Source organism: Streptomyces thermoalcalitolerans, assembly GCF_039525155.1.
Classification (GTDB): domain Bacteria; phylum Actinomycetota; class Actinomycetes; order Streptomycetales; family Streptomycetaceae; genus Streptomyces; species Streptomyces thermovulgaris.
Genome location: NZ_BAAAHG010000022.1, coordinates 1 through 55,328, shown reverse-complemented (window position 1 = coordinate 55,328; position 55,328 = coordinate 1). Strand labels below are relative to the sequence as shown.

Genomic DNA, 55,328 nt, shown 5'->3' with positions numbered 1-55,328 from the left:
GGCGAGCGGGGAGCACCCGCCGGTGGTGGAGCCGACCGTCGCCCAGGACGCCGTGCGCCTGGCAGTGGGTGTCTCTGATGGCGCCGTACTGGACCGGCTCGCCGAGGGGTCGGGACGCACCAGGCGGCAACTGGCGCGGGCCGTGCTCGCCTGGCGGTTCGGGGGTGCGGCCGGCCTGTCCGTGCTGGAGGAGGAGTGGACGCCCGACAGCGAGACCCACGCACGCGCGTGGGCCGCTGTCGAGTCGGCCTGGGAGGAGGACGAACGGCCGGTGCTGCGGGCCGAGGGCAACCGCTGGACCGTCGTCGGCGAGGGCCGCCAGCTCCGTCTCGGGCGGGACGGCCGCTGGTGGCCCTACCGGAAGGAGCAGGGCCACTGGGTGCCGGCCGGCGGCGCCGACCGGGACCCGGCGGCGGCGCTGGCCGCGACGGAGCGGGTCCCGGAGCAAGCCCCGGAGCACCCGGAGCACAAGGTGTGAGTCCCCTTCGGCTGACCCGCCGGATCCGACCCTCCGTCACGGCAGCACGTCGTCGTCCAGGGAGGGGAGCAGTGACCGCAGGTCGCTCGGGAGGTCGGTGGGCAGGCTGCTCGGGAAGCCCGGGGGCAGGGAACTGGGGAAGCCGGACGGCAGGGAGGTGGGCAGCCGGCTCGGCAGTTCGGTGGGCAGGTTCAGGGTGGGAGGGGGCGAAGAGCTCGTGCCCGGACTGCTGTCCGCGGGCGGTTTGCCGTCCTGTGCGTCGTCCCCCGAGAAGGCCAGCACCAGGACCACGGCGACCGCACCGGCGGCCACGAGCAGGGTGAGGAGGACAAGAAGCGGGTTCCTGCGCCCGGGCGGCCCGGGCGACCGCGACGGTGGAGGCGGAATGGCCATGACGCCCATCGTCGCAGAGAACCGGACAAAGTGCGGCCCGCACACGGCAGTTGGTACAGCTCCCTGACATGGGGCGTACGGTTCCGCGGCATTCCGCGCGAGGAATTCGCACGGGGCCGGAGCGTCAGTGGTTTCCGTGACTGCCGCCCGGAACCGAGGCGCACGCGCGCGGGTGTCCGTGCCCGGGGCACGCACACGCGTGCGGCCCCGGGCCGGACGCGCACGGTGTCAGCCGCGCACTCCCAGCAGGTGGTCCATCGCCAGCTGGTCGAGCCGCTCGAAGGCCATCCCGCGCGCGGCTGCGGCCTCCACGTCGAACTCCTCGAAGGCCGAGCGGTCCGCGAGCAGCGCCTGCAGGCCGTCCGCCGCCGTCGGCTGTGCCAGCTGGTCCAGCCGGGAGGCACGCAGGGCCTCCTGCACCTCGGGGTCGGCCCGGAAGGCGGCCGAACGCTCCTTGAGGATGAGGTAGTTGCGCATGCAGCCGGCGGCCGAGGCCCATACGCCGTCCAGGTCCTCGGTCCGCGGCGGCTTGAAGTCGAAGTGGCGCGGGCCGTCGTAGCCGGAGCTCTCCAGCAGGTCGACGAGCCAGAAGGCGGCGCGCAGATCGCCGGCGCCGAAACGCAGGTCCTGGTCGTACTTGATGCCGGACTGGCCGTTGAGGTCGATGTGGAAGAGCTTGCCCGCCCACAGGGCCTGGGCGATGCCGTGGGGGAAGTTGAGCCCGGCCATCTGCTCGTGGCCGACCTCGGGGTTCACCCCGAACAGCTCCGGACGCTCCAGGCGCTCGATGAACGCGAGCGCGTGGCCGACGGTGGGCAGCAGGATGTCGCCGCGCGGCTCGTTCGGCTTGGGCTCGATGGCGAAGCGGATGTCGTAGCCCTGGGAGGTGACGTACTCGCCGAGCAGGTCGAAGGCCTCCTTCATGCGGTCGAGCGCGGCACGCACGTCCTTGGCGGCCCCGGACTCGGCGCCCTCGCGGCCGCCCCAGGCCACGTACGTCCTGGCGCCCAGTTCGACCGCCAGGTCGATGTTGCGGATCGTCTTGCGCAGCGCGTAGCGGCGCACATCGCGGTCGTTGGCGGTGAACGCGCCGTCCTTGAAGACGGGGTGCGTGAAGAGGTTGGTGGTGGCCATCGGCACGGTCATGCCGGTCGCGTCGAGCACCTGCCGGAAGCGCTTGACGTGCGCCTCCCGCTCGGCCTCGGAGGCCCCGAAGGGGATCAGGTCGTCGTCGTGGAATGTCACTCCGTAGGCGCCGAGTTCGGCCAGCCGCTGCACCGTCTCGACCGGGTCGAGGGCACGGCGGGTGGCGTCGCCGAACGGGTCCCGTCCCTGCCAGCCGACGGTCCACAGGCCGAAGGAGAACCTGTCCTCGGGGGTGGGCTGGTAGCTCATGCCGCGGCTCCTTGCTCGCTTGCGACTATTTCGTCATGGCGCTTTACAAATTAATATGCCCGTGCCTTCCTGGGAAGGCACGGGAAGGCACGGGCCGGAACCGGACCGAAAAGTCGAAGGAGAGGGCGATGTCAGCAGCCGAGGGTCCGCTCGTCGTCGGGGTGGACTCGTCCACGCAGTCCACCAAGGTGCTCGTCGTCGACGCGGCCACCGGGCGGGTCGTGGCCACCGGCCAGGCGCCGCACACCGTCTCCTCCGGGGCCGGCCGCGAGAGCGACCCGCGCCAGTGGTGGGACGCCCTGTGCTCGGCCCTGCAGCAGTGCGGGGAGGCGGCGCACGAGGCCGCCGCCGTGTCGGTCGCCGGCCAGCAGCACGGACTGGTCACCCTGGACGCCCACGGCGAACCGGTCCGGCCGGCCCTGCTGTGGAACGACGTGCGCTCGGCCCCGCAGGCCCGCCGTCTCGTCCAGGAGCTGGGCGGTCCGAAGGCCTGGGCGGAGCGGACCGGCAGTGTGCCCGGGGCCTCCTTCACCGTCACGAAGTGGGCCTGGCTGACCGAGCACGAACCGGAGGCCGCCCGGGCGACGGCGGCGGTGCGCCTGCCCCACGACTACCTCACCGAACGCCTGACCGGCCTGGGCACGACCGACCGGGGCGACGCCTCGGGCACGGGCTGGTGGGCGGCCGCGTCCGAGGCGTACGACGAGGAGATCCTCGCCCATGTGGGGCTCGACCCGGCGCTGCTGCCCCGTGTGGTGCGGCCCGGGGAGGTGGCCGGCACCGTGCGCGACCACCCCGATCTGCCGTTCTCCAAGGGCACTCTGGTCGCTCCCGGCACCGGCGACAACGCCGCCGCCGCGCTGGGCCTGGGGCTGCGGCCCGGAACACCGGTGCTGAGCCTCGGCACCTCCGGCACGGTGTACGCGGTGTCCCGGCACCGCCCGGCCGACCCGTCCGGAACGGTGGCGGGCTTCGCCGACGCGCGCGGCGACTGGCTGCCGCTGGCCTGCACCCTCAACTGCACGCTCGCCGTCGACCGCGTGGCCGCCCTGCTGGGCCTGGACCGCGAGGCCGTCGAACCCGGCACCACCGTCACCCTGCTCCCCTACCTCGACGGCGAACGCACCCCGAACCTGCCGAACGCCTCCGGCCTGATCCACGGGCTGCGCCACGACACCACGCCCGGCCAGCTGCTGCAGGCCGCCTACGACGGCGCCGTGCACGCCCTGCTGGGCGCACTGGACCTGGTTCTCGACCAGGACGCCGACCGCACCACCCCCCTGCTGCTGATCGGCGGCGGCGCCCGGGGCACGGCCTGGCAGCAGACCGTACGACGGCTGTCGGGGCGGCCCGTCCAGGTCCCCGAGGCCAGGGAACTGGTCGCCCTGGGCGCGGCGGCCCAGGCGGCGGGACTGCTCACCGGCGAGGACCCGGCCGCCGTCGCCCGCCGCTGGAAGACGGCCGACGGCCCCGTGCTGGAGCCGGTGGAGCGGGACGAGACGACCCTGGCCAGGATCTCCGGGGTACTCTCCGATGCGGCTGCGCTGCTGGAACGGGACACCCGGACCGGCTGACGGGCGCCCGCCGGCACCCGCCGCCCGCACCGACGACGGACACCGACCCAGGACGACGAAGGCATGACCGCACCGCTGCACCAGGCCCGCCCGGCCGGTCCCGGGCGGGCACTGCCCGACAACACCCAGCAGGGCATGCGCCGCCGCAACCTCGCCCGGGTCATGCACACCGTCAGCGCCGAGGGACCGCTGTCGCGGGCGGCGATCGCCTCGCGCATCGGGCTGACCCGTGCCGCGGTGTCGACCCTCGTCGACGAGCTCATCCGGACCGGGCTGCTGGAGGAACTGGGCCCCGAGCGGCCCGGCCGGGTGGGCCGCCCCGGTTCGGCGCTCGCCGTCAGCGGGCACGGTCCCGCCGGGGTCGGCGCGGAGATCGGGGTCGACCACCTCGCGGCCTGCGTGGTCGATCTGCGCGGGCGGGTGCGGGCACGGGCGGTGCGCCACGGAACGAACCGGAACCGCGCCCCCAAGCCGGTGCTGAAGGATCTCACCGCGCTGATACGCCGGGTCGTCGCCGAGGCGGAGCGGCAGGACCTGCGGGCGGCGGGGCTGTCGGTCGCCGTGCCCGGCCTGGTCTCACGGGACGGCCGTACGGTCGTACGGGCCCCCAATCTCGGCTGGCACGACACCGACCTCGGCCCCCTGCTGCCCGACGACCTCCCGGTGACCGTGGACAACGAGGCCAACTTCGGCGGGCTCGCGGAACTCTGGCTCGGCGAGGACACGCCACGCGACTTCCTGCATGTGTCGGCGGAGATCGGCATCGGCGCCGCGGTGGTCGTCGACGGATGTCTGCTGCGCGGAACGCGCGGCTTCGCGGGCGAGCTGGGACATGTGCCCGTCACGCCGGAGGGGCCCGCCTGTCCGTGCGGCGGGCGCGGCTGCCTGGAGCAGTACGCCGGGGAGGAGGCCGTGCTGCGGGCAGCCGGTCTGGAACCGGGCGAGGACCGGATCGGGCTGCTCGCCGCTCGCGCCGACGCGGGCGACGAGAGAGTACGGCGGGCGCTGCGGGACGCCGGCACGGCGCTGGGCATCGCACTGACCGGTGCCGTCCAGCTGCTCGACCCCGGCGGGGTCGTGCTGGGCGGCGCGCTGGCCGGGCTCGCGCCCTGGCTCCTGCCCTCCCTGGAGGCCGAGTTGGCGAGCCGGAGCGCGGGGCGGACCTGCCCGGTGTCCGTCTCCCGGCTGGGCCCCGAGGGCCCTCTGCTGGGCGCCGCGCACACGGTGGTGCGGGGCGTCCTCGACGACCCCGCGGCGGTGGCCGCACTCGTCTGAGCGGCGGTGGCCGAACTCGTCCGGTCCCCCACCCGCCCCACTCGTTCGTGTGGCCGGGTTGTCACCGTTCCCCGGCGTTCCCCGGCATTCCCCGGCCGTCCGCCGCTTCCCGTCGCCCGCCTCCGCCCGGCCCGCAAGGCCCCGTACCGTGATCCGCGCACGGCGCTGCCATCGGCCCGGTCCAAAAGGTTGTCCGGGCGCACACCGAGAGTGACCATGGCACCCAGCCGCATCGCGTTGCCGGGAGGCCGAGTTGACCGATCCGTGGGTGGCCCTGGAGCCGGGGACGGACCTTGCCGAACACGTTCGGGCGCTGCGCCGGGCGCACGAGATGTTCACCGAGGCGGGCACGGTGCCGCATCCGGTGCGGCCGGTGGTGGCCGACTCGTGGCGGCGTTCCGCACGCGCCGGTGTCGGACCGGACGGCACCGCGCGGGTGGAGCTCACGGACGGCGATCTCGACGCCTACCGGGCGGAGCATCCGCTGGCTCCCGTGATGCCGCTGTTCCGGGAGCTGCTGGGCTCGTTCGCCGCCGACGGGGAGCATCTGCTCGCGGTGTGCGACGCGCACGGCAGGCTGCTGTGGGTGGAAGGCCATCCGGCGACGCGGCAAAGGGCCGCCCGGATGAACTTCGTGCCCGGTGCGCGCTGGGCGGAGTCCGCGGTCGGGACGAACGCTCCGGGCACCGCGGTCGCCGTCGGCCGGGCGGTGCAGGTGTTCGCGGCCGAGCACTTCGTCCGGCGCGTTCATCCCTGGACCTGTGCGGCGGCCCCGGTGCACGATCCGCGCACCGGGCGGGTGCTCGGCGCCGTGGACATCACCGGCGGCGACGGGCTGGCGCACCCGCACAGCCTCGGCCTGGTGCAGGCGGTGGCGCGGGCCGCCGAGTCCCAGCTGGCGCTGCTCGGCCCGCGCGGAGCCGCCGCCGGCACGCCCGAGCTGGCCGCGCTGGGCCGTGACGAGGCACTGCTCACGGTGGGCGGTCGCCGTCTGCGGCTGAGCCGCCGGCACAGCGAGATCATGGTGCTGCTGGCCCGTCACCCGGAGGGCCTGACCGGGGACGAGCTGCTGTGCGCGCTGTACGAGGACGAGTCGGTCACTCCGGTGACGCTGCGGGCCGAGCTGGCCCGGCTGCGCCGGGTGCTCGGTCCGGGTCTGCTCGCCTCGCGCCCGTACCGGCTCACCGTTCCGGTGGGGTCGGACGTGGCGGTGGTGGAACGGCGGCTGGAGACAGGGGCGGTCGCGGCGGCCGCGTCCGTCTACGCCGGCCCGCTGCTGCCCGCCTCGCAGGCCCCGGCGGTGGTGCGGCTGCGGCAGCGCCTCGCCGACGGGCTGCGCAGTGCGCTGATCGCCCGCCGTGACCCCGACCTGCTGGCCGACTGGGCGCACGCACCGTGGGGCGAGGACGACCTGGAGGTGTGGCGGGCCCTCGCCGCCGTACGGCCGAGCACGACGGTCCGGGCCCGGCTCGCCGCGCTCGATGCGGAACTGGCGGCTCCGCACGGCCCCGTCCGGGGCCCCGCCGGCAGCTCGACGGCCCGCGCCCGCGTGCACGCCTGTCACGCAACGTCATTGCAACGTCGGCGTCCCTAGCCTCGCGCCGAGAGCTGCCCAACGGCGGGCAGCGCTGCGGAGGGAGGCAACCAGGATGACCCGTTACGCGGCGCCCGGAACCGAGGGCGCGATCGTCTCCTACCAGGCACGCTACGACCACTTCATCGGCGGCGAGTACGTGCCGCCGGCCCGCGGACAGTACTTCGAGAACCCGTCGCCGGTGAACGGGCAGCCGTTCACGGAGGTGGCGCGCGGAACCGCGGAGGACGTCGAGCGGGCGCTGGACGCGGCGCACGCGGCCGCCCCGGGCTGGGGCCGGACCCCGGTGGGCGAACGCTCCGGCATCCTGCTGAGGATCGCCGACCGTATGGAGGAGCACCTCGAGTCCCTGGCGGTCGCCGAGAGCTGGGAGAACGGCAAGCCGGTCCGCGAGACGCTGGCCGCCGACATCCCGCTGGCCATCGACCACTTCCGCTACTTCGCGGGGGCGATCCGGGCCCAGGAGGGGTCGCTCGGCGAGATCGACGACGACACGGTCGCCTACCACTTCCACGAGCCGCTCGGCGTGGTCGCCCAGATCATTCCGTGGAACTTCCCGCTGCTGATGGCGGCCTGGAAGCTGGCGCCCGCACTGGCCGCGGGCAACGCGGTCGTCCTCAAGCCGGCCGAGCAGACCCCGGCCTCCATCCACTACTGGCTGAGCCTGGTCGCCGACCTGCTGCCGCCCGGTGTGGTGAACATCGTCAACGGCTTCGGCGTGGAGGCGGGCAAGCCGCTCGCCTCCAGCCCGCGGGTGGCGAAGGTCGCGTTCACCGGCGAGACCACGACAGGGCGGCTGATCATGCAGTACGCCGCGGAGAACATCAAGCCGGTCACGCTGGAACTCGGCGGCAAGTCGCCGAACATCTTCTTCGACGACGTCTCGGCGGCGCACGACGACTTCCGTGACAAGGCGCTCGAGGGCTTCACGATGTTCGCGCTCAACCAGGGCGAGGTGTGCACCTGCCCGTCCCGGGCGCTGATCCAGCGCGGTCACTACGACGAGTTCCTCGAGGACGCTGTCGCCCGCACCGAGCGCATCAAGCCCGGTCACCCCCTGGACACCGAGACGATGATCGGCGCCCAGGCCTCCAACGACCAGCTGGAGAAGATCCTGTCCTACCTGGACATCGGCCGGCAGGAGGGCGCGCGGATCCTGACCGGCGGCGAACGCATCGAGTACGACGGCGAGTTGAAGGGAGGCTATTACGTCCAGCCGACCATCTTCGAGGGCAACAATCGGATGCGGATCTTCCAGGAGGAGATCTTCGGCCCGGTCGTCTCGGTGACGTCCTTCGACGACTTCGACGACGCCATCAAGATCGCCAACGACACGCTGTACGGCCTCGGCGCCGGCGTGTGGACCCGGGACATCAACACCGCCTACCGCGCGGGCCGCGCGATCCAGGCGGGCCGCGTCTGGACGAACTGCTACCACGCCTACCCCGCGCACAGCGCCTTCGGCGGCTACAAGCAGTCCGGCATCGGCCGTGAGACCCACAGGATGATGCTGGACCACTACCAGCAGACGAAGAACCTTCTGGTGTCGTACTCGCCGAAGAAGCTCGGCTTCTTCTAGTCCTTCCGGACACGGAGACTTCTTCCCGCACAAAAACTTCTTCCCGCACAGAACAAAGGGCGCCCGACCGGGAGGACATCCGGCGGGCGCCCTTTTGTGCGCACGTCCGGGCAGTGAACCGGCGAGCCGGGTTGCCACCTCGCTCTCGGTGTTCCCCGCAGTCAACCCCGCTCCTCTCCCACGGCATTGGCCCACCACCGGTGAGCCGGTCGGACCGGGATGGTGGCGGGCAGGACGGGTCTCAGCTCAAGGCGTCGAGTGCCTTGCGCAGTTCGGGGCTGGGGGACAAGCCGTACGCGGCCCGGACGGTGCCCTCGAGCAGGGTGATCCAGGCGTCGACCAGCGCGGCGATCCCGACGGGGCGGCCGTTGCGGAGCCAGAGCAGGGACATCTCGTCGCAGGCCGCGGCGAACCCACGGATGCACAGTTGCAGTCCGGGTTCGTCGGCGTCGAGGCCGAGGAGGGCACAGATGGCGCGGACTCCCTCCTCCCGGGTCGCCTCGAAGGCGGCCGACGCCACATCGGTTCCCTGGGCACCGCGCAGAATGAGGTTGAGCGCGGCGCCCTCGTTCGCGGCGAGGAAGCGCAGATGCGCGGTGAAGTGCCGGCGCAGCCGTTCGACGACGGGCCCCTCGGAGTCCCATGCGGTCGCCGCTCTGAGCTGCCGGTCGACCTCGCGCACGACCTCCGCGTAGAGGGCCTCCTTGCCCTTGAAGTGGTGGGACAGCAGACCGTGCGCGACTCCTGCCGTCCGCGCGATGTCCCCGACGGTGACCTCCCCGTACGAGCGCTGGGAGAAGTGCTCCAGTGCGGCGCGCAGCAGCTTCTGGCGCGTCTCCTGCGCTGCCATCTGCCGCCGGGTCGGCGGCTTCTCCGTCTCGGACGTGGTCACCTCGGTCCTACCTCACCGACGAGGGCGGCTGTCGTGACGTCAGCGTAGGCGATGACCCGGGTCCGCCCTTCGGCAGGACTATTGATTGAACGCAATTCAATGACTTACATTCAACTTGTGTCGCGGTCAGGCCATTCGGGCAAGCACCGCGAGAAGGGACCGGGATCATGACTCTCCGCTTACCTCTCCCCGACAGGAACGACCCTGTCTGGACGGCCCCCAACGGCTTCGTCGTACGCAAGGGCGAGGGCGTCATCCGGCTCACGGGGCACGAGACGTTCTCCGTCAAGGTCACCAGCGAGCAGACGGACGGAGCCCTCGCCCTCATGGACGGGACCGTCGAACCCGGGTACGGCAACGTCCCGCACATCCACTCCAAGGAGGACGAGGCGTTCTACGTCCTCACCGGCGAGTTCGAATTCCTCAACGGCAACCAGCGGTTCACCGCGGGCCCGGGCGACTTCATCTACATCCCCAAGGGCACCCGGCACGCCTTCAGGAACGTGGCACGCGAACCCGCCCGCCTGCTCGTCTTCTACACACCGGCCGGCCCCGAGTCCTTCTTCCTGAACCACGGCGAGACCGACGGCCCTCCGAAGCCCTGGCCCGAGGAGAAGTTCGAGGAACTGGTCGACATCCTCGGGGCGCACAACATGGTGCTCCTGCCCGGGGACGACTGGCACTGATCCACGTACCACCGCACGCCCTTCGCCCGCCGCACAGCCACGGTCCGGGCCGCCACCTGCGGCACCGAGTGCGGAACCTCCACGGTCACGGCGTGCGGGGAACGCGTCCTGGCTGTCTCATGCGGCACCCTGTGGTTCGCACCGGCGGGCCCGCGGACCGAACGGCCCCAACGGTGTGGCCGTCAGAGCGTGGTCAGGACCGGCCTCCCGCAGGACGCACAGCAGGCCGGGCGCCCTGCGGGACAGGTGGTCGGCCACCCCCGTTCACCCAACAGAAGCAGTCGGCTCAAGCGTCCGGCCAAGTCTTGGTGATACCGCCGTTCTTGATGGCGTAGATGGCCGGCCCTCCGCGTGCCACGGCCTGGTAGATCCGGGCCTGTGCCTGGTGGATGCGCTGAACCATCTCCTCGATTCGGAGGCTCTGGTTGTCCAGGTAGAACAGGACTCCTGCGTGGTATCCGATGGGCTTGCGTTCGCGGTCTCGTCCCCTGATGCGGCCGTCCTTGCAGAGCGGCACCCAGCCGCGCAGAAGGGCGTGCTCGATCCACTCCTCATCCGGCGTCTGCTGCCCGTCATCCGGGAACTCGTCGGCGACAAGGTGGAGTTTCCATCCCAGGCTCATGAGCCGCGCGGGGGCCGTCTTGCCCAGATTGCGGTCGATCAGGAACTCAGGCGGCCTGGTCTCGTGTCGCGACCTGGCAGATCGCCTCGACCTGGTCACGAGACAGCCCGTACTCTGCCGCGACGGTTTCCAGTGACTCGCCTGCCTTCCACATGCCGACGATGGCGTCGACCTGGATGTTCGCTCCGGCCACGACCGGGGTGCCCCATCCGAAGCGCGGGTCGATGACCACTGGTGCGACGTCCGGGTACTGACGCAGCCGGAGCCGGTAGGGATACCGCTCGCCCGGTTCCCAGCTGATGTAGTGGAGATAGTCCGTGATGACCTCGCGGATCGGTCTCTGACCGTCGCGTGCGCGGGCCAGTTCGCCGTCCGCGTACTCCACGAAGATATCCACGCCATCCGTCGCGATACGGCGCGTGGCCAGCCCGTACTCGTCGTCGAAGGTGTTCCGAACGGCCTCCGTGGCGTCCCGGATACGCGACATGCTCAGGTATCCGCGCAGCGAGCGCAGCACGTAGGCCTCCACAATCGCCACGAAAGGCAGCGAGGGCCAGCCACGTTTCACCGGCTCCACGCTGTGGACCAGTGGCGCTCCTGCCGCGTTGTCGTGACGCAGCCAACGCTGCAGTGTGCGGTCGGGCAGCTGAAGGTGCCTGGCTGCTTCCTGGATGCTCAGCAGCGGGTCGCTGAACCTGTCCACCATTGCCGACACCTCCGTCCTTTGCGCAGTTGCTTCCGGGCACAGCGCTGCCCCTCCCCCCACGGTAGGCCGAGGCCTGCACGGTAGCGAGACAGCCTCGTCCGAGGAAGGCGGCAGCACAGTGATTCACCGGAACGAGTCCCGAGGTCACGGCATGGGCAGTCGGGTCGAAAGGTGGCACCGTGAAGCCCGGCACAGGTGCGCTGTGCCGGGCTGTTGGCTGCTTGGCGGCTCGCCCTGTCTCCGCTGATGTCAGGACGGACCGTCACGCGACGCCGCAAGCGGTGTCAGCCGCAGTTGCCGTCCACCCAGCGGTGGGACTTCAGCTTGTAGCCGTTGCCCGTCAGGTTGCCCCGTTTGCCCTGAGGGGTGCAGCCCATGCGGGTGTTGTAGTCGGCCCACCGGTAGTAGGCGACACCGGTGTAGCTCTTGCTCGTACCACGGTTCCACACGGACTGCACGTTCTTGGTCTCGGCCCAGGAACACTTGATGTCACCCTGGGTCCAGTCGGGGTCGGCGACGCTCCAGCTGCACTTCTGACCGGTCCCGTTGTCGCCCGTGTAGAAGCAGACGTTCCCCGAGGCACAGGCGCCCCACTCCGTGGGAGCGGCTGTGGCTGTTCCGGGCAGGGCAAGGACGGCCGCCAGTGCGCCGGCGCTGGCCGCGGCCAGGACGAGACGTACCTTGCGCATGCGGATTCCCCCTTGAAGTCGAGCAATCAGGTGGAAGTCCTGCAATGTAAGGACATAGTCCACCTCTGTGGTCAGCACTGAACGCTAGTGCGACGCCATGGTCCTCACAACCACTGTTCAAGCCACTGTGGGTCGTTGACTCACGGCTTGCCGACCCTCGGGTCGGGGGCCGGCGCCGGCCTCGTTGCCGGGTTCTCCGGGCAGGAGCGTGACGTGCACCGACCGACATCGCCCCCGCCGTCGGCTTGCCCCCGCAGCCCGGCTCGATGCAGTCGATGCCGGTGGTTCCACCAGAGGTCATGGGCGCGGCGGCCACGGGTCTCGCAGTGGACTCCCTGAGCTCTCCCTGAGCCCCTGAGACTTCGTGCGGGTCCTCGGCCGTCCACGGGCCTGAACGACCCTGGCGACGGTTCCCAGCGGCTCCGGTATTTCGAGGACCGGCGTTTCGGCCAACTCCTGCCGCTCACAGACGGCCTGGACACAAGGGCCGCCCAGCCGGTCCCTTGCCGCACAAGGGGTCCAGCACGTCCGAAATCGAGCGTGTTCGATTCCCGTGCCGCGTCGTTGTGCCGGGCAGGGACGCACCACCCGGGTGCGGCACCGATTCCCGAGGAGTGATGCGGGTGACTGTGACTGACGCCTCGACCGCGGACCCGAAGACGCCTCCCCCTCCTCCTCCGGCCACCATCAGCTTCGAGGGCAAGTACGGCAAGAACCCCCTGGCAGAGGCGAGTTTCACCGCCATGTGCCGCCGTCTGCCCTCCGTGCTCGGGCACACCGCGCGCATGGCCTGGGCCGTCGACAGGCCCGGTGTCGTCCTGCTCCTGGTCTGTCAGCTCCTGACCGGCGCCATGGCCGCCGTCGTCCTGGCGTTCACCGCGCAGGCCATGACCCATCTCCTCGGCACGGGCACCGTGCCCGAACGCCTGCACGGCGCTCTGCCCGCCCTGGCCGTGGTGACGGCCGCCGCCGGTCTCGGCCGGATCGGCAGCGCCCTGTCCTCCTACGCCGACGGACGGATCACACCGCTGCTGATGACCGGGACGGACATCGCACTCGTGGCCGCCGTATGCCGGGTGGAGGCGTCCGCGTACGGTGAGGACGGTTTCGCCGACCGGCAGGAGGCCGCCGAGGTCGGCGTCACCCGGACCCGGTACATGGTCCAGGACAGCCAGCGGTTCATGGCCGCCCTGATCCGCATGATCGCCGCGAGCGGCGTCATCACGGTGCTGCACTGGACGATGCTTCCGCTGCTCCTGCTCGCCGTGCTCCCGGCCGGCATCGGCGCCGTGCTGTCCGCGCGCGTCGACTACGAGACCCACTACCTCAACGTCGGCGACCGCAATGTGCGCTCCATGATGCGCTGGTGGGCCACCTATGCGCGCTACGGCGACGAGGTCCGCGCCAATGGAATGACGGGCTACCTCATCTACTGGTACCGCGCCCTGTCCGACCGGATCGACCGGCGCACCCTCGCCGCCGCGCCGCGGACGCTGCGCATCGTTCTGGCGACCAGCGCCCTGGGCGGTGTGTTCCTGCTGGGCACCTGGGCCGCTCTCGCCTGGCTGGCCGCCACCGGCCGCGTCGCCCTCCCCGTCGCCGCCACCGCGGTGGTCGCCGTGCAGACCACTCTGGCCGCCCTCAGCCAGTTCATCATCCATGGCGCGGCCCTGTTCCACACCTCGCTCTACCTCGCCGACATGCGTTCCTTCCTCGACATGGCCCGTGAACGCGCTCCCAAGCGCGGCCGGTCGGTCATCCCCGAACGGGTGGAGGAGATCCGGCTCGACGAGGTCGTCTACCGCTACCCCGGCAAGGACGAACCCGCCGTGGACGGCGTCTCCCTCACGCTGCGCCGCGGCGAGATCCTGGCCGTTGTCGGCGAGAACGGCTCGGGCAAGTCCACCCTGGTCAAGCTCATCACCGGCATCCTCCTGGCCGACAAGGGCCGTGTGCTGTGGGACGGCGTCGACCTCGCCCATGCCGATCCCGACTCCGTGTGGCGGCGCACCGCCCTCGTCCCGCAGAACTTCGCCTGCTGGCCGTTGCGCGTCCGCGAGAACATCACCCTGGGCCAGCCCCGGACCTACGACGACGCCCCGGTGTGGGAGGCGGTCGACGCCGTCGGCATGCGCGAGGCGGTCGAGAATCTGCCGAAGCAGCTCGACACCCTCCTCGCCAGGGAACTGTGGGGCGGAGTCGAGCTGTCCGGCGGTCAGTGGCAGCGTCTTGCCTGCGCACGCGCGCTCTACCGGCAGACCCCGCTGCTGATCCTGGACGAACCGACCTCGCAGATGGACCCCCGGGGCGAGCACCAGATCTTCGGGAGGATCAAGGCCATCGCCGGTGAACGCATCACGATCATCATCACGCACCGCCTGGAGAACACCAAGGTCGCCGACCACATCGTGGTCATGGACCAGGGGCGCATCGCCGAACAGGGCCGCTACGAGGACCTGGTCCACGCCGGAGGCGTGTTCGCCGACCTCCTGCGCCTGTCCCGGGAACGCTGAGCGCCGCCGGGCATGAACTCCCCACCGCCGGCCCGCGGTCCGCGTCGGTGTTCGCGCCCTGGCCTGTCGCTGTCATGTCCTGTGTCATGTCCTGCGGTCCTGGGTCAGGCCATGGATCACCCGGAGAACACCGTAGAACCCGGAGAACACCCGGAGAAACGGAGCACTTGTGAGCACTCACTCGACGGACGACCGGAGCCGGCCTCTCTACGGCCAACGGCAGCTCGACCGCGGTGACGTCCCGCCCGTGCCGGATCGCATCTCCAACCGCCCCCGCACGCACCGGCCGCCCGCCCCGCACGCGGCTGTCGGCGTCGGTGCCGTCGTTCTGGGCGAGCGGGGTCTGCTTCTCGGCCGTCACCGCCACGGCACCTGGGAACTTCCAGGCGGTGCCGTCGAGCCCGGCGAATCGTTCGAGGAGGCCGTCATACGCGAACTCGCCGAGGAGACGGGGATCCGCGCCGATCGCGAGGGCATCACCCTCCTCGGAACGCTGGTCGACCATGTGGACGGCGTCCTGCGCGTCACCGTGGGTGCCGTCGTCACCGCCTGGAAGGGCGAGCCGGCCGATCAACCCGGTGAGACCGTGGGCGGGTGGCAGTGGCACAGCCCGGACGCTCTGCCGCAAGGGCTGTTCGTCTGCTCTGCCCAGATCCTCACCGTCTGGCGCCCGGACCTCCCCATCGACCACGCTCCCGCACACTTCACCCCGTTCCGCTCCTGAAGCGGAACGGGAACGCCGAGTCCGGTGAACGACCGGGGCACCGCGGCCGGGCCATCGGACCGGTGATGCCCCGGCCGGCCGGCTGTCGCGGGCCCCGCCACCGCCACGGGCGCGCTCGCCGTACCTGTACGGCCTTCCCGGACGCGGCCTGTACGGCCTTTGCCGGATGCGCCGCAGCCCTCTGCCGTCACCCGTGACTCGTCCGGCTCACCGCACAGGGCGTGGTCTCCTCCTGGCAGTCACTCCCCCGGCCGGGGCCGGACCGTGAGGATCTGCTGGGCGTGACCGACCGGGCCGTCGACGTCGTGCAGGACCGTGCTGGTGAGGCCCTGTCCGGAGGGACCGAAGGCGACCGTGGTGTCCAGTCCCGTCCACGCACCACGGGGCCGGCGGTGGAGGTGGACGGTGAGGTCGACGTTGGGGAACATCCACTCGGTGGGCGACTGCCGGACGGCTATGCCGTTGGCGGTGTCGACGAGGGCGAGATACGACGCGAGCGGGCTGACGGGCACACCGGCGACCAGGCCGAGCGGTGTGGAGATCCAGGCGGCCGTACGCCCCGGCCGGGGCGGTGCGACCGGGCGGACGTCCAGGGAGGCTATGTAGCCGCCGGGCCAGACGTCGGACATCCGCCATGGGGTGAGGGACTCGGGCGGGGGCAGGCGGTCCTCGGGGCCTCCCGCGACCGCGGTGGTGTCGAAGCCGGCCAGGAGCCAGGCGCGGGCCCGGACGACCGGGCGGCCGGCGATCCGTACGACCGCTTCGAGAAGCTCGATGGTCCGCCCGGGGCGAATGGTCTCCACCTGGATCTCGCACTCGTCGAGGGCGAGGCGGCCGAGGATGTCGTAGCTGATCCGGGAGAGAACCAGGCCGTTGTCCGGTCCGGCGGCCCGATGGCGGTCGATGGCGTGGACGACGAGCCCGCCCAGCGGGCTGAAGTGCTGCTCGTCCGTGTTCCAGGCCCCGCCCGCGTGCTCCGTCGGCTTGTAGCGGTGCTCGTCGATGGGCTCGAAGTAACTGCCCCGGGGTGTGGTGGAGGTGGACAAGGGCCGTCTCTCCTTCGGTGTCACAGGCGGTGTCTCAGGTGTCGTGGGGGGCAGCCGGAGCAGTCGCCGCATCGGCTGCCCAGCACGCTACCGGCCTCCGCTCGTCTCACCAAGTGAGAAAGTGCACATTACATTCAACAAGTCGGCGCAACGTCGGCCCCGGCGTCGAGCCGGGCGGCGCACACGGCTGCGCCCGCGCCGGGACGGGTACGGCGCCACGGGGCCGTACGGACCGCCGACCGGGCGGAAGACTTCGCGGGCACACCGGCACACCGCACGAACCGGAACAACCAGGTCCGTACAGCTGCGGAAGCACCCCCATGATCGGCGGGACCCCGGGGCGTCCCCGAGCCGACCCTGAGACGCCCCCCATCTCCCCCTGAGACGTGTCAGAAAACTTTGACAGGTGTTCGCCGAAGCTGTCAGCCTGTCCGGCAGGTACGACGGAAAGGGCCGCGATGGCCGAGGTCCCGCAGCCGGCGCCGACAGGTGACGAGTTGCTGCGTGTGCTGTCCGCACTCGGCAATCCGCACCGTATGCGGATCGTCGCAGCGCTCCTGGAGAGCCGCACGTACGTCAGCGCGCTCGCCCGTGAGATCGGGATGAGCCGCCCGCTGCTGCACATGCACCTGCAGCGCCTGGAAGCGGCCGGACTGGTCGTCGGCACGCTCGAGCTCGCGGAGGACGGCAAGGCGATGAAGTACTACGAAGTCGCCCCCTTCTTCTACGAGTTGACCCCCGGCGTCATCGCACGGGCGGCCGAGACGATCACCACCACCGCTGACCGGACCACGAAAGAGGAAGCGAAGTGAGCGAACAAGGGGTGACACTCGCCGCCGGGGCCGAGGAGCTGGGGGCCCTGGCGGGGACCGTCGGCGCGGCCGGGTTCTTCGCCCTGCTGATCGTGATCGTCTGGCAGGTTGCCGCCACCTGGCGGGCCCGCATGCTGGCGGCGCGCGAGGAGCAGTACAAGGAGCTCGCCGCCAAGTACGCGCAACTCCTCGAGGACACCGTCGAGTTGCAGCGCCGGATGGCCGAGGATCAGCGGCAGGCCCTCGACGAGCTGGCCCAGACCCGGCTCGCCGTCAGCTCGATGGAGAAGATGATGCGCGAGATCGAATAGCACCGGCACACCAATCGTCCGCCGGTACGGCCGGGAGCGGCAACTCCGGGCCGTACCGACGCGGAACACACCTCGGACACACCTCATCCCGTACGCCACGGCAGGTCGTCACACCCTCTGCGCCGTGGTGCGGGTCCCGTGCGCCTTGAGCCGGTCACCGACCGGCGGCATGTCCCACACGAAAGAGAGTACTCATGCATGCGCTCCTGAAGCGCGTCGCCTGCGCACCCGGTGGGCGGCGCGGCAAATGGCTGTTCCTGGCACTCTGGCTGCTCGTGGCCATGGCGCTCGGTCCGCTGGCCGGGAAGCTCGGCGAGGTCGAGGACACCAGCGCCAACGCCTTCCTGCCGCGCGGCGCCGAGTCCGCACGGGTCAACACGGAGCTGGAGAAGTTCCGTACGGACTCGATCATGCCCGCGGTCGTCGTGTACACGGGCGAGGGCGCGGAGGCGAAGGCAGCCGCCGACCGCACGGCCTTCATGAAGTTCGTCCCCGCGGGCGAGGAGGTCTCGCGGCCCATTCCGTCCGAGGACGGAAAGGCCCTGATGACCATTGTGCCGCTGGACAGCGAGGACGAGATCACCGACAAGGTCGACGAGCTGCGCGGGATCGCCGGCGCCGGCGCCCCGCCCGGCGTGGACGTCGAGGTCGGCGGGCCCGCCGGATCGCTGACGGACTCGGTGGCGGTCTTCGACAGTCTCGACGCCACCCTGCTGATCGCCACCGGCCTGGTCGTGACCGTGCTGCTGCTGATCACCTACCGCAGTCCCGTGCTGTGGCTGCTGCCCCTGATCTCCGTCGGCTTCGCCGTCGTCCTCACCCAGGTCACCACCTACCTGCTGGCGAAGCACGCCGGCCTGCCCGTCGACCCGCAGAGCTCGGGCGTCCTGCTGGTCCTGGTCTTCGGTGTCGGCACCGACTACGCGCTCCTGCTCATCGCCCGCTACCGCGAGGAGCTGCACCGCCACCGGGACCGGCACGAGGCCATGCGCATCGCGCTGCGCCGCTCCGGTCCGGCGATCCTGGCCTCCGCCGCCACCATCGCCGTCGGTCTGGCCTGCCTGGTCTTCGCCGACATCAACTCCTCGCGCTCGCTCGGGCTGGTCGGCGCGATCGGTGTCGTCTGCGGCTTCCTGGCGATGGTCACGGTGCTTCCGGCGCTGCTCGTCCTCATGGGCCGCTGGGTGTTCTGGCCGCTGGTGCCGGAGTACGGCACGCCCGCCCGCAAGGCGCGGACCGTCTGGTCCCGCATCGGGAACGCCGTCGCCCTGCGCCCCCGCTGGTCATGGCTGATGTCGGCCGCCGTCACCGGCGCCCTCGCCCTCAGCGCGGCCGGCATCTCCATGGGCCTGACGGCTGCCGAGATGTTCCAGGACAAGCCCGAGTCGGTGGTCGCCCAGGAGCGGATCTCGGCGCACTATCCGTCGGGGGCCTCCGACCCCGCCAAGGTCGTCACCAGCACCGACAAGGCCGCCGAGGTCCGTGCGGCCGCCTCCGCCGTGGACGGCGTCGCCCGCGTCGAGAACGGCGGCGACCGCACACCGGACGGTGAACTCACCCTGCTGTCCGTGGTCCTGGAGGGAGCCCCCGACAGTCAGGCGGCCAAGGACACGATCGACGACCTGCGCAAGGCCGTGCGTCCGATGGGCGCCCTCGTCGGCGGCACCACGGCCGAGACCCTCGACACCCAGCGGGCCGCCGATCGCGACCTGACCACGGTCATCCCGATCGTGCTCCTGGTCGTCCTGGCCGTCCTGATCCGGCTGCTGCGGGCCCTCGTCGCCCCGCTGCTGCTCCTGGCGACCGTGGTGCTGTCGTACGTCGGGGCCCTGGGCGCCTCGAACCTGCTCTTCGAACACGTCCTGGGCTTCGCGGGCGTCGACTGGGCCATCCCGCTCATGGGCTTCGTGTTCCTGGTCGCCCTCGGCATCGACTACAACATCTTCCTCATGCACCGGGTGAAGGAGGAGACCGCCCGTCTCGGCCACGGGCGCGGCGTCCTCGAGGGACTGACCAGCACCGGCGGTGTCATCACCTCCGCGGGGATCGTCCTCGCCGCGACGTTCGCCGTCTTCACGGTGCTTCCGCTGGTGTCCATGGCCCAGATGGGCGTCCTGGTCGGCATCGGCGTCCTGCTGGACACCTTCCTCGTCCGCACCGTCCTGGTTCCGGCCCTGGCCCTGGACCTGGGCCGCTGGTTCTGGTGGCCGGGCCGGCTGTTCACCGGGCCGGTCCGCGGCGAACGGCGCGCGGTCGAAAGCCCCGTGCCGGATCCGGCGCACGAACCGGCCTGACCCCGCTCCCGCGAAGCCGCGTGGACGGCCCGCACCCGGTCCGGCGCGATGGGCGAGTCACGTGCTCGCCCATCGCGCCCTGTCCCGCACGGCGCACATGTCCGTGACCGGCGACCGGGCGCCTTTCGCCCGGCCGGTCCGCGCCGGATCACCGGATCAGCCGAGCCCCAGGCCCCGGCGGCCGATGTCGTTGAGCTGGTCGACGGTGAACCGGCCCTCCCAGGAGCGCTCGTAGTGCTCCTCGGGGAAGTCGGCCGGGCTCGAGCCGGTGAGGAACGCCTCCCTGACGGAGGCCGCGTACTTCTCGTTGCGGGGGCACCAAGGAGCGGCGGGGATGTACATGACGTTGCCCCAGCCCTTCTGGTTCTCGACCGGGGCGACACTGTGGATCATGTCGCAGTGCCACCAGACGGAGTCGCCGGCCCTGACGTCGGGGATGGGCGTCAGCGCCCGGTAGAGCACCTCGTGCCAGCGCCTGGTGACGGGGAACACCTGGTTCGTCCGCACCCCGCACATGGAGTCCTCGGGCACGTCCGGCAGCAGGGGCCGCAGCAGCAGATAGGCCATGATCTCCGGAATCGGCACGGTGTGGAGCACGCCCTGGTCGGCGTCCATGTCCGACAGGGCGGTCCAGCCCTGGAAGGTGCGGAACGCGGAGCACATGGTGGAGCCGGGGTACTGCGGGCCGGTGGTGCGGTGGGCCGCGTCCCAGGGGTCGTACTGCTCCACGGTGCCGTCGAAGAGATGGCGGAACGCCTTCTGGTACTCCCGGGTCATCCACAGATCCAGGGTGCCGGAGTCGCAGTGGGTGCCCAGACCCGCGGAGTCGGTGCCCGGCGGGCGGCGGCGGATGCGGTCGGGGTACAGCGCGTCGCGGTCGGGGTCGAACCACTGGGTGCCGTCGTCGGAGGTGTGCTTCCAGAAGGAGTTGAGGAAGGACTGGACGGTGGCCATGCGCTCGGACTGGCGGGCCTGCATCTGGGCCCGGGACCAGTAGACGGGGTAGATCTCGGGCTTGGAGCCGACACTGCCGAAGAAGTCGTCGCCGGGCCCGGTGTACGTCTCGAAGAACCGGTTGCGCTCGACGTAGTCGACGATGTCGGCGTCCCAGGCCAGGGCCTGCTTGCGCGGGAAGTGGCCGCGCACGACGAGACAGCCGCGCTTCTTGAGCTTGACCAGGTCCGCCATGGCGACGGTTCCGCCGGCGATCGCGTCGTAGTCCAGGACGGGCCACACCTCCTCGCCGCGCTCCCGGTCGGCCTCGATCTCGGCGATCCGGGCCTCGATGCGCTGCTCGACGGACGCGAACACCTCCTCGACGGTGCGGCCGGAGGCTTCGATACGGGCCCGCAGAGCGGCCTTGATCTCGCGGATGGCGGCGGTGAGATCCGGCGGGGTCTGCTGCCAGTGCGGCAGAGCGGGGGCGCGGTGCGGCTCGGCGGCGAGCGTCATGACCCGACTCCTTTGGTGAGGACTCCTTACTTGAAATGACGGTAAGCACCCCGCCGCATTTGGGCAAGAGTCCTTACTAGAATGGTGCGCATGACCCCGCCGAAGCCGTCGCTGGAGATGCTGCGCGCCCTGACCGACGAGAACGTGCTGCGCTCCCTCATGGCCCACCCGCGCCTGACCAGGGCGGAGATCTCCGCCCGCACCGGGATCTCCAAGCCCACGATCTCCGACAGCGTCCAGCGGCTGGCCCGGGCCGGACTGGTCGTGGACACCGGCGAACGCACCACCGGACGCGGACGGGCCGGCTCGTACTACTCCCTCGCCCCCCGGCTCGGCGCCGCCCTGGTGGCCGCCATCACCCCGCGCGGGGTGGTGGCCGAGGCGGTCGACGCCCTCGGCCGCGTCCACGGGCAGGTCCGCACCGCGCTGGAGGCGAGCGCGGGGCCCCAGGTGGCCGCCGAAGCCCTCACCACGGCAGCCCGGCAACTGGCCGGGCGGATCCCCGGCCGGCTGCGTCTTGCGGTGATCAGCGCCGCCGACCCGGTGGACCGCGAGACGGGCAGGCTCGTGCATCTGCCCGACGCCCCCTTCCTCGTCGGCGACCTCGACCCCTCCGCCGTCCTGGCGACCACCGTGGCCGGCCCCGTCCTGGTGGACAACGACGTCAACTGGGCCGCCCGCGCCGAGCACCAGGCCGGCTGCGCCAAGGGCGTCGACGACTTCGTCTACCTCCACCTCGGTGAGGGCCTGGGCTGTGCCGTGGTGAACGACGGCACCGTCCGGCGCGGGCACGGGGGGCTCGCCGGGGAGATCGCCCACCTCTGCACAGCGGGCCCGGACGGGAAGGCCATGGCCTTCACCGAGGTCTTCGCCGTTCTCGGCCTGCGCCGGCCCGCCTCCACCGCCATCGACGTCCCGGCGCTGGTCGAGCTCCTCACCGGCCGGGGCGAGCGGGCGGAGCGGGTCCGCACCGTCCTGGTCCGGGCCATCGGCGGCGTCCTTTCCGCGGCCGTCTCGCTCGTGGACCCCCGCATGGTCGTCATCGGCGGCGAGTGGGGTCTGTGCCCCGGCCTGATCACCGCCGTCGACGAGTACTTCAGCCGTACCCCGCGCCCCGTTCCCCTCACCGCGGCCGTGCTGTCGTCGCCCGAACTGACCGGTGCGCGGTCCCGGGCCGTGGAGGAACTCCGTTCCCTCATCGTCCGGATGGCCACTCCCGCACCGGAGGCGTAGTCAGTACGCGGCGTACGCGGCGTCCTCGACGCACTCGGTGGCCCGGCGGCGCCGCCCTCGCCCGCCGCGGTGCGGCTCCGGGCGGTACGCCCCGCGCTCGAACCCGTCCGCGCGGGCGGCGCTCCGGTCACCCGGATGCCGCGGCTCTCCTCGTCCCTCCTCGCCGCGCGGACGGGAGAGCCGCGGCCGGCCCACGGACCGCGGCGGGCGTGCTCGCCGTGCCGGGCGGGACGGATCAGGGACGCGGCGGGGCGGCGGTGGCGGTCCCGGTGGAGGCGGGAGGCTCCTCGGTGAGCTCCTCGGGGCGTGCCACGCACAGGGCCCAGATGATGAAGCCCGAGATGGCGATCGCCACGACCGACCAGACCGGGTAGTACGGCAGGGACAGGAAGTTGGCGAGGATGATGAACCCGGCGATGACCACGCCGGCCACGCGTGCCCATGTCGCCATCTGGAACAGCCCGATGCCGACGATCACGGCGAGCACCCCGAGGATCAGGTGGATCCAGCCCCAGCCGGCGAGGTCGAGCCGGAAGACGTAGTCGCGTGCGACGACGAAGACGTCGTCCTGGGCAATGGCCATGATCCCGCGGAAGATGTCGAGCACGCCGGCGATCGTCAGCATGACGGCGGCGAAGGCCGTCAGGCCGGTGGCCCAGGCCATCTTTATCGTGCCCGGACGTGTGGTGGGGGTCGCGGTCATCTGCTGCCTCGATTCATCTCGTCCGGTGCGCTCAGTGGCGACCGGGAGGGGAGCTGACGGAGGTGGCGGAGGTCTCGGGAGCGGAGGTGACGGAGGTGGCGCGGCCCTCGGGGGCGCCGCCGGCCAGGACCATCTCCTTGGCCCGGGCGAACTCCTCGTCCGTGATGTCACCGCGGGAGCGCAGGTCGGACAGGCGGGCGAGCTCGTCGACACCGGACCCGCCGCCGCGCGCGGCCTGGCGGATGTAGGCGTTGAAGGCCTCCTGCTGCTTCTGCGCCTGGGCGATCTCCCGCCGGCCCATGCTCTCGCCGCGGGCGACGACGTAGACGAGGACGCCGAGGAACGGCAGCACGACGCAGAACACCAGCCAGCCGGCCTTGGCCCAGCCGCTCAGGCCGTCGTCGCGGAAGATGTCGAGGACGACCCGGAAGAGCAGGACGAACCACACGACCCAGAGGAAGAGCCACAGCATCGTCCAGAAGGCGCTCAACAGCGGAAAGTCGTACGCGAGGTTCATGGGTGCGCTCATCTCCCGCCTCCGCTCCGGGCCTCGGCCGGCTGCCGTGCTCTGCCGTTCCTCAGCGTGCGCACGGCAAGCCCCCGGGCGCCTCACCCGGCGCGGGTGACTGTGGGGCCGCCGACCGGTCCGGGGCCGGACGGCGGGCGGTCTGCCCGCGGGAGTCGCCGCGCGTGGGCCGGCGAACGCCCTCCGGGCGGGTCCGCGGCAGCAGCACCGGAAACGGCCGCCCGAGCAGTCGTCGGCTCAGCGGCCGGCGTCTCGCCCCGGAACCAGCCGCTTCCGGACCGGCCACTCCGGAACCGCCCCGCTCCAGAACCGGCTCACTCCGGGACGCGCCGCATCTCCAGGACCCGCAGGCCCAGCGACCGGCAGCGGGCCAGCAGCCCGTACAGATGCGCCTCGTCCACCACGGAGCCGAACAGGACCGTCTGACCGGACATCACCACATGGTCCAGTTCCGGGAATGCCTTGGCCAGTGTCTCCGACATGTGCCCGTCGACGCGGATCTCGTAGCGCATCGGCTGCTCCGGCGGTGGTCCGGGGGCGGCGTACCCCGTCCCCTGTCCGAGGGTCCGTCCTGCCCGGCCGCGCAGCCTCACCCGATGCAGGTGACCTCCGCAGAGGCCTCGTAGAAGAGAGGCCTCACAGAAGACGGAGTTCACGCGCCCGGTGGACCGCGTCGCTCCGCCGGTTGACGCCGAGCTTCCGGTAGGCGCTCTTGAGGTGGGTCTTGACCGTGTTGACGGACACGAAGAGGTCCGCGGCGATCTCCTCGGTCGACATCATCCGGGCGAGCCGCCGGAGCACGTCGCGCTCGCGGCCGCTCAGTTCCTCGACGACCAGGGCGGTCTGCCGGGCCGTGTGCGGCGGGGTCCGGACCCGGGCGTCGGGGCGGGCCGCCGGGCCGTTTCGGAGCGCGCCCTGGAGGACGTCCGCGCGCAGCAGACGGCGCAGCCACGGACCGGCCTCCAGCAGGGGGCGCCGCAGCCGTTCGCGCCGGGCGTCCGCCAGCGCCCGGGTGGCGAGCCGGTGCGCGGTGGTGAGATCGCCCTGCCGGCCGGCGGCCTCGGCGCGCACCAGCAGGGCCCGGACCGTCACCGCGGGCCCCCTGTGCCCGTCGGCGGGCAGGCGGTCGAGCAGATGCAGGGCGGCTCCGGGGTCCCCCGCGGCCAGATGGGCCCGGGCGGCCGCCACCGTGCACGCGGCCTCCCGGTCCACCGCACCCTCCAGGCCTTCCAGCACCTCCACCGCTGCCTCGGGGCGGCCCTCGGCGAGGTGGGCGGCGGAGACGACGAGCGCCGTGTGGTCCTCGGCCCACGGGGAGGCCACGGCGGCCGGGACGGCGGACCCGGCGGTCTCCAGGGCGGCCTCGGTCCGCCCGCGGGCCAGGTGGAGGCGGGCCTGGGCGATGACGCGGCTCGCGGCGGTCACGGGGTCCGGCGGCACCGGCCGCACGGACGCCGCCCGGTCCAGGAGGGCCTGGGCGTCGTCCAGTTCGTCCCGGTCGACGGCCACCGCGGCCAGCACCAGGTGGACGAGGTCCAGACCGGCCGGCTCGGCCAGGCTGAAGCGTTCGGCGTCGGCGAGTGCCGCCAGGGCCCCGCGTTCGGCGCGGGTGGGCCAGCCGGTCAGGAAGTCGACGAGGGCGAGCAGGGCCAGGGCCTCCTCCCGGGGCAGCGCCGTCGCCGCGTCGCAGCCGGCGGCCGTCTCGGACAGCACCGCCCGGGCGTCGGTGAAACGCCCCGCCCACAGGCGGGCCGATCCCAGGTGGGTCCGCAGCAGGGCCGGGAGTTCGGGGTGCCTGTCCAGGAGCCCGGCCGGCAGGTCCCGCCGCAGTTCCCGCGCCGTCCGGGCCGCGTGCTCGGCGCGGTCCGGGGCTCCGGCCAGCCGGGCGGCGTGGGTGTCCAGGAGGGCGCAGCCGAGCCGGGCCGCCGCCCTGCCGGGCCCGGCCCGGGCCAGCGCGCGGCGGGCGTGCTCCAGGTGGACGCACGCGTGGTCCGGGTCGGGCCCGGCCAGTTCGCGCGCCGCGCGGACGAGATCGGCCTCGGGGCCGGTGGTGCCGGGAGGCATCCGTGCGAAGAGCTCGTCCAGCTCGCCGGAGCGCAGCCCGGTGAAGAACTGTCCGAGCGCGAGGTCGTCGACGAGCGCGCGGGCGGTGAATTCCCAGTCGCCGGCCGCGGCGCCGTGGGTGAGCGTGTGGGGCAGCGGCCCGGCGTGCCGCAGCCACTGGGCGGCCCTGTGGTGCAGTGCGGTCTCCAGGCCGGGAAGCCGCACTCCGAGGTGGGCCTTGAGGATCTCCGCGAAGAGCGGGTGAAGGCGGTACCACGCGTGGCCGAGGTACTCGACGAACGCGTTGGCCCGGTGCAGTTCGGCCAGGACGGGTCCGGCGTCCCGGCGTCCGGTGAGCGCATCGGCCAGGTCGGGGCAGAACCGGTCGAGGACGCTGACCCGCAGCAGCAGGTCCTGGGTCGCGGGCGGCTGTCTCTCGAGCACCTCGGCCAGCAGGAAGTCGGCGATCGTGCTCTGTCCGGCCTCGAACTCCTTGAGATACCTCTCGGGGTCGCTGCTCTGCCGCGCGGCCAGGGCACACAGCCGCAGGCCCGCCGCCCAGCCCCGGGTGCGCCCGACGAGTGCGCGGACGGCGTCGTGGCCCAGACGCAGACCGTGCAGTTCCAGCAGTGCCGCCGCCTCCTCGGGGGTGAAGGCCAGCTCCGCGTCCCTGATCTCGGTCAGGGTGCCGTCCGCGCGGCAGCGGTGCAGGGGCAGGGTCGGTTCGGTGCGGGTGACGAGGACCAGGCGCAGGCCCCGGCCGGCGTGGTGCAGGACGAAGCCGAGCTGGTCGGTGATCTCCGGAGCGGTCACGCGGTCGTATGCGTCGAGGACGACGATCACCGGCCGGTCGCGGTCGTTGAGCCGGGCGGCGAGCCGGGTGAGCAGGCCGTGGTCCACCGCGCCGGCGTCGGCCGGGCAGTCGATGTCCTTGAGTTCGTCGGCGCCCGAGGCACGCAGGGCCTCCAGCAGATAGGCCCAGAAGACGCCGGGCGCCTGACCGCAGGCGTCGACGGTGAACCAGGCCACCGGCCGTCCCAGGCGGGCGGCCCAGTCGGCGGCCAGGAGCGTCTTGCCGGCGCCCGCGCATCCGTTGACCAACGTCAGCGCCGTGTCCGGCGCCTGGCCGAGATGCTCGGTCAGGCGCTGTCGGCGCAGGAAGGTGGCCGGCGGCACCGGCACGGCGAAACAGGTCCGCAGAAACGGGTCCCCCAGTGGATCGGTGCCCGCGGCCGGTGACCGGGGCCTGTCGCTCCCGTGTTCGGACACCATGCTCACCGCCACCGTCCCTCATGGGCAGCGCTCGTCCCGTTCAGGATCCCAGTGTTCCGGCACGCGCGCGCGTCGCGGCGCCGGAGGCGGGTGGGACGTGGGCGTTTCCGCACGCGCGCGTGCTGCGCATGCGGGCGCACGGCGGACGGAGCACGCTGGAAACGCGTCCTCGGGTGGGTGTGCCCGAGCGCGTGCGTCCTCGGGCGCGTGCCGGCAGCCACGCGCCCGGCCGGACGCGAAGGCGGAGCCGAGGAAGGTTCTTCCCATTGGCGTACGACGATGCCGGCCGGCTCATGGACGAGATGTCGGCCTCCTTGCTGGAGGCCCTGTTCAGCAGTGCGCCGTTCGGTCTCCACCTGCTGGACACCGAACTGCGGGTGGTCCGGCTCAACACCGCCGTGCCTCCCGTGCGGGGCTCGTCCGCGGACGGGCTGACCGGGCGTCCTCTCCACGAGGTGCTGCGGATCGCCGAGGGCAGCGAGGTGGAGGATCTGCTGCGGAACGTGCTGGAGAGCGGGGACGCCCTGCGCGGGCACGTCGTGCGGGCCCGTGTCGAGGGGGATCCTCCCCAGGAGCGGTATTTCGAGCTCACCGCCCAGCGCCTGCTGAATCCGGACGGGCGGGTGCTGGGTCTGGCGGGCGCCGCGGTCGACGTCACCGACCGGGAACGCGAACGCGCCCGCATCAGGGTGCTGGAGGCGGTACGCCGCCGGGTGGGCCGCACCCTGGATCCCTCGGTCAGCGGCGAGGAGCTCGCCGGAGCCGTGGTTCCCGAGTTCGCCGACGTGGCGATCGTGGAGGTGGTGGACTCCGTGCTCCGCGGCGACGATCCGCCCCTCGCTCCGCTGCCGCCGGGCACCCCCCTGATGCGCACCGCCTTCCGCAGCTGCCGGGGCGACCCGCCGCAGGCACATCCCGTGGGCGAGATACACCGCCTGCCGGCCCCCACGCCCTTCACCCGGGCCCTGAGCGATCTGCGGCCCCGGGTGGTCCCACTGCGCCCGTCCGACCCGTGGCTGTCCGTCGATCCCCCGCGCGCGGAGGCGATGCGTGCGGCGCGGTGCCATACGCTGCTGGTGGTGCCCCTGGCCCTGCGCGGCACGGTGCTCGGACTGGTCAGCCTCTACCGCGCGGAGCAGTCCCCGCCGTTCGACTCGGACGACCGGCGGCTCGCCGTCGAGCTGGCCGCGCACACCGCCCTGGGCATCGACAACGCCCGGCACTACGTCCGCGAGCACGCCGTGGCCGCCCTGATCCAGCGCCGGCTGCTGCCCCGCCGCCCGGAGAGCCACACCTCCCTCCAGGCCGCCTTCCTGTCGGTCACCGGTGCCGACCCCGGCGCCTGGTACGACACCATTCCCCTGTCCGGAGCCCGCACCGCACTCGTGGTCGGCAAGGTGTCCGGGCGAGGTCTGAACGCGGCCACGACCATGGGCCGGCTGCGTACCGTCGTACGGTCCCTGTCGGCCTTCGACCTCACCCCCGACGAGCTCATGGCCCGGCTGCACGACACGGCGGCCGGGCTCGCGTCCGAGCGGGCGGACCTGCCGCTGGGCGACCCGCTGCGCTGCGAGGCGCTCACCGCCGACTGTGTGTACGCCGTCCACGATCCTCTGGCCGGCACCTGTGTGATGGCGGTGGCCGGCTCCCTGATGCCCGTCGTGGGGCTGCCGGACCGCACCGTCGCCGTTCCCGACTGCCCGGCCGGGCCGTCCCTGGCCTCCCCGGAGGACGCGCCCTTCGCCACGGTCGAGTTCGAGGTTCCGGAGGGCAGTGTGCTGGTCTTCGCCAGCGATCCGCGCATCACCAGCCGTCTCGCGCAGCCCTCGGGACCGCTGCGCGTGGCACCGGACTACGACAAGCGTCCGCTGCGGGACCTGTGCGACGCCCTCGTCTACGCCCTTCCGGACAGTCTGGGCACGGGTGACGCCGCGGTGATCGTCGCCCGCGCCCGCTCCTTCTCGCCGAGCGGATTCGCCTCCTGGCGGCTCGACACGGATCCCTCCTCGGTGGCCACCGCCCGCTCCCGTGTCCGCAGGCAGCTCACCGACTGGCACGTGGACACCGAGACGGCCCACAACACGGAGCTCCTCGTCAGCGAACTCGTCACCAATGCCCTCAAGTACGGGGTCCCGCCGGTCGAACTCCGCCTGATCCGCGACCGCACCCTCACCTGCGAGGTGCGGGACTCCGGATCGGCCGCCCCGCGTCTGCGCCACGCCCGGGTCGTCGACGAGGGCGGCCGCGGCCTGTTCATCGTCTCCCAGCTGGCCCATGCGTGGGGCACCCGCTTCACCTCCTCGGGCAAGACGACCTGGACCGAGCAGTCCCTTCCCGAGGGGTGACCCGGCCCTCGCCCGCGGCCGCCGCAACCTTGCCGCAACCTCCGCCCTGCTTGTCTGGACCCCGGGCCACGAGTTCCGGCCTCTGCTTCCGGTACGGCGAAGGACGGCGACGATGTACGAGGAGATCCCGCGTGTCGAACTCACGCCCGCGGCGGCCGCGCTGGTGCGGCGGCTGAGCGAGGCGCACGGACCGCTGATGTTCCATCAGTCGGGCGGCTGCTGCGACGGCAGCGCCCCCATGTGCTACCCGGAGGGCGAGTTCCGTACCGGGGGCTCGGACGTGCTGCTCGCGGAGCTGGAGGTGGAGGGGGTGAGCCGGCCGGTGGCGTTCTGGATGTCGCGCAGCCAGTACGAGGCGTGGAGCCACACCCGGCTGATCATCGACGTGGTGCCCGGCCGGGGCAGCGGTTTCTCCCTGGAGGCGCCCGAAGGGGTGCGGTTTCTCGTCCGTTCCCGCGTGATCGACGCCTGAGCGCCCGCGGGACACCGCGTCAGGGGCGCAGGCCGCCGACGATGTGCGCCGCGGCCGCCAGGCCCTCGTGGAGGGTGGGCGCCATGCTCGTACCGGCCAGGCAGAAGCCGAGCAGCACGCAGAGCAGGGCGTGCGAGAACTTCAGGGCGCCGTTGCGCACGAAGATCACCGCGATGATCAGGAGCAGCAGCACCACAGAGATGGAAACAATCATCGTCGGCCTCCTCCGCCACGCCCGCATCGCGGTTTCGGCCGCAAGTGTGGCGCAGTGAAGGGGGCGGCCGGGCGGCAGACGTGTCCTCCGAATGTGTGGTTCTGCCGGGTCGCCCCCGTGCGTCAGCGCATCCGAAAGCCGCCGACAGGCCGGTTGAACCGGCCGTGCTCCCACAGATGACGCACGACCCCGCTCAAGCCCCCTTCAGCCAGGTCGAGTTGATCAAGCGTCAACTCGCGAACAAGACAGCACAGTTCGGACGCGTCGACGAGCTGCCGGTCATGCGGCGGTTCCGTCCTTCAGGGAGGGCACCACGACGACACGGCCCGTGGTGACACCGTCGGCGACCCGCTGCACGGCGGCCGCCGCCTCGCCCAGCGGCACCCGCTCGCTCACCAGCGGCTTGATCGCGCCCCGGGCGGCCAGCTCGGTGAGCTGCTCGTGGCAGTGCCGGACCAGCCGGGGGTTCTCGGTGCGGTACAGGCCCCAGTGCAGGCCGAGAATCGCGTAGTTCTTGATGAGGGCGTGGTTGAGGGCCGGGCTCGGGACGGACCCGCTCGCGAAGCCCACGACGACGATCCGCCCCTCGAAGGCGACGACCTTGGCGGACTGGGCGTACGCCTCGCCGCCGACCGGGTCGTAGATCACGTCGGCGCCCCGGCCGCCGGTGGCCTCCTTGACGGCGGCGATGACGTCCTCCGTCCGCCGGTCCACGACGACGTCGCAGCCCAACTCCCGCGCCACGGCGGCCTTCTCCGCGCCGCCGACGACACCGATGACCCGGGCGCCGGCCGCCTTGCCGAGCTGTACGGCCGCGCTGCCGACCCCGCCGGCGGCGGCGTGCACGAGCAGGGTCTCGCCGGCTTCGAGGCGGGCCCGGCGGTGGAGGGCGAACCAGCCCGTCTGGTAGCCGATGTGCAGGGCCGCGGCCTCGGCGTCGTCCAGTGTGTCCGGGGCGGGCAGCAGGGCGGCGGCGTCGGCGACGGCGTACTCGGCGAAACCGCCGTACGGCAGCGCCGGGCCGGCGATCACCCGGCGCCCGTCCTCGGTCTCGCCGCAGATCTCCACGCCCGGGGTGAAGGGCAGCGGCGGCCGGACCTGGTACCGGCCCCGGCACAGCAGCGCGTCGGGGAAGTTGACGTTGGCGGCACGCACCTTCAGCAGGACCTGGCCGTCACCGGGGGCGGGCGGCTCGGTCTCCTCCAGGCGCATCACCCTGTTCGGCTCGCCGTTCTCGTGCACTCGCCATGCCTGCATGCGCCGCCTCCAGGACTGCGTCGTCGGGACCGGATCACCGCATACTAAGCAGTCGCTTGCCGCTCGGGAACCCCGGGAGTCAGCCGTCGCCCCCACGACGCGACGGCCGCGCCCGCACATGCATCCGCTCGCCCTGCGGCCCGAACAGGCTCAGGAACTCCACCGGCCCCTCCCCCGTCGACCCGAACCAGTGCGGCACCCGCGTGTCGAACTCGGCCGCCTCGCCCGCGGTCAGCACCAGGTCGTGCTCGCCCAGCACCAGCCGGAGCCTGCCGGACAGCACGTACAGCCACTCGTATCCCTCGTGGGTCCGCGGCTCCGGCTCGAGTCTGCGCTGCGGTTCGAGCACCTTGAACGCCTGCAGACCGCCCGGCCGGCGGGTGAGCGGCCAGTGGGTGCGGCCGCCGTGCACGATCGGTTTCGCACGCACCCGCGGGTCGTCGACCGGCGGGGCGCCGACCAGTTCGTCCAGGGGCACCCGGTGGGCCTGCGCGATCGGCAGCAGCAGTTCCAGGCTGGGCCTGCGCAGGCCCGACTCCAGCCGCGACAGGGTGCTGACGGAGATCCCGGTCGCCTCGGAGAGCGCGGCGAGGGTCACCTTCCGCTCCTTGCGTATCCGCCGGAGCCGCGGGCCCACGCCGGCCAGTACGTCCTCGACAGCCATGCATGTATTGCAGAATCGGCAAAGAAGTTTGTCAACGCGGCACTCGTCGGGCGACCGTCCTGGTGGAGGTGGTCACCATGACCGGCACGACGGAGAAGAACGGAATCCCCAGCGGGACCCCCGGCAAAACCGCCGGCGAAAGCCCCGGCGAGAGCCCCAACAGGAGCCACGCCAAGGACCACAGCGAGAACCGCAGCAAGAACCACGACGCGAACCACGGCGGCAAGGCCGGCGAGAGGCACGGCGAGCGGTACGAGGCCGTCGTCATCGGCGGCGGCGCGGCGGGGCTGTCCGCCGCGCTGGTCCTCGGCCGGTCCCGGCGGCGCACCCTGGTCGTCGACGCGGGCGAGCCGCGCAACGCGCCCGCCGCGCACATGCAGGGATATCTCTCGCGGGACGGGATGCCGCCGGCGCGGTTCCTCGCCGTCGGCCGCGAGGAGATCGCGCGGTACGGGGTGGAGCTGGTCCGGGACCGGGCGGTGGACGCCGTCCGGGACGCCGGCGGGGAGTTCGACGTGACCCTGGCGAAAGGGCGCACCGTCCACGCCCGGCACCTGGTCGTCGCCACCGGCCTGAAGGACGAGCTTCCGGCGCTGCCGGGCCTTGCCGAACGCTTCGGCCGGGATGTGCTGCACTGCCCGTACTGCCACGGCTGGGAGGTCCGCGACCGGGTCTTCGGTGTGCTCGCCACCGGCCCGCTGAGTGTTCATCAGGCCCTGATGGTCACTCAGTGGTCGAAGGACGTGACCTTCTTCCTGCACGAGGTCGCCGAGGCGGAGCTGTCCGGCGACGATCTGCGCAGACTCGCGGCGGCCGGCGTCCGTGCGGTGCCCGGCCGGGTGGCGGAACTGCTCGTCGAGGGCGACCGGCTGACCGGGGTCCGGCTCGCCGGGGGCACCTCCTCGGAAGGCGGCACGGACCATCCCCTCGAGGTGCTGTTCGTCGCGCCCCGCGCCGTCCCCCGGACCGGGCTCCTCCGGCGGCTGGGCGCCGAACTGCGCGAGACACCGTTCGGCGCGTACCCCGTGACCGACGAGCGCGGTCTGACGACCGTGCCCGGGCTGTGGGTGGCCGGGAACGCCGGCGGCTTCGCCGAGCGGGTGATCAACGCGGCGAGCCGCGGCTACCGCGCCGGCGCGGCGATCAACGGCGAGCTGCTGTTCGCCGACCTCGACGCGGCCGTCGCGGCGGGCGGTGCCGCCGAGGTGTAGAACGCCGCCCGGCGATGCACCATGGCCGCATGCTGTTCGCCCGCTTGGCCCAGGTGTCGCGGGAGGTCGCGGCCACCTCGGCACGGTCGGGGAAGGTCGCCCTGCTCGCGGAGCTGTTCCGGGAGGCGGAGCCGGACGACGTGCCGGTCGTCATCCCGTATCTGGCCGGGCGGCTGCCGCAGGGGCGGCTGGGCGTGGGGTGGCAGACCCTGGGCCGCAGGGTCCCGCCCGCCGCCGAGCCCTCCCTGACCGTGCGCGAGGTGGACCTCCGGCTGAGCGAGCTCGGCAGGACGTCCGGACCGGGGTCGCGGGCGGAGCGGTCGCGGATCGTCGGCGCGCTGCTGGGCGCGGCCACCGAGGACGAGCAGCGGTTCCTGCTGGGGCTGCTCACCGGGGAGCTCCGGCAGGGCGCGCTGGAGGCCCTCGCCGTGGAGGGGCTGGCCCGGGCGGCGGGCGCGCCGCCGGCGGACGTGCGGCGGGCGGTGATGCTGGCCGGGTCGCTGCAGGCGGTGGCACGGGCCCTGCTCGCACACGGCCCGCCTGCGCTGGCGCGTTTCCGGCTCACGGTCGGCCGTCCGGTACTTCCGATGCTGGCGCACAGCGCCTCCTCGGTGGCCGAGGCGGTCGGCCGGCTGGGCGCCTGCGCCGTGGAGGAGAAGCTGGACGGCATCCGTGTCCAGGTCCACCGGGACGGCGGCACCCTGCGGATCCACACCCGTGCCCTCGAGGACATCACCGACCGGCTGCCCGAGGTCGCCGCGGCCGCTCTGGGGCTGGCGGGCGGGCGGTTCGTCCTGGACGGCGAGGTCGTCTCCTTCGGGGCGGACGGCCGGCCGCGGTCGTTCCAGGAGACCGCCGGGCGCGTCGGCTCACGGGTGGACGTGGCCGCGGCCGCCGCGGCGGTCCCCGTCTCCCCCGTCTTCTTCGACGTGCTGGCGGTCGACGGCCGTGAGCTGCTCGACCTGCCGCTGGCCGAGCGGTACGCCGAGCTGGCCCGGCTGGTCCCGGAGCCGATGCGGGTCCGGCGCGTCCAGGTGTCCGGGCCCGGGGAGGCCGCCGAGGCGGAGCGGTTCCTCGCCGAGACCCTGGAGCGCGGTCACGAGGGCGTGGTCGTGAAGGCCCTCGACGCCCCCTACAGCGCGGGCCGGCGCGGGGCGTCCTGGCGGAAGGTCAAGCCCGTGCGCACCGCGGACCTGGTGGTCCTGGCCGCCGAGTGGGGCCATGGCCGCCGCGCCGGCACGCTGTCCAACCTGCATCTGGGCGCCCGTACCGCCGACGGCGGCTTCGCCATGCTGGGCAAGACCTTCAAGGGCCTGACGGACGCGATGCTGGCCTGGCAGACCGAGCGGCTGCGCCGGCTGGCCGTCGAGGAGAAGGGGTGGGGAGTGGTCGTGCGCCCGGAGCTCGTCGTCGAGATCGCCTACGACGGTCTGCAGCGCTCTCCCCGCTATCCGGCGGGGGTCGCCCTCCGCTTCGCCCGGGTCCTGCGCCATCGCGAGGACAAGCGTCCCGAGGAGGCGGACACCGTGGAGACGCTGCTGGCCGCGCATCCGGGGGTCGTGCCATGACCGGGAGGCGGAGCGCCGGCCTGCTGCTGTTCCGGCGTGCCGGCACCGGCCTGGAGGTGCTGCTCGGGCACATGGGCGGTCCCTTCTGGGCCCGGCGCGACGCGGGGGCCTGGACCGTTCCCAAGGGCGAGTACGGCCCCGGGGAGTCCGCCTGGGAGGCCGCCCGCCGCGAGTTCCGGGAGGAGCTGGGGACGGCGCCTCCCGACGGCGCGGCGGTGCCGCTGGGCGAGGTCCGGCAGAGGAACGGCAAGACCGTCACCGTCTGGGCGGTGGAGGCCGACCTCGACCCGGCGGCCGTCACGCCCGGCACGTTTCCGATGGAGTGGCCGCCGCGGTCCGGACGGATCCAGGAGTTCCCGGAGCTGGACCGGGTGGCGTGGTTCGGTCCGGACCGGGCCCGCGAGGTGATCGTCAAGGCGCAGGCCGCGTTTCTCGACCGGCTGGCTGAGCACTCGCTCTGAGAAGACTCTCACGCGTGCGGCGGGCACCGCGGCGCGTGACGGTCGAGGCACAGCCCGTACCAGGGGAGGTCGGTCATGTCGATCGCCACGGTGAACCCGGCCACCGGCGAGACGCTCAAGACGTACGAGGCCATGGGCGAGGAGGAGATCGAGCGGCGGCTCCAGCTCGCCCAGGCCACCTTCCGCACGTACCGGACGACGTCCTTCGCCGAGCGGGCCCGGCTGATGAACGAGGCCGCCGGTCTCCTCGACGAGGACCAGCAGGAGATCGCCCGTGTCATGACCACGGAGATGGGCAAGCCGGTCACGCAGTCCCGCGCGGAGGCCGCGAAGTGCGCGAAGGCGATGCGCTGGTACGCCGGGCACGCCGAGGAGCTGCTGGCCGACGAGGAGCCCGCCGCCGCCGATGTGAAGGACTCCGGGGCCTCCCGGGTCGTGGTGCGCTACCGGCCGCTCGGTCCGGTGCTGGCGGTGATGCCCTGGAACTTCCCGCTGTGGCAGGTGATCCGGTTCGCGGCGCCCGCGCTGATGGCCGGCAACGTCGGTCTGCTCAAGCACGCCTCCAATGTGCCGCGGACCGCCCTGTACCTGGAGGACCTGTTCCACCGGGCGGGCTTCGCCGAGGGCTGTTTCCAGACCCTGCTCATCGGCTCCGGCGCGGTCGACGGCATCCTGCGCGACGAGCGTGTGAAGGCGGCCACGCTGACCGGCAGCGAGCCGGCGGGGCGGGCGGTGGCGTCCACCGCCGGGGAGATGATCAAGAAGACGGTGCTGGAGCTGGGCGGCAGCGACCCGTTCGTCGTGATGCCGTCCGCCGACCTCGACCGGGCCGCCGAGGTCGCGGTGACCGCACGGGTGCAGAACACCGGGCAGTCGTGCATCGCCGCCAAGCGGTTCATCGTGCACACGGACGTCCACGACGCCTTCGCCGAGCGTTTCGTGGCCGGGATGAGGGCGCTGAGGGTCGGCGACCCGATGCAGGAGGACACACAGGTCGGGCCGCTGGCCAGTGAGCGCGGCCGGGCGGACCTGGAGGAGCTGGTCGACGACGCGCGGCGGAGCGGGGCGAAGGTGCTGTGCGGCGGCGAACGGCCCGCCTGGCCCGGCTGGTACTACCCGCCGACCGTGCTGGCGGACGTCACCCGCGAGATGCGCGTCCACCGTGAGGAGGCCTTCGGGCCGGTGGCCGCGCTGTACCGGGCGGCCGACCTGGACGAGGCCGTGCTGATCGCCAACGACTCGCCGTTCGGACTGAGTTCGAATGTCTGGACCCGGGACGAGGACGAGGCCGACCGGTTCGTACGGGACCTGGAGGCGGGCGGGGTGTACATCAACGGGATGACCGCCTCGCACCCGGCGTTCCCCTTCGGCGGGGTGAAGCGGTCGGGGTACGGGCGTGAGCTGTCCGGGCACGGAATCCGCGAGTTCTGCAACATCACCACCGTATGGCATGGAGCGTGAGGTTTCCGCGGCTACGATCCCTTTTGTGAACCGCGAAGTGACTCTGCCTCTGATCGTCGACGACCGCGGTACGTTGCAGGTGGCCGCGGCCGATGTGAGCAAGCTGCTGCGGACGGTCGGCGGCCGGTGGCTGCGTCTGGTGGAGGCCGGCCAGGAGGGTCTGGACGAGGACACCGTCGCCGCCCTGACCATCGAACTGGCCAAGCTGGCCGACCGCATCGACGTGGCCTGCATCGCCCACAGCAGCGGCGCGACGCCTTCCGGTTGACCGGGCCCCGCCCCGCCGGCCCGCTGCCGGCTCCCGGCCCCGCGCCGGCGGAGATCCGCCCAAGGGCGCCCAGCCGCGCCGTCCGCCCCGGAGAGCTCGGACGGCGCGGCCGGACGTCCTTGGACCGTCAGGGTCCGACTACGCGGCGCACACGGCCGCGGTCCGCTCGAAGACCGGGGCGGCCACCCGTCAAATACCTTCTGACCAGCTGTTTTCCGCTCAGCAGAGAGGGCGGGGACGTCGCTGTGCCACCGCCGCGGGAGACGCTCGGTGCTCACGCGCTGTCGCCGAATCGGAGTAGTCCACCGAGAGATCGTCGCCCTGCCGGGCGATTGTGGGTGGAGCACCCCCATGGGTGCACCACCCTCTGACCGGGGGGTCACCGGCCCTCCGGACGGCGAAAGCAGGCACGGCTCATGGCGACTTTGTGCAGACCCTCGGTGTCCGTTCCAGAGCACGTGATCACCATGGAGGAAACGCTGGAGCTCGCGCGCTCCCGCCACGCGGACCACCCGCAACTCGCGCTGGCCCTCCGGCTGATCGAGAACACCGGCGTGCGCACCCGGCACATCGTGCAGCCCATCGAGGAGACCCTCAAGCACCCCGGCTTCGAGCAGCGCAACAAGCTCTACGAGCAGGAGGCCAAGGCCAGGGTCCCCGCGGTCGTCCAGCACGCACTCGACGACGCCGAGCTCCTGCCCTCCGACATCGATGTCATCATCTACGTCTCGTGCACGGGCTTCATGATGCCCTCGCTCACGGCGTGGCTGATCAACGAGATGGGCTTCGACTCGACCACCCGTCAACTGCCCATAGCCCAGCTGGGCTGCGCGGCCGGCGGTGCGGCGATCAACCGGGCCCACGACTTCTGCACGGCCTATCCGGAGGCCAACGCGCTCATCGTGGCCTGCGAGTTCTGCTCGCTGTGCTACCAGCCCACCGACCTCGGTGTCGGCTCCCTGCTCTCCAACGGTCTGTTCGGTGACGGCATCGCCGCCGCCGTGGTCCGCGGCACCGGCGGCACCGGCGTCCGGCTGGAACGCAACGGCTCGTACCTGATCCCCAAGACCGAGGGGTGGATCGCGTACGACGTCCGGGAGACCGGCTTCCACTTCATGCTGGACAAGCGGGTGCCCACCACCATGGAGCCGCTCGCCCCGGCCCTGCGGGACCTGGCCAGGCAGCACAACTGGGACGCGTCCGACCTGGACTTCTACGTCGTCCACGCGGGCGGCCCCCGCATCCTGGACGACCTCAGCAAGTTCCTGAACGTCGACCCGTACGCGTTCCGGTTCAGCCGGGCCACGCTCACCGAGTACGGCAACATCGCCAGCGCCGTCGTCCTGGACGCGCTGCGCCGGCTGTTCGACGAGGGGACCCCCGAGGACCAGGCGCGCGGCCTGCTCGCCGGGTTCGGTCCCGGCATCACCGCCGAGATGTCGCTCGGCCGCTGGCAGAACGGAGCCGGGGCATGACCGAGGAGACGCTCACCGAACCGCTGCCCCCGGTACGGCACTGGCCCGTGCTCGACCCGGCCGGCGTCGACGTCGACCCGGTCCTGGCCGGTCTGATGGAGGAGGGCCCGGTCACCCGGGTCGGACTGCCCGGCGGCGAGGGCTGGGCATGGCTGGTGACCCGCATGGACGACGTACGGAGGGTCGCCGAGGACTCCCGGTTCAGCCGTGCGGCGGTCCTGGAGCGCCAGGCCGTCCGGCCGGCCCCGCACCTCGCGCCGGCCCATGACACGGTCGGCTTCCTGGACCCGCCCGACCACACCCGGCTGCGCCGCTCGATCGCTCCCGCCCTCACCGCGCACGGTGTCGAGCGGGTGCGGGAGAGCTCCCGGCGGATGCTGGACGAACTGGTCGACGGCCTCCTCGGGGACGGTCCGCCCGCCGACCTCACCCGTGCGGTGCTCGGTCCGTTCCCGTCCCTGGTGGTCTGCGAGCTGATGGGGGTGCCGCCCGCCGACCGGCAGGGCATGCGCACCTGGGCCCGGCGGGTCCTGACCTCCCCGCACGACGCCGGCGAGCAGGCCCGGGAGGAGATGGGCGCGTACTTCGCCGAGCTCATCGACGCGCGTCTGGAGAGCACCGGCGAGGACATCGCCTCACTCCTCGGCACGGCCGTGGGGTGCCGGGAGATCACTCTGCGGGAGGCCGTGGATCTCGCGGTGCTCCTGCAGACCGGCGGCGAGGCGGTCGGCGACAGCAGCGGGCAGATGTTCTACGTCCTGCTCACCCGCCCCGAGCTGGCCGAACGGCTGCGCCGTGAGCCGGAGATCCGTCCGCGGGCCGTCGAGGAACTGCTGCGGTACCTCCCGCACCGCAACGCGCTCGGGCCGCCCCGGGTCGTCCTGGAGGACCTGAGGATCAACGGCGTACGGATGCGCGCCGGCGATGTCGTCCATGTGTCGTACCTCGCCGCCAACCGCGACCCGGACGTCTTTCCGGACCCCGGGTCGGTCGACTTCTCGCGCAGCCCGAACCCGCATGTGGCGTTCGGCTCCGGCCCGCACCGCTGCCCGGGCGGCCCGTTGACCCGGCTGGTGACGGAGCTGCTGGTCGACGCCCTGCTGGACCGGGTGCCGGGGCTGAAGCTCGCGGTGCCGGCGGACCAGGTGCCTTTCGGGAAGGGCACCTCGCTCCGCGGGCCCGAGTCCCTCCCCGTGACGTGGTGAGCCCGCCATGACCACGGAAGGACTGCTTGTGCCGCCGGGCCAGGGGCGGATCATCGAAACGCCGGCTCACCGGGTGACGTTCAAGGTCACCGGCACGCACTCGCGCGTGGCCTCCACCTTCGAGGTGGAGGTCCCGCCGGGCTTCGACGTGGGTGCCCATGTGCACACGCGCAGCGAGGAGTTGTTCTACGTGCTCGAGGGCGAGCTGGACGTGCTCGCCTTCGAGCCGCGGGTCCGGACCCCCGACCACTGGCAGAAGTGGGAGTCCCACTCGGGCAGACGGGTGGTGCGGGCGACCCCGGGCACGGCCATCGTCGTGCCCCCGGGCTGCCCGCACGCGTTCGCCAACCCGACCGACGCCCCGGCGAAGATGCTCTTCCAGGCCTCCCCGCCCCCGGACCACGAGCGCTACTTCGAGGAGCTGCTCGACATCCTGCGCGACGGAGGTCCCCCGGACCACGAGGCCATCGAGGCCCTGCGCAAGCGTTACGACATCGAGCAGCTGACGCCGCTCAAGTACCGCTAGCACCGCCGGCACGCCGGTGCCGACGGCGCCGTCGGTGCCGCCGGTGCAGTCGGTGCTGCCGGCGCCGTCAGCGGATCGGCATGCCCGAGATCGTCCGTGCGATCACCAGCCGCTGGATCTCACTCGTCCCCTCGAAGATCGTATAAATCGCTGCGTCGCGGTGCATCCGCTCCACCGGGTACTCCCTGGTGTAGCCGTTGCCGCCCAGGATCTGGATGGCCTGGGCGGTGACCTTCTTCGCGGTCTCGCTGGCGAACAGCTTGGACATCGAGCCCTCGGCGGCGGTGAACGGCTTGCCGTTGACCGCCATCCAGGAGGCGCGCCACACCAGCAGGCGGGCGGCGTCGATCCGGGTGCGCATGTCGGCGAGCTGGAAGGCGACGCCCTGGTTGTCGATGATCGGCCGGCCGAACTGCTCACGGGTCTTGGCGTAGTCGAGGGCGATCTCGTACGCGGCCCGGGCGGTGCCCACCGCCATCGCGCCGACGGCCGGACGGGACGCCTCGAAGGTGGCCATCGCCGCGTTCTTCCCCCTCTCCCGGTCACCGGCCGGACGGGAGCCCGTCCCGCCCTTCCGGAGCCTTTCCCGGGCCCGGGCCAGACGCTCGTCCAGCTTCTCCTTGCCGCCGAGCAGGCAGGAGCCGGGGACGCGCACATGGTCCAGGATCACCTCGGCGGTGTGCGAGGCGCGGATGCCGTGCTTCTTGAACTTCTGGCCCTGGGACAGCCCCGGGGTGTTCGGCGGGACGATGAAGGAGGCATGGCCCCTGGAGCCCAGCTCGGGGTCGACGGAGGCGACGACCACATGGACGTTCGCGATGCCGCCGTTGGTCACCCAGGTCTTGGTGCCGTTGATCACCCACTCGTCCTTGGCCTCGTCGTACACCGCGCGGGTGCGCAGGGAGGCCACGTCGGAGCCGGCGTCGGGCTCGGAGGAGCAGAAGGCGGCGACCTTGACGTCGTCCGGGTCGCCGTACATCTGCGGGATCCAGGTGCCGATCTGCTCGTCGGTGCCGTTGGTGAGGACGCCGACCGCGGCCAGTCCGGTGCCGACGATGGACAGGGCGATGCCGGCGTCGCCCCAGAACAGCTCCTCCATGGTCATGGGGATGCCGAGACCGGTGGGGTCGAAGTACTGCTGGGCGTAGAAGTCGAGGGAGTAGATGCCGACCTTCGCCGCCTCCTGGATGACCGGCCAGGGAGTCTCCTCGCGCTCGTCCCACTCGGCGGCCGCGGGACGGATCACCTCGGCCGCGAAGCCGTGCAGCCAGTCCCGGACCTCCTTCTGCTCGTCGTTGAGCTCCATGGTGAACTCGGCCATGTCCCCTCCAGCGGCACACCCACGTGTTACTTGCGGTAACACTACTGTGTGCCTACCCGTGGGTAAAGCCGGCCTCCGACGGCTCGTCAGCGGCCCGTTCGGGATTTCGGGCACTGTCAGTGCTAGTTTGCGCAGGCGTCACCGAATCAGCACGGGTGGGGAGAGTTCATGGACACCACGCAGCGGACCGATCAGCAGCGTTCCGCCGACCGCCGACGGCGCGAGCTGCTGGAGGCCGCCGACCGGGTGGTTCTGCGCGACGGCCCGCAGGCGTCGATGAACGCCATCGCCGCCGAGGCCGGCATCACCAAGCCGATCCTCTACCGCCACTTCGGCGACAAGGGAGGGCTGTACGCCGCCCTCGCCAAGCGGCACACCGACGCCCTGCTCGACTCGCTGCGGGCCGCGCTGGACGCCCCCGGGGACCGGCGCGAGCGGGTGGAGGCCACGCTGGACACCTATCTCGCGGCCATCGAGGCCCGTCCGCAGGTCTACCGGTTCCTGATGCACCCGGCGGAGGGCAGCCAGGCCGGCGACCAGGGCTTCGACGTCGGCAAGCACTCCGCCCCGCTGCTGCGCCGCATGGGCGAGGAACTGGCCAAGGTCATCGAGGAGCGGCTGGACCTCGGCCCGAACAGCCGGCAGCTGGCCCGCGTGTGGGGGCACGGCATCGTCGGCATGATGCACGCGGCCGGCGACTGGTGGCTGGGCGAGCGCCCCTGCTCCCGCGCGGAGCTGGTGCGCAGCCTCGCGGACCTGCTGTGGGGCCGGCTGGCGGCGGCCGGGGACAAGGCGGGCGGCCCGGGCTTCTAGAGGGATGTCTTTCGGATCGGGCCGGCTCCGGTGAGCGGTGTGCCCCGCGGCCCACGGCACGATCCGGACGGCCCCCCTACGGTTCCCCGGCGCCTTTCCGGGCCGTACGGCTCCACGGTGCCCTCGCCGCCTGCCTCAGCACCCTCCGTCTGCGCCACCCCGTGAGGCGGTCCACGTACAGGCGCCCCTGAAGGTGGTCGCACTCGTGCTGCAGGCATCGTGCGAAGAACCCCGTCCCGCGCACGGTGACCGGCTCCCCGGTCACCGTGAACCCCTCGACCACCGCCTCGTCGTGACGCTCCGTCCCCGCCTCCAGGCCCGGCAGGGACAGACAGCCCTCCGGGCCGCGGACCACCACGCCGCCCGTCTCCACCAGCCGCGGGTTCACCACATGTCCCAGGTGGCGCACGTCCTCGTCGTCCGGGCAGTCGTACACGAACACCCGCAGGGACTCCCCCACCTGATTCGCGGCCAGCCCCACGCCCCGTGCCGCGTACATCGTGGCGAACAGGTCCTCCACCAGCCGGGACAGCGCGGGACCGAAGTCGGTGACCTCCGCGCAGGGCGTGGCGAGGACGGGGTCGCCGAACAGGGTGAGGGGCCGGACGCGTCCGCGGGCACCGGGGATCGAGCCATGTCGCATGGCGGCAAGGGTACGGTTCCCTCGGCCCGCGTCCCGCCGCGCAGCCGCGGGCCGGGATTCGGGAGCACCAGTGGATCTCGATAGGCTGAGGCCCCACCACGGTGCCGGATGACTCAGGCGCGGCGCGTACGCAAGGAGGATCGAGAACTGATGGCAGGCAACTCGGACCCGCTCACGCCGCGGGCCAAACTGGCCGTGACGGCGGGCAGGGCGGTCGCCGCGGCGTCGCGCGCCGCGGGTCGCGGCAGCGGTTCGGTGATCGGTGGTCGGGTGGCCCTGAAACTCGACCCCGACCTGCTCAGCCGGCTCGCCCAGCACCTGGAGGTGGTCCTGGTCTCGGCGACCAACGGCAAGACCACCACCACCCGGCTCATCGCCGAGGCCCTGCGGGCCGCGGGTCCGGTCGTCTCCAACGCCCTGGGCGCCAACATGCCCGCGGGCATCACCTCGGCGCTGGCGGACGGCTCGGACGCCAAGTTCGGTGTGCTCGAGGTCGACGAGAAGTACCTCGCGGCCGTGGCCCGGGACACCGACCCCAAGTGCATCGCGCTGCTCAACCTCTCCCGCGACCAGCTCGACCGCGCCGGCGAGACCCGGATGCTCGCCGAGAACTGGCGCGAGGCCCTGACCGGGTCCAAGGCCGTGATCGTCGCCAACTGCGACGACCCGCTGGTGGTGTGGGCCGCGTCCTCCTCCCCCCATGTGGTCTGGGTGGCCGCCGGGCAGGTGTGGAAGGACGACGCCTGGTCCTGCCCGTCCTGCGGCGGTGTGATGCAGCGCCCCGGTGACGACTGGTTCTGCAACGAGTGCGGCTTCCGCCGGCCCGCCCCCAGCTGGGTGCTGAACGGCGACCACGTCCTCGACCCGCACGGCTCCGCCTGGCCGATCCATCTGCAGCTGCCGGGCCGTGCCAACAAGGCCAACGCCGCCACGTCCGCGGCCGTCGCCGCCGTCTTCGGGGTGCCGCCGCAGGTCGCCCTGGAGCGGATGTTCCAGGTGCAGGCGGTCGCCGGCCGCTACGACGTCGTCAAGTTCCAGGGCCGTGACCTGCGGCTGCTGCTGGCGAAGAACCCGGCCGGCTGGCTGGAGACCTTCTCCCTGATCGACCCGCCGCCCGCACCCGTCATCCTGTCGGTGAACGCACGCAGCGCCGACGGCACCGACACCTCCTGGCTGTGGGACGTCGACTACACCCGGCTGACCGGCCACCCGCTCTTCGTGCTCGGCGACCGGAAGCTGGACCTCGCGGTGCGTCTGGAGGTGGCCAACCAGCAGTTCCAGGTCTGCGACAGCCTCGAGCAGGCCGTTCAGCAGGCGCCGCCCGGCCGGATCGAGGTCATCGCCAACTACACCGCGTTCCAGGACCTGCGCCGCCGCGTCGGCAACTGATCACGAAGGACGAGCACTTCCATGAGCGACAACCAACTGCGGCTGGTGTGGGTCTACCCGGACCTGCTGAGCACCTACGGCGACCAGGGCAATGTGCTGGTCGTGGAACGCCGGGCCCGGCAGCGCGGCCTGGACGTGGCCCGCCTGGACGTGCGCAGTGACCAGCCGATTCCGACGTCCGGCGACATCTATCTGATCGGGGGCGGCGAGGACCGGCCGCAGCGGCTCGCGGCGGAGCGGCTGCGCCGCGACGGCGGTCTGGTCAAGGCCGTGGAGAACGGTGCGATCGTCTTCGCGGTCTGCGCCGGCTACCAGATCCTCGGCCACGAGTTCATCAACGACCTCGGGCAGCGCGAGCCGGGACTGGGCCTGCTCGACGTGGTGTCGGTGCGCGGCGAGGGCGAGCGGTGCGTCGGCGACGTGCTGGCCGACATCGACCCGCAGCTCAACCTGCCCACGCTGACCGGGTTCGAGAACCACCAGGGCGTCACCCACCTCGGCCCCACCGCCCGCCCGTTCGCCCGGGTCCGGATCGGCAAGGGCAACGGCACCGGCGACGGCACGGAGGGCGCGTACAACGACACCGTCTTCGGCACCTACATGCACGGTCCGGTGATGGCCCGCAACCCGCTGATCGCGGACTTGCTGCTGAAGCTGGCCCTCGACGTCAACGCGCTTCCGCCGGTCGACGAGCGCTGGTACGAGGCGCTGCGCAACGAGCGCATCGCCGCCGCCCAGCAGTCCGCGTAGGTCTGCGGCACCGGCGCGCCCGCCCCCTGCGGGAACGGTTCTTCCGGCGCTCCGGTCACCGCGTGTCCACCGGCCCGTCAGCACGGCGCAACCAGCCCGTCTGACGGGCCGTACGCACAGGTGAGCGGCCCCGTCCAGCAGGCGGACGGAGGATTCGGTCCTGCCCCCGAGTGCCGCTAGGGTGGCGGGGACCGAGCCGGACAGCGCGGTCCGGTCCCGTGCCCCACATGAAGAAGGTTGTTCGGGCTATGCGCATTGGTGTCCTCACGTCCGGCGGCGACTGCCCCGGCCTGAACGCCGTCATCCGGTCCGTCGTGCACCGTGCCGTCGTCGACCACGGCGACGAGGTCATCGGCTTCCGCGACGGCTGGAAGGGCCTGCTGGAGTGTGACTACCTCAAGCTCGATCTCGACGCGGTGAGCGGCATCCTCGCCCGCGGCGGCACCATCCTCGGCTCCTCCCGGGTCCGTCCCGAGCACCTGCGGGACGGGGTGGCGCGGGCCAAGGGCCATGTCGAGGAACTCGGCCTCGACGCGATCATCCCGATCGGCGGCGAGGGCACGCTCAAGGCGGCCCGGCTGCTGTCCGACAGCGGCCTGCCCATCGTCGGCGTGCCGAAGACCATCGACAACGACATCGCGGCCACGGACGTCACCTTCGGCTTCGACACGGCGGTGACCGTCGCCACCGAGGCCCTGGACCGGCTGAAGACCACCGCCGAGTCCCACCAGCGCGTGCTGATCGTGGAGGTCATGGGCCGCCACACCGGCTGGATCGCGCTGCAGTCCGGCATGGCCGCCGGCGCCCACGCCATCGTCGTCCCGGAACGCCCCTTCGACATCGACGAGTTGACGGAGAGGGTCGGCGCGCGCTTCGCGGCGGGCAAGCGGTTCGCGATCGTGGTGGCCGCGGAGGGCGCCAAGCCCCGGCCGGGCACCATGGACTTCGACGAGGGCGGCAAGGACATCTACGGCCACGAGCGGTTCGCCGGTGTCGCCCGGCAGCTCTCGGACGAGCTGGAGAAGCGGCTCGGCAAGGAGGCCCGGCCCGTCATCCTCGGGCACGTCCAGCGCGGCGGCACCCCGACGGCGTTCGACCGCGTCCTCGCCACCCGGTTCGGCTGGCACGCGGTGGAGGCCGTGCACCGCGGCGAGTTCGGACGGATGACGGCGCTGCGCGGCACCGACATCGTGACGGTGCCGCTCGCCGACGCGGTCGCGACCCTGAAGACGGTGCCCGCGGAGCGGTACGCCGAGGCGCAGTGCGTGCTGTAGGCGGGCGCCGGCCCCCGTCCCCACCGCCCCCGGTCACGGCAGCCGTCGGGGGCGGTTCTAGTCTGGAGGCCGACAGGCGGCTGTGGACGGACAGCGCGCACGCCCATGAACCAGGAGTCTGCGGATGGATCACAGCGGGCACGGCACGATGACGGATCTGCCGCCGTTCACGCTGGAACGCGGTCTTCAGTGGTCCCCGGACCCGTTCTTCCTCGTCGGCTGCCTGCTCGGGCTCGGCCTGTACCTCTGGGGCGTGGTGCGGCTGCGGCGGCGCGGCGACTCCTGGCCGGTGGGCCGGACGGTGGCGTTCGTCACCGGCGTGCTGAGCGTGCTCCTGGTGATGTGCACCCGGCTGAACGACTACGGCATGGCCGTCTTCACCGTGCACATGGTCCAGCACATGGTCATCAGCATGCTGTCGCCGATCCTGATCCTGCTCGGCTCCCCGGTCACGCTGGCCCTGCGCGCCCTGCCGGTGGCCGGCAGGGGCCGCACGGGACCGCGTGAGCTGCTGCTGGCACTGCTGCACAGCCACTACATGCGGGTCGTCACCCACCCCCTGTTCACCATCCCGATGTTCATCGCGAGCCTGTACGTGCTGTACTTCACTCCGCTCTTCGACTGGCTGATGGAGTCGAAGACGGGGCATGTGGCGATGATGGTGCACTTCCTCGCGACGGGCCTGGTGTTCTTCTGGCCGATCATGGGCGTCGACCCGGGCCCGCACCGGCCGAGCCACCTCATGCGGATGATGCAGCTGTTCGCGGGCATGCCGTTCCACGCGTTCTTCGGCATCGCGCTGATGATGGGGAACACGCCCATGGTCGGGACCTACAGCCATCCGCCCGCCTCGCTCGGCATCGACGCCCTGGCCGACCAGAACGCGGCCGGCGGCATCGCCTGGGCGTTCAGCGAGATCCCGTCCGTGATCGTGCTGATCGCGCTGCTCTTCCAGTGGTACGCCTCCGAACAGCGCCAGGCCCGGCGCAAGGACCGCGCCGCGGACCGTGACGGCGACAAGGAGCTCCAGGCGTACAACGCCTATCTGGCCTCCCTGAACACGCGCGGGAACTGAGCGGGCCCCGCCCGCGGCACTCCGTGGCACTCCTCTCCCGTTCTGCTCCGAGGGGGTACGGGGCACCATGGGAGACAACCGACCACGAGGAGGGTGCCGCGATGCCCGGTCCCACGGACGGTTCCACACGAGCGATGGGGGTGCTCACCGTGGGCGCCCTTATCGCGGTGACGGCCTACACGGTGGCGCTCGGCAGCAACGGCTGGCTGTGGTTCGGCTGGGTCGTGCTGGGCCTGATCACCCTGGCCATGGTCGTCACCCGCGACACCTGAGGGCTCGCTTCCCGGTCAGCTCTCGATCAGCCGTGTCGCCGAGTGCACGCCCGGCTGGTACTTCGGCAGCCGGACCGTGATCTTCATGCCCGCGCCCGGGGCCGTCTCGATGACCAGGCCGTGGTCGTCGCCGTAGACCTGGCGCAGCCGGTCGTCGACGTTGGACAGCCCTATGCCCCCGGAGGGGCTGACCTCGCCGGCCAGGATGCGGCGCAGCAGCTCGGGGTCCATGCCGACGCCGTCGTCCTCGATGACGACCAGCGCCTCGGAGCCGGCGTCCTGGGCGGTGATCCGGATGTGGCAGGTGCCGGTCTTGCCCTCCAGGCCGTGCTTGACGGCGTTCTCCACCAGCGGCTGCAGACACAGGAACGGCAGGGAGACGGGCAGCACCTCCGGCGCGATCTGCAGGGTGACCGTGAGACGGTCGCCGAAGCGGGCCCGTACCAGCGCCAGGTAGTGCTCCATGGCGTGCAGTTCGTCGGCGAGCGTGGTGAAGTCGCCGTGCCGGCGGAACGAGTAGCGGATGAAGTCGGCGAACTCCAGCAGCAGCTCGCGGGCCCGCTCGGGGTCGGTGCGGACGAACGAGGCGATGACCGCGAGCGAGTTGAAGATGAAGTGCGGGGAGATCTGGGCCCGCAGGGCCTTGATCTCGGCCTCGATGAGCCGGGTGCGGGAGCGGTCGAGCTCCGCGAGCTCCAGCTGGACGGAGACGAAGCGGGCGACCTCGGCCGCGGCGCGGACCAGGACGGCGGACTCGCGGGGCGCGCAGGCGACCAGGGCGCCGTGCACCCGGTCGTCGACGGTGAGCGGGGCGACGACGGCCCAGCGCACCGGGCAGTCCGGGGCCCGGCAGGTGAGCCGGAACGCCTCGCCGCGGCCGGTCTCCAGAGGACCGGTGAGATGTTCCATGATCTCGCCGCGGTGGTGTGCGCCGACGCCGTCCCAGGTGAGGACCCGGGTGTCGTCCGTGAGGCACAGGGCGTCGGTGCCGAGCAGGGAGCGCAGCCGGCGGGCCGCCTTGCGGGCGGTCTCCTCGGTCAGCCCGGCCCGCAGCGGCGGCGCGGCGAGGGAGGCGGTGTGCAGGGTCTGGAAGGTGGCGTGCTCGACGGGGGTGCCGAGCCCGCCGAGGCTCTGCGGGCGGGTGGTGCGCCGGCCGAGCCAGTAGCCGGCGGCCAGCAGCGGCAGCGCGGCGGCGCAGAGACCGGCGAGGAACCCGCTCATGCCTTCACCTCCGCATACAGCTGTTCCGGCAGGTGGAAGCGGGCCAGGACGCCCGCGGTGCCGGGCGGCACCCGGCCCGGGGTGGCCAGGGAGACCAGCATCATGGTGAGAAAGCCCAGGGGCACCGACCACAGGGCGGGCCAGGCGAGCAGTGTGTGCAGCGGTCCGGTGCCGGGGAAGCCGGCCATGGTCACGGCGACCGCGGCGAGCGCGCCGCCGCCGCCCGCCAGCATCCCGGCCACCGCGCCGGGCGGGGTGAGCCGCCGCCACCAGATGCCGAGGACGAGCAGCGGGCAGAAGGAGGACGCGGACACCGCGAAGGCGAGCCCGACGGCGTCGGCGACCGGCAGCCCGCCGACCAGAATGCTCGCGGCGAGCGGCGGGGCCATGGAGAGCACCGTGCCGAGCCGGAAGTGCCGCAGGAAGTGCCGTACGCCGCGTGAGGGCAGCACGTCCTGGGTGAGCACCCCGGCCACCGCCATGGTCAGTCCGGAGGCGGTGGACAGGAACGCGGCGAAGGCGCCGCCCGCGACCAGCGCGCCCAGCAGGTCGCCGCCGAGTCCGCCGATCACCCGGTCGGGCAGCAGCAGCACCGCGGCGTCGGCGTTCCGGGTGAGGGTGAGCTCGGGGGCGTAGAGACGGCCGAGCGCGCCGTACACCGGCGGCAGCAGATAGAAGCCGCCGATCATGGCGAGCACGACCACGGTGGTGCGGCGGGCGGCGACGCCGTGCGGGCTGGTGTAGAAGCGGACGACGACGTGCGGCAGCCCCATGGTGCCGAGGAAGGTGGCGAGGATCAGCCCGTATGTGGCGTACAGCGGGCGTTCCTCGCGCCCGGAGGCGAGGGAGGAGGACAGGCCGCCGCTGCTGTCGTGGGCGGTCTCGGGAACCCGGTCGCCCGGCGCGAAGGTGAGCCGGGTGCCCTGTTCGACATGGTGGACGCCCGCGTTCAGACGCACCTGCTCCTCCCGGTGGACACGGCCGTCGACGGTGCCGGTCACGGTGACGGTGAGCGGGCTTCGCAGCCTGAGGTCGAGGGTGTCGGCGATGCGGACGGTGCGCTGCTCGCGGAAGGCGGGCGGTTCGTCGAAGGCGCGGCGGGGGGCTCCGTCGTGCTGCCAGGCGAGGACGAGGAAGAGGGCGGGAACCAGCAGTGCGGTCAGCTTCAGCCAGTACTGGAAGGCCTGGACGAAGGTGATGCTGCGCATCCCGCCCGCGGCGACCGTGGCCACCACGACGAGGGCGACGATCACCGCGCCGAGTGCCTCGGGCACCCCGGCGAGCACCGCCAGGGTGAGCCCGGCGCCCTGGAGCTGGGGCATCAGGTACAGCCAGCCGACCCCGACGACGAAGGCGCCCGCGAGCCGCCGCACCCCCTGGGAGGCGAGCCGGGCCTCGGCGAAATCGGGCAGCGTGTAGGCGCCGGAGCGGCGCAGCGGGGCGGCGACGAACAGCAGCAGGACCAGATAGCCGGCCGTGTAGCCGACCGGGTACCACAGCATGTCCGGGCCCTGGACGAGAACCAGGCCGGCTATGCCCAGGAACGAGGCGGCGGAGAGGTACTCCCCGCTGATCGCGGCGGCGTTCAGACGCGGTCCGACGGTGCGGGAGGCGACGTAGAAGTCGGAGGTGGTGCGGGAGATGCGCAGGCCGAACGCGCCGACGAACACGGTGGCCAGCACGACGAGGGCGACGGCGGGAACGGTGTAGGCGGAGTTCACGGCGTTCAGCGGTCTTCCACGAGCCGTACGAAGTCGCGTTCGTTGCGCTCGGCACGGCGCACGTACCAGCGGGCGAGCAGCACCAGCGGGACGTAGAGGCCGAAGCCGAGCACCGCCCACTTCAGGGGCCGGGCGGCGGGGGCGGCGGCGAACACCAGCGGCAGCGGGCCGACGAGCAGCACCAGCACCGCCAGCACCGTGATCGCGGCGCGCAGCTGGCTGCGCATCAGGGAACGGACGTAGGTGTGGCCGAGGGTGGTCTGCTCGTCTATCTCCAGACGCGGGCGGTAGGGGCCCGGGGCCCGGCGGGTGCGGCGGGGCGGGCCGGTGACGACGACACGGCGTTCGGCGGGGTCCTGCGGCACGGTTCACCTCCCCCTAGCGCGCGGTCCGGCGCATCAGCAGTTCCCGCAGCTCACGCGCGTGCCGGCGGCTGACCTGGAGTTCCTCGGTGCCGACCAGGACGCTCACCGAGCCGGCGTCCAGACGGAGTTCGCTGATGTGGCGCAGGGAGACCAGGTGACGGCGGTGGATGCGGACGAAGCCGCGGGCACGCCAGCGCTCCTCCAGCGTGGACAGCGGGATGCGCACGAGATGGCTGCCCTTGCCGGTGTGCAGCCGGGCGTAGTCCCCCTGCGCCTCGACATGGGTGATGTCGTCGACGGCCACGAAACGGGTGACACCGCCGAGCTCGACGGGCAGGTGATCGGGGTCGGGTTCGCTCACGGGGATCCGCGGGGCGGCGTCGCGGAGCTGGGCGACACGGCGGACGGCCTCGGCGAGGCGTTCCTTGCGGACGGGTTTGAGCACATAGTCCACAGCCTTGAGGTCGAAGGCCTGCACGGCGAAGTCCTCGTGCGCGGTGACGAACACGATCAGCGGCGGCTCGGCGAACTTGGAGAGCAGCCGGGCCAGGTCGAGACCGTCGAGGCCCGGCATGTGGATGTCGAGGAAGACGACGTCGATCGCGTCGGGTCCGCCCGGGCCGGACTCCAGGGCCCGGTTGATGCGGCGCAGCGCCTCGGTCGCATCGCCGGCGCCCTCCACGGAGGCGATCCGGGAGTCGGCACCGAGCAGGTACAGCAGCTCCTCGAGCGAGGGACGTTCGTCATCGACGGCCAGGGCACGCAGCATGATGGTGGAGTGTAGGTGCCATCCGCGCGCCTGGACATGGTCTGAGCACGGACGTTCGCGCTGGATACAGTGCCCCCATGAGCAGCAGGCCGGCACCGTTCGACGAACTCGACCGGAAGATCCTCACCGCGCTGATGGCGAACGCCCGCAGCAGCTTCGCCGAGATCGGAGCGGCCATCGGCCTGTCCGCGACGGCCGTCAAGCGCCGTGTGGACCGGCTGCGCGAGACGGGCGTGATCACCGGGTTCACCGCCACGGTCAAGCCGTCGGCGCTGGGCTGGCGCACGGAGGCGTACGTCGAGGTGTACTGCGAGGGCGCGGCCCCGCCGCGGCGGCTGGCCGAGGTGGTGCGCAACCATCCGGAGATCACCGCGGCGATGACGGTGACCGGCGGCGCCGACGCCCTGCTGCATGTGCGGGCGCGGGACGTGGAGCACTTCGAGGAGGTGCTGGAGCGGATCCGCGCCGAACCGTTCATCCGGAAGACGATCAGCGTGATGGTGCTGTCCCATCTGCTGCCGGAGTCCCCGGAGGCGGGTGCCAGCCAGCCCGCCCCGCAGGACGCAACAGACCTGCGCTGAGCGGCGGAAAGACGCAGCATTCCTGCGTATACACGCAGCTTTTCTTCCTTGTCGCGCACCGTCACCGCTTCCTACCGTTGTGTCACCCCCAGTCACCACCCAGGAGTCACCCTGGAACCACCCAGGAAGCGGAGGAACCCCTCTGTGCCCGAATCCCGTGTGCCGCGACGGCGGCGTTTCCTCGTCTGCGAACCCAGACACTTCGCCGTGCAGTACGCGATCAATCCCTGGATGCGTCCGGACGTGCCCGTGGACGTGTCCCTGGCCCAGAAGCAGTGGCGTGAGCTGATCGACACCTACCGCGCCCACGGCCACACCGTCCACACCGTGGAGCCCGTGCCCGGCCTGCCCGACATGGTCTTCGCCGCCAATGCGGCGGTCGTCGTGGGCGGCCGCGTCTTCGGCTCCCTGTTCAAGGCGCCCGAGCGCCGCCCGGAGTCCGTCCCCTACGACACGTGGTTCAAGTCGGCCGGCTACGACGTCTACCGTCCCGAGTCGGTGTGCGAGGGCGAGGGCGACTTCGTGCCGGCCGGCCGCTGGATCCTGGCCGGCACCGGTTTCCGCACCACCCGTGAGGCCCATCACGAGGCGCAGGAGTACCTGGGCGTGCCGGTGATCGGCCTGACCCTGGTGGACCCGTACTTCTACCACCTGGACACCGCGCTGTTCGTCCTCGACGACGAGGGCGAGGGGAACATCGCGTACTACCCGGAGGCGTTCTCGCCCGGCAGCCGCGAGGTGCTCGCCCGGCTGTACCCGGACGCGGTGATCGCCACCCGCGAGGACGCGATGGCCTTCGGCCTGAACTCCGTCTGCGACGGCCGTCACGTGTTCATCTCGCCCGGGGCGACGGCACTCGCCGGCCGGCTCGCCGACCGCGGCTACGTCCCCGTCCCCGTCGACCTGTCCGAGTTCCACAAGGCCGGCGGCGGCATCAAGTGCTGCACCCAGGAGATCCGTTCATGACCGCACCCGCACGCACCCGTACCTCCGCCGAGCTGATCGAGGCCGAGAAGCCGGTCCTCGCCCACAACTACCACCCGCTGCCCGTGGTCGTCGCCCGTGCCGAGGGCACCTGGGTGGAGGACGTCGAGGGCCGCCGCTATCTGGACATGCTGGCCGGCTACTCGGCCCTGAACTTCGGCCACCGCCACCCCGTGCTGATCGAGGCCGCGCACCGCCAGCTCGACCGGCTCACCCTGACCTCGCGGGCCTTCCACAACGACCGGCTCGCCGAGTTCGCCGAGCGGCTGGCGGCCCTGACCGGGCAGGACATGGTGCTGCCGATGAACACCGGCGCCGAGGCGGTGGAGAGCGGCATCAAGGTGGCCCGCAAATGGGCGTACGAGGTCAAGGGCGTCCCGGCCGACCAGGCGACGATCGTGGTCGCGGCGGACAACTTCCACGGCCGTACGACGACGATCGTCGGCTTCTCCACGGACGAGACGGCACGGTCGGGCTTCGGGCCGTTCACCCCGGGCTTCCGGATCGTCCCGTACAACGATCTGGAGGCCCTCGAGGCGGCGATCGACGAGACGACGGCCGCCGTGCTGATCGAACCGATCCAGGGCGAGGCCGGTGTGATCGTTCCCGACGACGGCTACCTCTCCGGGGTGCGGGAGCTGACCCGCCGCGCGGGCTGTCTGTTCGTGGCGGACGAGATCCAGTCGGGTCTCGGCCGCACCGGGCGCACCCTCGCCGTCGAGCACGAGGACGTGGTGCCGGACCTCGTGCTGCTGGGCAAGGCGCTGGGCGGCGGGATCGTGCCGGTGTCCGCGGTCGTCGGGCGCCGGGAGGTGCTGGGCGTGCTGCGGCCGGGTGAGCACGGGTCGACGTTCGGCGGCAACCCGCTGTCCGCCGCGGTCGGCACGGCGGTGATCGACCTGCTGGAGACCGGCGAGTTCCAGCGCCGGGCGGCACAGCTGGGCACCGTGCTGCGCGAGGAGCTGACCGGGCTGGTCGGCCGGGGCGTGGTCGGCTTCCGCTCGCGCGGCCTGTGGGCGGGCGTCGACGTGGATCCGGCGATCGGCACCGGGCGGGAGGTCAGTGAGCGTCTGATGCGGGAGGGGGTCCTGGTCAAGGACACCCATGGCTCCACGATCCGGCTGGCGCCGCCGCTGACCATCACGGAGGACGAGCTGCGCTCCGCGCTGGCCTCCTTGGAGAAGGTGCTGGCCGCCTGACGCGAAGCCGGGGGCGTCCGCCCGTGCGGACGCCCCGGCCGTGAGCGGTGTCGCCCCTACCGGTTGGGCTCCGCCGCGCTGATGCCGCCGAGGGCGGATCCCGGGTCGCGCTCGATGGCCAGGTCGCCGAGGGAGACGATGCCCACGGGGTGACCGTGGTCGACGACCGGCACCCGGCGCACGGAGTGCTCCCGCATCAGCTGCACCGCGCGGTCGACCTCGTCGTCCGGGGTCAACGCGTAGATGTCGCTGCTGCACGCGGAGGCGGCGGTCCGCTGCTCCTGGTCACCGCCCTCGGCCAGTGCCCGGATCACCAGGTCGCGGTCGCTGACCAGGCCACGCAGTTCGTCGCCCTCCATCACCAGGACGAGGCCGATGTCCTCGTCGCGCATCTTCCGGGCCACTGTGGTCACCGGCGTCTGCGGCTCCACCGTCACCAGCCTGCTGGTCATGATGTCGCGTACATGCTGAGCCATGACGCCTCCCTTCGTCGGGTTGTGCGGTCCCCGCGGTGCCGTTCACCGCGCCGTTTGCGACGGGTACCCGAGGAGAGCGGCGGGGCACCTGGGGACCGGCGCCGCGGTCCGGTCCGTCCGCTGCCTTCGCGGGTGTTCCGGAAGCCCCCGGCCGGCCTGCCGGGCGGCGAGCGGGGTACCGGCAGGGTGACGGGACTTCTTCGGGGAGATGACTTCCATGCTGCTCATCGGTCTGCTCCTCCTCGCGGCGACCGCGGCCTTCACCGCTCTGGCCATCGCCGGCAATCTGTCCGGCGGCCCCGAGTACACGGTGTCGGTCCTCGGCAGCGACATCGCCAGGGTGAACACGCTCGAGGTCTTCAGCGCCGGACTCGCCCTCGCCCTGCTCTTCTGTCTGGGCGCGGCCCTGCTGCTCGGCGCCGCGGCCCGCCACCGGCGTGTGCACCGGGGTGCCCGCGGCTACAGCGGCGGGCCGGGCGGCTCCGCGGGCCGGGACGTCCGCCGCTGACCGGCGCGCGCACGGCGCCCGTGGCGGG

53 protein-coding genes and 1 pseudogene (1 of these 54 running past the window's edge) are annotated in these 55,328 nt (G+C 72.3%); 32 read left to right on the top strand and 22 right to left on the bottom strand.

The genetic code is table 11. The features are described 5' to 3' along the window. Window positions 1-478 carry the final stretch of an SWIM zinc finger family protein gene (locus ABD224_RS15095; RefSeq protein ID WP_344050076.1) on the top strand. It extends 812 nt beyond the left edge of the window, so only the last 478 of its 1,290 coding nucleotides appear in the window; the start codon falls outside the window, past its left edge; its stop codon occupies window positions 476-478. 36 nt (window positions 479-514) lie between these two features. On the opposite strand, the gene ABD224_RS15090 is transcribed toward ABD224_RS15095, so the two are convergent. After that, window positions 515-871, bottom strand: coding sequence for a hypothetical protein (locus ABD224_RS15090; protein WP_344050075.1), 357 nt, complete (start codon window positions 869-871; stop codon window positions 515-517). Between the two features lie 228 nt (window positions 872-1,099). Next, window positions 1,100-2,266, bottom strand: a complete 1,167-nt coding sequence (gene xylA, locus ABD224_RS15085) for a xylose isomerase (protein WP_344050074.1) — start codon at window positions 2,264-2,266, stop codon at window positions 1,100-1,102. Between the two features lie 128 nt (window positions 2,267-2,394). On the opposite strand from xylA, the gene xylB reads away from it, so the two are divergent. The 4 genes from xylB (at window position 2,395) to exaC (ending at window position 8,288) form a co-directional block, all read left to right on the top strand. Beyond that, window positions 2,395-3,840, top strand: coding sequence for a xylulokinase (gene xylB / locus ABD224_RS15080; RefSeq protein WP_344050073.1), 1,446 nt, complete (start codon window positions 2,395-2,397; stop codon window positions 3,838-3,840). A gap of 63 nt (window positions 3,841-3,903) precedes the next feature. Then, window positions 3,904-5,115 (top strand): ROK family protein, encoded by a 1,212-nt coding sequence (locus ABD224_RS15075; RefSeq protein ID WP_344050072.1) that lies wholly within the window; start codon window positions 3,904-3,906, stop codon window positions 5,113-5,115. A 253-nt stretch (window positions 5,116-5,368) separates the two neighbouring features. Further along, window positions 5,369-6,709, top strand: a complete 1,341-nt coding sequence (locus ABD224_RS15070) for a GAF domain-containing protein (protein ID WP_344050071.1) — start codon at window positions 5,369-5,371, stop codon at window positions 6,707-6,709. 55 nt (window positions 6,710-6,764) lie between these two features. Next, entirely contained in the window at window positions 6,765-8,288 is a 1,524-nt protein-coding gene (gene exaC, locus ABD224_RS15065; protein WP_344050069.1) for an acetaldehyde dehydrogenase ExaC, read from the top strand. A gap of 241 nt (window positions 8,289-8,529) precedes the next feature. Here the strand turns inward: exaC and ABD224_RS15060 are convergent, their stop codons facing one another. Continuing rightward, the gene (locus ABD224_RS15060) at window positions 8,530-9,180 is read right to left on the bottom strand and encodes a TetR/AcrR family transcriptional regulator (protein WP_344050068.1); all 651 of its coding nucleotides are present in this window, start codon (window positions 9,178-9,180) and stop codon (window positions 8,530-8,532) included. Between the two features lie 167 nt (window positions 9,181-9,347). Between ABD224_RS15060 and ABD224_RS15055 the strand changes: the two genes are divergently transcribed. Beyond that, complete coding sequence (locus ABD224_RS15055; protein WP_344050067.1) at window positions 9,348-9,866, top strand: cupin domain-containing protein; 519 nt, start codon at window positions 9,348-9,350, stop codon at window positions 9,864-9,866. A 286-nt stretch (window positions 9,867-10,152) separates the two neighbouring features. Here ABD224_RS15055 and ABD224_RS15050 read toward each other — a convergent pair whose 3' ends face one another. The 3 genes from ABD224_RS15050 to ABD224_RS15040 all read right to left on the bottom strand — a co-directional run bounded on the left by ABD224_RS15050 (window position 10,153) and on the right by ABD224_RS15040 (window position 11,883). After that, window positions 10,153-10,488, bottom strand: coding sequence for a PIN-like domain-containing protein (locus ABD224_RS15050; protein ID WP_344050066.1), 336 nt, complete (start codon window positions 10,486-10,488; stop codon window positions 10,153-10,155). 46 nt (window positions 10,489-10,534) lie between these two features. Continuing rightward, a complete protein-coding gene (locus tag ABD224_RS15045; protein ID WP_344050065.1) occupies window positions 10,535-11,194 on the bottom strand; it encodes a DUF433 domain-containing protein in 660 nt (219 codons plus the stop codon). A 284-nt stretch (window positions 11,195-11,478) separates the two neighbouring features. Further along, on the bottom strand, window positions 11,479-11,883 hold the full coding sequence (locus ABD224_RS15040) for a peptidase inhibitor family I36 protein (protein ID WP_344050063.1): 405 nt from the start codon (window positions 11,881-11,883) through the stop codon (window positions 11,479-11,481). A 617-nt stretch (window positions 11,884-12,500) separates the two neighbouring features. Between ABD224_RS15040 and ABD224_RS15035 the strand changes: the two genes are divergently transcribed. After that, window positions 12,501-14,396 carry an ATP-binding cassette domain-containing protein gene (locus ABD224_RS15035; RefSeq protein ID WP_425580980.1) on the top strand — a complete coding sequence of 632 codons (1,896 nt, stop codon included), beginning with the start codon at window positions 12,501-12,503 and terminating at the stop codon, window positions 14,394-14,396. Window positions 14,397-14,565: 169 nt separating this feature from the next. Next, window positions 14,566-15,120, top strand: coding sequence for a nucleotide triphosphate diphosphatase NUDT15 (locus tag ABD224_RS15030; RefSeq protein WP_344050062.1), 555 nt, complete (start codon window positions 14,566-14,568; stop codon window positions 15,118-15,120). A gap of 239 nt (window positions 15,121-15,359) precedes the next feature. Here ABD224_RS15030 and ABD224_RS15025 read toward each other — a convergent pair whose 3' ends face one another. Further along, entirely contained in the window at window positions 15,360-16,166 is an 807-nt protein-coding gene (locus ABD224_RS15025; protein ID WP_344050061.1) for a thioesterase family protein, read from the bottom strand. A 458-nt stretch (window positions 16,167-16,624) separates the two neighbouring features. On the opposite strand from ABD224_RS15025, the gene ABD224_RS15020 reads away from it, so the two are divergent. The 3 genes from ABD224_RS15020 to ABD224_RS15010 all read left to right on the top strand — a co-directional run bounded on the left by ABD224_RS15020 (window position 16,625) and on the right by ABD224_RS15010 (window position 19,583). After that, window positions 16,625-16,978, top strand: coding sequence for an ArsR/SmtB family transcription factor (locus tag ABD224_RS15020; protein ID WP_067392235.1), 354 nt, complete (start codon window positions 16,625-16,627; stop codon window positions 16,976-16,978). Beyond that, the gene (locus ABD224_RS15015; protein ID WP_344050059.1) at window positions 16,975-17,289 is read left to right on the top strand and encodes a hypothetical protein; all 315 of its coding nucleotides are present in this window, start codon (window positions 16,975-16,977) and stop codon (window positions 17,287-17,289) included. The genes ABD224_RS15020 and ABD224_RS15015 overlap by 4 nt, the downstream gene beginning before the upstream one ends. 194 nt (window positions 17,290-17,483) lie before the next feature. Beyond that, entirely contained in the window at window positions 17,484-19,583 is a 2,100-nt protein-coding gene (locus tag ABD224_RS15010) for an MMPL family transporter (RefSeq protein WP_344050058.1), read from the top strand. Between the two features lie 156 nt (window positions 19,584-19,739). Here the strand turns inward: ABD224_RS15010 and ABD224_RS15005 are convergent, their stop codons facing one another. Next, window positions 19,740-21,035, bottom strand: coding sequence for a DUF1479 domain-containing protein (locus ABD224_RS15005; RefSeq protein WP_344050057.1), 1,296 nt, complete (start codon window positions 21,033-21,035; stop codon window positions 19,740-19,742). 90 nt (window positions 21,036-21,125) lie between these two features. Here ABD224_RS15005 and ABD224_RS15000 point away from each other — a divergent pair, with 90 nt between their 5' ends. Further along, window positions 21,126-22,268 carry an ROK family transcriptional regulator gene (locus ABD224_RS15000; RefSeq protein ID WP_344050056.1) on the top strand — a complete coding sequence of 381 codons (1,143 nt, stop codon included), beginning with the start codon at window positions 21,126-21,128 and terminating at the stop codon, window positions 22,266-22,268. A gap of 235 nt (window positions 22,269-22,503) precedes the next feature. On the opposite strand, the gene ABD224_RS14995 is transcribed toward ABD224_RS15000, so the two are convergent. The 4 genes from ABD224_RS14995 to ABD224_RS14980 form a co-directional block, all read right to left on the bottom strand. Beyond that, on the bottom strand, window positions 22,504-22,971 hold the full coding sequence (locus tag ABD224_RS14995; protein WP_344050055.1) for a DUF7144 family membrane protein: 468 nt from the start codon (window positions 22,969-22,971) through the stop codon (window positions 22,504-22,506). 31 nt (window positions 22,972-23,002) lie between these two features. Then, complete coding sequence (locus ABD224_RS14990; protein WP_344050054.1) at window positions 23,003-23,500, bottom strand: SHOCT domain-containing protein; 498 nt, start codon at window positions 23,498-23,500, stop codon at window positions 23,003-23,005. A 311-nt stretch (window positions 23,501-23,811) separates the two neighbouring features. Beyond that, a complete protein-coding gene (locus ABD224_RS14985) occupies window positions 23,812-24,009 on the bottom strand; it encodes a hypothetical protein (RefSeq protein WP_344050053.1) in 198 nt (65 codons plus the stop codon). Between the two features lie 124 nt (window positions 24,010-24,133). Next, window positions 24,134-26,812: a winged helix-turn-helix domain-containing protein gene (locus ABD224_RS14980; RefSeq protein ID WP_344050101.1), complete on the bottom strand. Its 2,679-nt coding sequence runs from the start codon at window positions 26,810-26,812 to the stop codon at window positions 24,134-24,136. A gap of 266 nt (window positions 26,813-27,078) precedes the next feature. Between ABD224_RS14980 and ABD224_RS14975 the strand changes: the two genes are divergently transcribed. Further along, complete coding sequence (locus tag ABD224_RS14975) at window positions 27,079-29,157, top strand: SpoIIE family protein phosphatase (RefSeq protein WP_344050052.1); 2,079 nt, start codon at window positions 27,079-27,081, stop codon at window positions 29,155-29,157. Window positions 29,158-29,269: 112 nt separating this feature from the next. Further along, the gene (locus ABD224_RS14970) at window positions 29,270-29,629 is read left to right on the top strand and encodes a DUF779 domain-containing protein (RefSeq protein ID WP_344050051.1); all 360 of its coding nucleotides are present in this window, start codon (window positions 29,270-29,272) and stop codon (window positions 29,627-29,629) included. Window positions 29,630-29,648: 19 nt separating this feature from the next. On the opposite strand, the gene ABD224_RS14965 is transcribed toward ABD224_RS14970, so the two are convergent. The 3 genes from ABD224_RS14965 to ABD224_RS14955 all read right to left on the bottom strand — a co-directional run bounded on the left by ABD224_RS14965 (window position 29,649) and on the right by ABD224_RS14955 (window position 31,764). Next, a complete protein-coding gene (locus tag ABD224_RS14965) occupies window positions 29,649-29,843 on the bottom strand; it encodes a hypothetical protein (RefSeq protein ID WP_344050049.1) in 195 nt (64 codons plus the stop codon). A gap of 279 nt (window positions 29,844-30,122) precedes the next feature. Then, window positions 30,123-31,100, bottom strand: coding sequence for an NADPH:quinone oxidoreductase family protein (locus ABD224_RS14960; protein WP_344050048.1), 978 nt, complete (start codon window positions 31,098-31,100; stop codon window positions 30,123-30,125). A gap of 79 nt (window positions 31,101-31,179) precedes the next feature. Then, window positions 31,180-31,764, bottom strand: coding sequence for a helix-turn-helix domain-containing protein (locus ABD224_RS14955; RefSeq protein WP_344050046.1), 585 nt, complete (start codon window positions 31,762-31,764; stop codon window positions 31,180-31,182). 77 nt (window positions 31,765-31,841) lie between these two features. Here ABD224_RS14955 and ABD224_RS14950 point away from each other — a divergent pair, with 77 nt between their 5' ends. The 8 genes and pseudogenes from ABD224_RS14950 (at window position 31,842) to ABD224_RS14915 (ending at window position 39,939) form a co-directional block, all read left to right on the top strand. Continuing rightward, window positions 31,842-32,975, top strand: coding sequence for an NAD(P)/FAD-dependent oxidoreductase (locus tag ABD224_RS14950; protein WP_344050045.1), 1,134 nt, complete (start codon window positions 31,842-31,844; stop codon window positions 32,973-32,975). Window positions 32,976-33,004: 29 nt separating this feature from the next. Further along, window positions 33,005-34,543 (top strand): ATP-dependent DNA ligase, encoded by a 1,539-nt coding sequence (locus ABD224_RS14945; RefSeq protein ID WP_344050044.1) that lies wholly within the window; start codon window positions 33,005-33,007, stop codon window positions 34,541-34,543. Continuing rightward, entirely contained in the window at window positions 34,540-35,004 is a 465-nt protein-coding gene (locus ABD224_RS14940; protein ID WP_344050043.1) for an NUDIX hydrolase, read from the top strand. Before ABD224_RS14945 ends, ABD224_RS14940 begins: the two co-directional genes overlap by 4 nt. 75 nt (window positions 35,005-35,079) lie before the next feature. Then, on the top strand, window positions 35,080-36,465 hold the full coding sequence (locus ABD224_RS14935; protein ID WP_344050042.1) for an NADP-dependent succinic semialdehyde dehydrogenase: 1,386 nt from the start codon (window positions 35,080-35,082) through the stop codon (window positions 36,463-36,465). A 25-nt stretch (window positions 36,466-36,490) separates the two neighbouring features. After that, window positions 36,491-36,733 (top strand): DUF6213 family protein, encoded by a 243-nt coding sequence (locus ABD224_RS14930; RefSeq protein ID WP_344050041.1) that lies wholly within the window; start codon window positions 36,491-36,493, stop codon window positions 36,731-36,733. Window positions 36,734-37,140: 407 nt separating this feature from the next. Further along, window positions 37,141-38,208, top strand: a pseudogene (locus tag ABD224_RS14925) (type III polyketide synthase); the annotation flags it as partial. After that, on the top strand, window positions 38,205-39,413 hold the full coding sequence (locus ABD224_RS14920) for a cytochrome P450 (RefSeq protein WP_344050040.1): 1,209 nt from the start codon (window positions 38,205-38,207) through the stop codon (window positions 39,411-39,413). The pseudogene ABD224_RS14925 and the gene ABD224_RS14920, both read left to right, overlap by 4 nt. A gap of 7 nt (window positions 39,414-39,420) precedes the next feature. Beyond that, window positions 39,421-39,939, top strand: coding sequence for a cupin domain-containing protein (locus ABD224_RS14915; RefSeq protein ID WP_344050039.1), 519 nt, complete (start codon window positions 39,421-39,423; stop codon window positions 39,937-39,939). A 67-nt stretch (window positions 39,940-40,006) separates the two neighbouring features. Here ABD224_RS14915 and ABD224_RS14910 read toward each other — a convergent pair whose 3' ends face one another. After that, on the bottom strand, window positions 40,007-41,260 hold the full coding sequence (locus ABD224_RS14910) for an acyl-CoA dehydrogenase family protein (protein ID WP_344050038.1): 1,254 nt from the start codon (window positions 41,258-41,260) through the stop codon (window positions 40,007-40,009). Window positions 41,261-41,428: 168 nt separating this feature from the next. Between ABD224_RS14910 and ABD224_RS14905 the strand changes: the two genes are divergently transcribed. Then, on the top strand, window positions 41,429-42,073 hold the full coding sequence (locus ABD224_RS14905) for a TetR/AcrR family transcriptional regulator (RefSeq protein ID WP_344050037.1): 645 nt from the start codon (window positions 41,429-41,431) through the stop codon (window positions 42,071-42,073). Between the two features lie 76 nt (window positions 42,074-42,149). Here the strand turns inward: ABD224_RS14905 and def are convergent, their stop codons facing one another. After that, complete coding sequence (def, locus tag ABD224_RS14900; RefSeq protein ID WP_344050036.1) at window positions 42,150-42,716, bottom strand: peptide deformylase; 567 nt, start codon at window positions 42,714-42,716, stop codon at window positions 42,150-42,152. 150 nt (window positions 42,717-42,866) lie between these two features. Between def and ABD224_RS14895 the strand changes: the two genes are divergently transcribed. From ABD224_RS14895 to ABD224_RS14875, 5 genes are all read left to right on the top strand, one after another. Then, window positions 42,867-44,105, top strand: coding sequence for a MurT ligase domain-containing protein (locus tag ABD224_RS14895; protein WP_344050035.1), 1,239 nt, complete (start codon window positions 42,867-42,869; stop codon window positions 44,103-44,105). Window positions 44,106-44,126: 21 nt separating this feature from the next. Further along, entirely contained in the window at window positions 44,127-44,855 is a 729-nt protein-coding gene (locus ABD224_RS14890; protein ID WP_344050034.1) for a type 1 glutamine amidotransferase, read from the top strand. Between the two features lie 248 nt (window positions 44,856-45,103). Beyond that, on the top strand, window positions 45,104-46,129 hold the full coding sequence (locus ABD224_RS14885) for a 6-phosphofructokinase (protein ID WP_344050033.1): 1,026 nt from the start codon (window positions 45,104-45,106) through the stop codon (window positions 46,127-46,129). 124 nt (window positions 46,130-46,253) lie between these two features. After that, on the top strand, window positions 46,254-47,204 hold the full coding sequence (locus ABD224_RS14880) for a cytochrome c oxidase assembly protein (RefSeq protein WP_344050032.1): 951 nt from the start codon (window positions 46,254-46,256) through the stop codon (window positions 47,202-47,204). A gap of 101 nt (window positions 47,205-47,305) precedes the next feature. Then, window positions 47,306-47,476, top strand: coding sequence for a hypothetical protein (locus ABD224_RS14875; protein ID WP_344050031.1), 171 nt, complete (start codon window positions 47,306-47,308; stop codon window positions 47,474-47,476). 15 nt (window positions 47,477-47,491) lie between these two features. Here ABD224_RS14875 and ABD224_RS14870 read toward each other — a convergent pair whose 3' ends face one another. From ABD224_RS14870 to ABD224_RS14855, 4 genes are read right to left on the bottom strand one after another with little or no spacing between them, the layout of a single operon-like run. Then, window positions 47,492-48,697, bottom strand: a complete 1,206-nt coding sequence (locus tag ABD224_RS14870) for a sensor histidine kinase (RefSeq protein WP_344050029.1) — start codon at window positions 48,695-48,697, stop codon at window positions 47,492-47,494. Further along, complete coding sequence (locus ABD224_RS14865) at window positions 48,694-50,418, bottom strand: sodium/solute symporter (protein ID WP_344050028.1); 1,725 nt, start codon at window positions 50,416-50,418, stop codon at window positions 48,694-48,696. Before ABD224_RS14865 ends, ABD224_RS14870 begins: the two co-directional genes overlap by 4 nt. A gap of 5 nt (window positions 50,419-50,423) precedes the next feature. Further along, complete coding sequence (locus tag ABD224_RS14860) at window positions 50,424-50,783, bottom strand: hypothetical protein (RefSeq protein WP_344050027.1); 360 nt, start codon at window positions 50,781-50,783, stop codon at window positions 50,424-50,426. A 13-nt stretch (window positions 50,784-50,796) separates the two neighbouring features. Continuing rightward, window positions 50,797-51,552 carry a LytR/AlgR family response regulator transcription factor gene (locus ABD224_RS14855; RefSeq protein WP_344050026.1) on the bottom strand — a complete coding sequence of 252 codons (756 nt, stop codon included), beginning with the start codon at window positions 51,550-51,552 and terminating at the stop codon, window positions 50,797-50,799. A 77-nt stretch (window positions 51,553-51,629) separates the two neighbouring features. On the opposite strand from ABD224_RS14855, the gene ABD224_RS14850 reads away from it, so the two are divergent. The 3 genes from ABD224_RS14850 (at window position 51,630) to rocD (ending at window position 54,316) form a co-directional block, all read left to right on the top strand. After that, entirely contained in the window at window positions 51,630-52,133 is a 504-nt protein-coding gene (locus tag ABD224_RS14850; RefSeq protein WP_344050025.1) for an Lrp/AsnC family transcriptional regulator, read from the top strand. 144 nt (window positions 52,134-52,277) lie between these two features. Then, window positions 52,278-53,099, top strand: a complete 822-nt coding sequence (gene ddaH / locus ABD224_RS14845; protein ID WP_344050024.1) for a dimethylargininase — start codon at window positions 52,278-52,280, stop codon at window positions 53,097-53,099. Next, on the top strand, window positions 53,096-54,316 hold the full coding sequence (rocD, locus tag ABD224_RS14840) for an ornithine--oxo-acid transaminase (RefSeq protein WP_344050023.1): 1,221 nt from the start codon (window positions 53,096-53,098) through the stop codon (window positions 54,314-54,316). The genes ddaH and rocD overlap by 4 nt, the downstream gene beginning before the upstream one ends. 56 nt (window positions 54,317-54,372) lie before the next feature. Here the strand turns inward: rocD and ABD224_RS14835 are convergent, their stop codons facing one another. Then, on the bottom strand, window positions 54,373-54,792 hold the full coding sequence (locus ABD224_RS14835; protein ID WP_344050022.1) for a CBS domain-containing protein: 420 nt from the start codon (window positions 54,790-54,792) through the stop codon (window positions 54,373-54,375). 208 nt (window positions 54,793-55,000) lie between these two features. Between ABD224_RS14835 and ABD224_RS14830 the strand changes: the two genes are divergently transcribed. Continuing rightward, window positions 55,001-55,300, top strand: coding sequence for a hypothetical protein (locus ABD224_RS14830; RefSeq protein WP_344050021.1), 300 nt, complete (start codon window positions 55,001-55,003; stop codon window positions 55,298-55,300). Window positions 55,301-55,328: the final 28 nt, after the last annotated feature.

Bases quoted from the DNA above. Each gene is read 5' to 3' on its own strand.
- ABD224_RS15090 (WP_344050075.1), bottom strand. From the start codon at position 871: ATGGCCATTCCGCCTCCACCGTCGCGGTCGCCCGGGCCGCCCGGGCGC.
- xylA (WP_344050074.1), bottom strand. From the start codon at position 2,266: ATGAGCTACCAGCCCACCCCCGAGGACAGGTTCTCCTTCGGCCTGTGG.
- xylB (WP_344050073.1), top strand. From the start codon at position 2,395: ATGTCAGCAGCCGAGGGTCCGCTCGTCGTCGGGGTGGACTCGTCCACG.
- ABD224_RS15075 (WP_344050072.1), top strand. From the start codon at position 3,904: ATGACCGCACCGCTGCACCAGGCCCGCCCGGCCGGTCCCGGGCGGGCA.
- exaC (WP_344050069.1), top strand. From the start codon at position 6,765: ATGACCCGTTACGCGGCGCCCGGAACCGAGGGCGCGATCGTCTCCTAC.
- ABD224_RS15055 (WP_344050067.1), top strand. From the start codon at position 9,348: ATGACTCTCCGCTTACCTCTCCCCGACAGGAACGACCCTGTCTGGACG.
- ABD224_RS15050 (WP_344050066.1), bottom strand. From the start codon at position 10,488: ATGAGCCTGGGATGGAAACTCCACCTTGTCGCCGACGAGTTCCCGGAT.
- ABD224_RS15045 (WP_344050065.1), bottom strand. From the start codon at position 11,194: ATGGTGGACAGGTTCAGCGACCCGCTGCTGAGCATCCAGGAAGCAGCC.
- ABD224_RS15040 (WP_344050063.1), bottom strand. From the start codon at position 11,883: ATGCGCAAGGTACGTCTCGTCCTGGCCGCGGCCAGCGCCGGCGCACTG.
- ABD224_RS15035 (WP_425580980.1), top strand. From the start codon at position 12,501: ATGCGGGTGACTGTGACTGACGCCTCGACCGCGGACCCGAAGACGCCT.
- ABD224_RS15020 (WP_067392235.1), top strand. From the start codon at position 16,625: ATGGCCGAGGTCCCGCAGCCGGCGCCGACAGGTGACGAGTTGCTGCGT.
- ABD224_RS15010 (WP_344050058.1), top strand. From the start codon at position 17,484: ATGCATGCGCTCCTGAAGCGCGTCGCCTGCGCACCCGGTGGGCGGCGC.
- ABD224_RS15005 (WP_344050057.1), bottom strand. From the start codon at position 21,035: ATGACGCTCGCCGCCGAGCCGCACCGCGCCCCCGCTCTGCCGCACTGG.
- ABD224_RS15000 (WP_344050056.1), top strand. From the start codon at position 21,126: ATGACCCCGCCGAAGCCGTCGCTGGAGATGCTGCGCGCCCTGACCGAC.
- ABD224_RS14995 (WP_344050055.1), bottom strand. From the start codon at position 22,971: ATGACCGCGACCCCCACCACACGTCCGGGCACGATAAAGATGGCCTGG.
- ABD224_RS14990 (WP_344050054.1), bottom strand. From the start codon at position 23,500: ATGAGCGCACCCATGAACCTCGCGTACGACTTTCCGCTGTTGAGCGCC.
- ABD224_RS14985 (WP_344050053.1), bottom strand. From the start codon at position 24,009: ATGCGCTACGAGATCCGCGTCGACGGGCACATGTCGGAGACACTGGCC.
- ABD224_RS14980 (WP_344050101.1), bottom strand. From the start codon at position 26,812: ATGGTGTCCGAACACGGGAGCGACAGGCCCCGGTCACCGGCCGCGGGC.
- ABD224_RS14970 (WP_344050051.1), top strand. From the start codon at position 29,270: ATGTACGAGGAGATCCCGCGTGTCGAACTCACGCCCGCGGCGGCCGCG.
- ABD224_RS14965 (WP_344050049.1), bottom strand. From the start codon at position 29,843: ATGATTGTTTCCATCTCTGTGGTGCTGCTGCTCCTGATCATCGCGGTG.
- ABD224_RS14960 (WP_344050048.1), bottom strand. From the start codon at position 31,100: ATGCAGGCATGGCGAGTGCACGAGAACGGCGAGCCGAACAGGGTGATG.
- ABD224_RS14955 (WP_344050046.1), bottom strand. From the start codon at position 31,764: ATGGCTGTCGAGGACGTACTGGCCGGCGTGGGCCCGCGGCTCCGGCGG.
- ABD224_RS14950 (WP_344050045.1), top strand. From the start codon at position 31,842: ATGACCGGCACGACGGAGAAGAACGGAATCCCCAGCGGGACCCCCGGC.
- ABD224_RS14945 (WP_344050044.1), top strand. From the start codon at position 33,005: ATGCTGTTCGCCCGCTTGGCCCAGGTGTCGCGGGAGGTCGCGGCCACC.
- ABD224_RS14940 (WP_344050043.1), top strand. From the start codon at position 34,540: ATGACCGGGAGGCGGAGCGCCGGCCTGCTGCTGTTCCGGCGTGCCGGC.
- ABD224_RS14935 (WP_344050042.1), top strand. From the start codon at position 35,080: ATGTCGATCGCCACGGTGAACCCGGCCACCGGCGAGACGCTCAAGACG.
- ABD224_RS14920 (WP_344050040.1), top strand. From the start codon at position 38,205: ATGACCGAGGAGACGCTCACCGAACCGCTGCCCCCGGTACGGCACTGG.
- ABD224_RS14915 (WP_344050039.1), top strand. From the start codon at position 39,421: ATGACCACGGAAGGACTGCTTGTGCCGCCGGGCCAGGGGCGGATCATC.
- ABD224_RS14910 (WP_344050038.1), bottom strand. From the start codon at position 41,260: ATGGCCGAGTTCACCATGGAGCTCAACGACGAGCAGAAGGAGGTCCGG.
- ABD224_RS14905 (WP_344050037.1), top strand. From the start codon at position 41,429: ATGGACACCACGCAGCGGACCGATCAGCAGCGTTCCGCCGACCGCCGA.
- def (WP_344050036.1), bottom strand. From the start codon at position 42,716: ATGCGACATGGCTCGATCCCCGGTGCCCGCGGACGCGTCCGGCCCCTC.
- ABD224_RS14895 (WP_344050035.1), top strand. From the start codon at position 42,867: ATGGCAGGCAACTCGGACCCGCTCACGCCGCGGGCCAAACTGGCCGTG.
- ABD224_RS14890 (WP_344050034.1), top strand. From the start codon at position 44,127: ATGAGCGACAACCAACTGCGGCTGGTGTGGGTCTACCCGGACCTGCTG.
- ABD224_RS14885 (WP_344050033.1), top strand. From the start codon at position 45,104: ATGCGCATTGGTGTCCTCACGTCCGGCGGCGACTGCCCCGGCCTGAAC.
- ABD224_RS14880 (WP_344050032.1), top strand. From the start codon at position 46,254: ATGGATCACAGCGGGCACGGCACGATGACGGATCTGCCGCCGTTCACG.
- ABD224_RS14875 (WP_344050031.1), top strand. From the start codon at position 47,306: ATGCCCGGTCCCACGGACGGTTCCACACGAGCGATGGGGGTGCTCACC.
- ABD224_RS14870 (WP_344050029.1), bottom strand. From the start codon at position 48,697: ATGAGCGGGTTCCTCGCCGGTCTCTGCGCCGCCGCGCTGCCGCTGCTG.
- ABD224_RS14855 (WP_344050026.1), bottom strand. From the start codon at position 51,552: ATGCTGCGTGCCCTGGCCGTCGATGACGAACGTCCCTCGCTCGAGGAG.
- ABD224_RS14850 (WP_344050025.1), top strand. From the start codon at position 51,630: ATGAGCAGCAGGCCGGCACCGTTCGACGAACTCGACCGGAAGATCCTC.
- rocD (WP_344050023.1), top strand. From the start codon at position 53,096: ATGACCGCACCCGCACGCACCCGTACCTCCGCCGAGCTGATCGAGGCC.
- ABD224_RS14835 (WP_344050022.1), bottom strand. From the start codon at position 54,792: ATGGCTCAGCATGTACGCGACATCATGACCAGCAGGCTGGTGACGGTG.
- ABD224_RS14830 (WP_344050021.1), top strand. From the start codon at position 55,001: ATGACTTCCATGCTGCTCATCGGTCTGCTCCTCCTCGCGGCGACCGCG.